Source organism: Pseudoxanthomonas sp., from assembly GCF_027498035.1.
Lineage (GTDB): Bacteria > Pseudomonadota > Gammaproteobacteria > Xanthomonadales > Xanthomonadaceae > Pseudoxanthomonas_A.
In genome coordinates, this window is record NZ_CP114978.1 from 3509922 (window position 1) to 3566872 (window position 56951).

General features: G+C 66.3%; 50 protein-coding genes, 1 other RNA gene, 2 pseudogenes and 1 riboswitch (2 of these 54 cut by a window edge). Of the genes and pseudogenes, 47 read left to right on the forward strand and 6 right to left on the reverse strand.

Annotated features, from left to right (window positions below):
* From O8I58_RS15335 to O8I58_RS15350, 4 genes and pseudogenes are all read left to right on the forward strand, one after another.
* Positions 1–22, forward strand: partial view of a glycosyltransferase family 2 protein gene (locus tag O8I58_RS15335; RefSeq protein WP_298317912.1) — the end only. It extends 827 nt beyond the left edge of the window; 22 of the gene's 849 nt are visible here — the last part of the coding sequence; its start codon lies off the left edge, out of view; the stop codon is at positions 20–22.
* Positions 23–57: 35 nt separating this feature from the next.
* Positions 58–1246 (forward strand): annotated as a pseudogene (pncB, locus tag O8I58_RS15340) (nicotinate phosphoribosyltransferase).
* Positions 1243–1770 carry a peptide deformylase gene (gene def / locus O8I58_RS15345; RefSeq protein WP_298317915.1) on the forward strand — a complete coding sequence of 176 codons (528 nt, stop codon included), beginning with the start codon at positions 1243–1245 and terminating at the stop codon, positions 1768–1770. Before pncB ends, def begins: the two are co-directional and overlap by 4 nt.
* A 250-nt stretch (positions 1771–2020) precedes the next feature.
* Positions 2021–2479, forward strand: a complete 459-nt coding sequence (locus tag O8I58_RS15350) for a DUF2501 domain-containing protein (protein ID WP_298317917.1) — start codon at positions 2021–2023, stop codon at positions 2477–2479.
* A 144-nt stretch (positions 2480–2623) separates the two neighbouring features.
* Here the strand turns inward: O8I58_RS15350 and ettA are convergent.
* Positions 2624–4286 (reverse strand): annotated as a pseudogene (gene ettA, locus O8I58_RS15355) (energy-dependent translational throttle protein EttA).
* A 235-nt stretch (positions 4287–4521) separates the two neighbouring features.
* On the opposite strand from ettA, the gene O8I58_RS15360 reads away from it, so the two are divergent.
* The 10 genes from O8I58_RS15360 to thiL all read left to right on the forward strand — a co-directional run bounded on the left by O8I58_RS15360 (position 4522) and on the right by thiL (position 12650).
* Positions 4522–4944, forward strand: a complete 423-nt coding sequence (locus O8I58_RS15360; RefSeq protein WP_298317919.1) for an RcnB family protein — start codon at positions 4522–4524, stop codon at positions 4942–4944.
* Positions 4945–5163: 219 nt separating this feature from the next.
* Positions 5164–6417 (forward strand): serine hydroxymethyltransferase, encoded by a 1254-nt coding sequence (gene glyA / locus O8I58_RS15365; RefSeq protein WP_298317923.1) that lies wholly within the window; start codon positions 5164–5166, stop codon positions 6415–6417.
* Positions 6418–6432: 15 nt separating this feature from the next.
* Positions 6433–6966: a transcriptional regulator NrdR gene (gene nrdR, locus O8I58_RS15370; protein WP_298317926.1), complete on the forward strand. Its 534-nt coding sequence runs from the start codon at positions 6433–6435 to the stop codon at positions 6964–6966.
* A gap of 12 nt (positions 6967–6978) precedes the next feature.
* Positions 6979–7455, forward strand: coding sequence for a GNAT family N-acetyltransferase (locus tag O8I58_RS15375; protein WP_298317929.1), 477 nt, complete (start codon positions 6979–6981; stop codon positions 7453–7455).
* Positions 7448–8542 carry a bifunctional diaminohydroxyphosphoribosylaminopyrimidine deaminase/5-amino-6-(5-phosphoribosylamino)uracil reductase RibD gene (ribD, locus tag O8I58_RS15380; RefSeq protein WP_298317931.1) on the forward strand — a complete coding sequence of 365 codons (1095 nt, stop codon included), beginning with the start codon at positions 7448–7450 and terminating at the stop codon, positions 8540–8542. Before O8I58_RS15375 ends, ribD begins: the two co-directional genes overlap by 8 nt.
* Positions 8543–8635: 93 nt before the next feature.
* A riboswitch (FMN riboswitch) is annotated at positions 8636–8824 on the forward strand.
* Between the two features lie 155 nt (positions 8825–8979).
* Entirely contained in the window at positions 8980–9585 is a 606-nt protein-coding gene (locus O8I58_RS15385; protein ID WP_298317934.1) for a riboflavin synthase, read from the forward strand.
* Complete coding sequence (ribB, locus tag O8I58_RS15390) at positions 9582–10703, forward strand: 3,4-dihydroxy-2-butanone-4-phosphate synthase (protein ID WP_298317937.1); 1122 nt, start codon at positions 9582–9584, stop codon at positions 10701–10703. The genes O8I58_RS15385 and ribB overlap by 4 nt, the downstream gene beginning before the upstream one ends.
* A gap of 31 nt (positions 10704–10734) precedes the next feature.
* Entirely contained in the window at positions 10735–11202 is a 468-nt protein-coding gene (ribH, locus tag O8I58_RS15395; RefSeq protein WP_298317940.1) for a 6,7-dimethyl-8-ribityllumazine synthase, read from the forward strand.
* Positions 11199–11666: a transcription antitermination factor NusB gene (nusB, locus tag O8I58_RS15400; RefSeq protein ID WP_298317943.1), complete on the forward strand. Its 468-nt coding sequence runs from the start codon at positions 11199–11201 to the stop codon at positions 11664–11666. The genes ribH and nusB overlap by 4 nt, the downstream gene beginning before the upstream one ends.
* A gap of 6 nt (positions 11667–11672) precedes the next feature.
* Positions 11673–12650 (forward strand): thiamine-phosphate kinase, encoded by a 978-nt coding sequence (thiL, locus tag O8I58_RS15405; protein WP_298317945.1) that lies wholly within the window; start codon positions 11673–11675, stop codon positions 12648–12650.
* Between the two features lie 130 nt (positions 12651–12780).
* On the opposite strand, the gene O8I58_RS15410 is transcribed toward thiL, so the two are convergent.
* Positions 12781–13167 carry a YraN family protein gene (locus tag O8I58_RS15410; RefSeq protein ID WP_298317947.1) on the reverse strand — a complete coding sequence of 129 codons (387 nt, stop codon included), beginning with the start codon at positions 13165–13167 and terminating at the stop codon, positions 12781–12783.
* An 8-nt stretch (positions 13168–13175) separates the two neighbouring features.
* On the reverse strand, positions 13176–14738 hold the full coding sequence (locus tag O8I58_RS15415; protein WP_298317949.1) for a penicillin-binding protein activator: 1563 nt from the start codon (positions 14736–14738) through the stop codon (positions 13176–13178).
* A 69-nt stretch (positions 14739–14807) separates the two neighbouring features.
* On the opposite strand from O8I58_RS15415, the gene rsmI reads away from it, so the two are divergent.
* Positions 14808–15626 (forward strand): 16S rRNA (cytidine(1402)-2'-O)-methyltransferase, encoded by an 819-nt coding sequence (gene rsmI, locus O8I58_RS15420; protein ID WP_298317952.1) that lies wholly within the window; start codon positions 14808–14810, stop codon positions 15624–15626.
* A 53-nt stretch (positions 15627–15679) separates the two neighbouring features.
* An RNA gene (gene rnpB, locus O8I58_RS15425) (RNase P RNA component class A) lies at positions 15680–16036 on the forward strand.
* A 47-nt stretch (positions 16037–16083) separates the two neighbouring features.
* Here the strand turns inward: rnpB and O8I58_RS15430 are convergent.
* On the reverse strand, positions 16084–16854 hold the full coding sequence (locus tag O8I58_RS15430) for an NRDE family protein (RefSeq protein ID WP_298323049.1): 771 nt from the start codon (positions 16852–16854) through the stop codon (positions 16084–16086).
* 329 nt (positions 16855–17183) lie between these two features.
* Here O8I58_RS15430 and mraZ point away from each other — a divergent pair, with 329 nt between their 5' ends.
* The 15 genes from mraZ (at position 17184) to lpxC (ending at position 34114) form a co-directional block, all read left to right on the forward strand.
* Positions 17184–17630, forward strand: a complete 447-nt coding sequence (gene mraZ, locus O8I58_RS15435) for a division/cell wall cluster transcriptional repressor MraZ (RefSeq protein WP_298317954.1) — start codon at positions 17184–17186, stop codon at positions 17628–17630.
* A gap of 14 nt (positions 17631–17644) precedes the next feature.
* Entirely contained in the window at positions 17645–18583 is a 939-nt protein-coding gene (gene rsmH, locus O8I58_RS15440; RefSeq protein ID WP_298317956.1) for a 16S rRNA (cytosine(1402)-N(4))-methyltransferase RsmH, read from the forward strand.
* A complete protein-coding gene (gene ftsL / locus O8I58_RS15445; protein WP_298317959.1) occupies positions 18580–18843 on the forward strand; it encodes a cell division protein FtsL in 264 nt (87 codons plus the stop codon). The genes rsmH and ftsL overlap by 4 nt, the downstream gene beginning before the upstream one ends.
* 104 nt (positions 18844–18947) lie before the next feature.
* Complete coding sequence (locus O8I58_RS15450) at positions 18948–20735, forward strand: peptidoglycan D,D-transpeptidase FtsI family protein (RefSeq protein ID WP_298323051.1); 1788 nt, start codon at positions 18948–18950, stop codon at positions 20733–20735.
* Entirely contained in the window at positions 20732–22243 is a 1512-nt protein-coding gene (locus O8I58_RS15455) for a UDP-N-acetylmuramoyl-L-alanyl-D-glutamate--2,6-diaminopimelate ligase (protein ID WP_298317961.1), read from the forward strand. The genes O8I58_RS15450 and O8I58_RS15455 overlap by 4 nt, the downstream gene beginning before the upstream one ends.
* Entirely contained in the window at positions 22240–23637 is a 1398-nt protein-coding gene (gene murF / locus O8I58_RS15460; protein WP_298317965.1) for a UDP-N-acetylmuramoyl-tripeptide--D-alanyl-D-alanine ligase, read from the forward strand. Before O8I58_RS15455 ends, murF begins: the two co-directional genes overlap by 4 nt.
* Positions 23627–24712 (forward strand): phospho-N-acetylmuramoyl-pentapeptide-transferase, encoded by a 1086-nt coding sequence (gene mraY, locus O8I58_RS15465; protein WP_298317968.1) that lies wholly within the window; start codon positions 23627–23629, stop codon positions 24710–24712. The genes murF and mraY overlap by 11 nt, the downstream gene beginning before the upstream one ends.
* Positions 24712–26016: a putative lipid II flippase FtsW gene (gene ftsW, locus O8I58_RS15470; RefSeq protein WP_298317970.1), complete on the forward strand. Its 1305-nt coding sequence runs from the start codon at positions 24712–24714 to the stop codon at positions 26014–26016. Before mraY ends, ftsW begins: the two co-directional genes overlap by 1 nt.
* Positions 26017–26036: 20 nt before the next feature.
* Complete coding sequence (gene murG, locus O8I58_RS15475; RefSeq protein WP_345781344.1) at positions 26037–27086, forward strand: undecaprenyldiphospho-muramoylpentapeptide beta-N-acetylglucosaminyltransferase; 1050 nt, start codon at positions 26037–26039, stop codon at positions 27084–27086.
* Positions 27083–28534 (forward strand): UDP-N-acetylmuramate--L-alanine ligase, encoded by a 1452-nt coding sequence (gene murC / locus O8I58_RS15480; protein WP_298317972.1) that lies wholly within the window; start codon positions 27083–27085, stop codon positions 28532–28534. The genes murG and murC overlap by 4 nt, the downstream gene beginning before the upstream one ends.
* On the forward strand, positions 28531–29508 hold the full coding sequence (locus tag O8I58_RS15485) for a D-alanine--D-alanine ligase (RefSeq protein WP_298317975.1): 978 nt from the start codon (positions 28531–28533) through the stop codon (positions 29506–29508). Before murC ends, O8I58_RS15485 begins: the two co-directional genes overlap by 4 nt.
* Positions 29505–30308, forward strand: a complete 804-nt coding sequence (locus tag O8I58_RS15490) for a cell division protein FtsQ/DivIB (protein ID WP_298317977.1) — start codon at positions 29505–29507, stop codon at positions 30306–30308. Before O8I58_RS15485 ends, O8I58_RS15490 begins: the two co-directional genes overlap by 4 nt.
* A complete protein-coding gene (gene ftsA / locus O8I58_RS15495; protein WP_298317980.1) occupies positions 30305–31540 on the forward strand; it encodes a cell division protein FtsA in 1236 nt (411 codons plus the stop codon). The genes O8I58_RS15490 and ftsA overlap by 4 nt, the downstream gene beginning before the upstream one ends.
* Before the next feature lie 133 nt (positions 31541–31673).
* Positions 31674–32930, forward strand: a complete 1257-nt coding sequence (gene ftsZ, locus O8I58_RS15500) for a cell division protein FtsZ (RefSeq protein WP_298317983.1) — start codon at positions 31674–31676, stop codon at positions 32928–32930.
* 260 nt (positions 32931–33190) lie between these two features.
* Complete coding sequence (gene lpxC / locus O8I58_RS15505) at positions 33191–34114, forward strand: UDP-3-O-acyl-N-acetylglucosamine deacetylase (RefSeq protein WP_298317987.1); 924 nt, start codon at positions 33191–33193, stop codon at positions 34112–34114.
* A 146-nt stretch (positions 34115–34260) separates the two neighbouring features.
* Here the strand turns inward: lpxC and O8I58_RS15510 are convergent, their stop codons facing one another.
* Positions 34261–34734, reverse strand: a complete 474-nt coding sequence (locus O8I58_RS15510) for a DciA family protein (protein WP_298317990.1) — start codon at positions 34732–34734, stop codon at positions 34261–34263.
* A 9-nt stretch (positions 34735–34743) separates the two neighbouring features.
* On the opposite strand from O8I58_RS15510, the gene O8I58_RS15515 reads away from it, so the two are divergent.
* The 13 genes from O8I58_RS15515 to O8I58_RS15575 all read left to right on the forward strand — a co-directional run bounded on the left by O8I58_RS15515 (position 34744) and on the right by O8I58_RS15575 (position 53072).
* Positions 34744–35697 carry a M23 family metallopeptidase gene (locus tag O8I58_RS15515; protein WP_298317993.1) on the forward strand — a complete coding sequence of 318 codons (954 nt, stop codon included), beginning with the start codon at positions 34744–34746 and terminating at the stop codon, positions 35695–35697.
* Positions 35698–35862: 165 nt separating this feature from the next.
* Positions 35863–38610 carry a preprotein translocase subunit SecA gene (gene secA, locus O8I58_RS15520; protein ID WP_298317995.1) on the forward strand — a complete coding sequence of 916 codons (2748 nt, stop codon included), beginning with the start codon at positions 35863–35865 and terminating at the stop codon, positions 38608–38610.
* A 314-nt stretch (positions 38611–38924) separates the two neighbouring features.
* Positions 38925–39248, forward strand: coding sequence for a hypothetical protein (locus O8I58_RS15525; protein ID WP_298317997.1), 324 nt, complete (start codon positions 38925–38927; stop codon positions 39246–39248).
* Between the two features lie 74 nt (positions 39249–39322).
* Positions 39323–41479, forward strand: coding sequence for a prolyl oligopeptidase family serine peptidase (locus O8I58_RS15530; protein ID WP_298318000.1), 2157 nt, complete (start codon positions 39323–39325; stop codon positions 41477–41479).
* A 72-nt stretch (positions 41480–41551) separates the two neighbouring features.
* Positions 41552–43675, forward strand: a complete 2124-nt coding sequence (locus tag O8I58_RS15535) for a S9 family peptidase (RefSeq protein WP_298318004.1) — start codon at positions 41552–41554, stop codon at positions 43673–43675.
* A 397-nt stretch (positions 43676–44072) separates the two neighbouring features.
* Positions 44073–48722 carry an autotransporter domain-containing protein gene (locus O8I58_RS15540; protein WP_298318006.1) on the forward strand — a complete coding sequence of 1550 codons (4650 nt, stop codon included), beginning with the start codon at positions 44073–44075 and terminating at the stop codon, positions 48720–48722.
* A gap of 171 nt (positions 48723–48893) precedes the next feature.
* The gene (locus O8I58_RS15545; protein ID WP_298318011.1) at positions 48894–49355 is read left to right on the forward strand and encodes a YbaN family protein; all 462 of its coding nucleotides are present in this window, start codon (positions 48894–48896) and stop codon (positions 49353–49355) included.
* A gap of 73 nt (positions 49356–49428) precedes the next feature.
* Entirely contained in the window at positions 49429–49686 is a 258-nt protein-coding gene (locus tag O8I58_RS15550; RefSeq protein WP_298318014.1) for an LPS translocon maturation chaperone LptM, read from the forward strand.
* Entirely contained in the window at positions 49679–50521 is an 843-nt protein-coding gene (gene dapF, locus O8I58_RS15555) for a diaminopimelate epimerase (protein WP_298318017.1), read from the forward strand. The genes O8I58_RS15550 and dapF overlap by 8 nt, the downstream gene beginning before the upstream one ends.
* Complete coding sequence (locus O8I58_RS15560) at positions 50518–51201, forward strand: DUF484 family protein (RefSeq protein ID WP_298318020.1); 684 nt, start codon at positions 50518–50520, stop codon at positions 51199–51201. Before dapF ends, O8I58_RS15560 begins: the two co-directional genes overlap by 4 nt.
* Positions 51202–51208: 7 nt before the next feature.
* Entirely contained in the window at positions 51209–51586 is a 378-nt protein-coding gene (locus tag O8I58_RS15565) for a hypothetical protein (protein WP_298318022.1), read from the forward strand.
* 15 nt (positions 51587–51601) lie between these two features.
* Entirely contained in the window at positions 51602–52489 is an 888-nt protein-coding gene (gene xerC / locus O8I58_RS15570) for a tyrosine recombinase XerC (protein WP_298318025.1), read from the forward strand.
* A gap of 106 nt (positions 52490–52595) precedes the next feature.
* Positions 52596–53072, forward strand: coding sequence for a DUF1203 domain-containing protein (locus tag O8I58_RS15575; RefSeq protein ID WP_298318028.1), 477 nt, complete (start codon positions 52596–52598; stop codon positions 53070–53072).
* A gap of 95 nt (positions 53073–53167) precedes the next feature.
* Here O8I58_RS15575 and O8I58_RS15580 read toward each other — a convergent pair whose 3' ends face one another.
* Positions 53168–54373, reverse strand: a complete 1206-nt coding sequence (locus O8I58_RS15580) for a M23 family metallopeptidase (protein ID WP_298318031.1) — start codon at positions 54371–54373, stop codon at positions 53168–53170.
* A gap of 159 nt (positions 54374–54532) precedes the next feature.
* On the opposite strand from O8I58_RS15580, the gene hslV reads away from it, so the two are divergent.
* The 3 genes from hslV to O8I58_RS15595 form a co-directional block, all read left to right on the forward strand.
* The gene (hslV, locus tag O8I58_RS15585) at positions 54533–55084 is read left to right on the forward strand and encodes an ATP-dependent protease subunit HslV (protein ID WP_298318034.1); all 552 of its coding nucleotides are present in this window, start codon (positions 54533–54535) and stop codon (positions 55082–55084) included.
* A 50-nt stretch (positions 55085–55134) separates the two neighbouring features.
* Positions 55135–56508 (forward strand): ATP-dependent protease ATPase subunit HslU, encoded by a 1374-nt coding sequence (gene hslU, locus O8I58_RS15590; protein WP_298318037.1) that lies wholly within the window; start codon positions 55135–55137, stop codon positions 56506–56508.
* 133 nt (positions 56509–56641) lie between these two features.
* Positions 56642–56951: the 5' portion of a hypothetical protein gene (locus tag O8I58_RS15595; RefSeq protein WP_298318040.1), read on the forward strand. 116 nt of this gene lie beyond the right edge of the window; only the first 310 of its 426 coding nucleotides appear in the window; the start codon lies at positions 56642–56644; its stop codon lies beyond the right edge, outside the window.

Consider the following 56951-nt stretch of genomic DNA (forward strand, 5'->3'; position numbering starts at 1 on the left):
AACGGTGCGTCTGCTGCGCTGAGCGCCGGTGACAGGGGCGGCGCGCATAATGCGGGCATGATCATTCCCTCGCTGCTCGACACCGATCTGTACAAGTTCACGATGATGCAGGCGGTGCTGCACCAATATCCTGCCGCGCAGGTGCAGTACCGGTTCAAGTGCCGCACGCCGGGCATTGACCTGGCCACGCATATCGGCCGGATCTCCGACGAGATCGATGCGCTGTGCACGCTGCGTTTCAGTGCCGGGCGAGCTGGATTACCTGCGCTCCCTGCGCTTCGTCAAACCGGATTTCGTCGACTTCCTGGGACTGTTCCACTTCGACCGCAAGTACGTGACGCTCACGGCCTCGACCGAGGTGCCCGGCGAGATCGAACTGGAGATCGAAGGCCCCTGGCTGCATACGATCCTGTTCGAAGTGCCGCTGCTGGCGATTATCAACGAGGTCTATTTCGACGCGCTGGGGCAGGGCGATGTGGAGGAGGGCGTGCGCCGGCTCGATGCCAAGATCGAACGCCTGCGTGCGATCCCCGATGCGGCGGGCTGCGCGATTGCCGATTACGGCACGCGCCGACGCTATTCGCGTGCCTGGCATGGCCGGATGCTGCCGCGCCTGCGCGATGGACTGGGCGCGCAGTTCGTCGGCACCAGCAACGTCCACTTCGCCCGCGAGTACGGCATGACGCCGCTGGGCACGATGGCGCACGAGTGGCTGCAGGCATTCCAGGCATTGGGCCCGCGCCTGCGCGATTCGCAGGGCGCGGCGCTGGAAGCCTGGGCGCGTGAGTACCGCGGCGACCTGGGCATTGCCCTGAGCGATGTGGTCGGTACCGATGCCTTCCTGCGCGACTACGACATGTATTTCTGCAAGCTGTTCGATGGCCTGCGGCATGACTCGGGCGATCCCTTCGCCTGGGGCGAGCGCATGCTGGCGCACCTGGCGGCCAACCGCGCCGACCCCAGCGCCAAGGCGCTGGTCTTCAGCGACGGCCTGGACGTGGACAAGATCGAGCGGCTGTACGCGCATTTCCACGGGCGCTGCAAGCTGGCCTTCGGCATCGGCACCAACCTGACCAATGACCTGGGGCCCAAGGCGCTCAACATCGTCATCAAGATGACCCGCTGCAACGGCCAGCCCGTGGCGAAGCTGTCCGACTCACCCGGCAAGAGCATGTGCGACGATCCGGGCTATGTCCGTTATCTGCGGCAGGTCTTCGGCCTGCCACTTGAGGAGGCGATCGCATGATCCGCGACATCGTGAGAATGGGTGAGCCGGTGCTGCTGCAACTGGCCGAACCGGTCGAGCATTTCGCCACCGGCGAGCTGCGCGACCTGGTCGATGACATGTTCCAGACCATGGAACTGGCCAACGGCGTGGGCCTGGCCGCGCCGCAGGTGGCGGTGAGCAAGCGGGTGATCGTGTTCGGTTTCGACCAGAATCCGCGTTATCCCGATGCCCCGGCGGTGCCGCGCACCGCATTATTCAATCCGGTGATCGAACCGCTGTCCGATGAATTGGAGGACGGCTGGGAAGGCTGCCTGTCCATTCCCGGCCTGCGTGCGGTGATCCCGCGTTTCAAGCGCATTCGCTACACCGGTTGGAATGCGGAAGGGCAGCGCGTGGACCAGATCGCTGAAGGCTTCCATGCACGGGTCGTCCAGCACGAGGTCGATCACCTGGATGGGATCCTCTATCCGTCGCGGATCAAGGATTTCAGCACGTTCGGGTTTACCGACGTGCTGTTCCCGGACATCGGTACAGGCCGGTAGTGCAAGCCTGCTTGGCTGCCTTCCGGCCAGGTTGCAGAGGAAGGCCGCGGGCCAGGGTTTTGTAAAGCCGAGCCAGCTCGGCTGCTTTTCCGCCAGCCCTTCGGGGGGAGTCTGCCAGCAGGGCAAGCCCTGCCCGACAGGCGGCATCCGTCCCTGCCGGTTGACCCTTCCGGGCCTCGACTTACCGGCCACGCCGGTTCTGCTAGCCTGCGGCCTTTCGTGCTGGATGGGAGTTGGGCCGATGCGACAGATGAAACGAAGTGCGTTGGTGGCGCTGGTACTGGCATCGCTGGGCGTGGCTGCCGCGAGCCAGGCACAGGACTTGGGCAAGCTGTTGAAGAAGGAAGGCGGGCAGGCCTCGTCGCAGACCGAGGGCAGCTCGTCCGGCGGCCTGGCTTCGATGCTCGGCGGGTCGGCCATGCCTGCGCTGAGTGGCGACAATGCCGGTAGTGCCGCGGGCGTGCTGCAGTACTGCGTCAAGCGCAAGTACCTGAGTGCCGATGCAGTGACTTCGGTCAAGGACAAGCTGTTGTCCAAGTACAACGTTGGCGGTGACAAGCCGGCCACCGAATCGGCGGATTACAAGAGCGGCACGATGGGCCTGCTCAAAGGCGATGGTGGCAAGTCGTTCAACCTGGACTCGGTGTCAGGCAAGGTGAAGGACAAGGCCTGCGATTACGTGCTGGACAATGCGACCAAGCTGATCTGACGCGTGATGCCTGGACCACGAAAAAGCCCCGCGAAAGCGGGGCTTTTTGTTGGCTTCATGCAAAGCCAGGTCACTGGACCCCCGCTTGCGCGGGGGTGACGGCTTGGCAAGGGTGCCTGCGCGGAGCGCAGGCACGCCAAGACGTCACTTCAGTGCCTTGAAACGCAGGCGGTGCGGGCCGGCGTCGTCGCCCAGGCGGCGCTTCTTGTCGGCTTCGTATTCACGGTAGTTGCCCTGGAAGAACTCCACGTGCGAGTCGCCCTCGAACGCCAGGATGTGCGTGGCGATGCGATCCAGGAACCAGCGGTCATGGCTGATGACGAAGGTATTGCCGGGGAACTCCAGCAGTGCGTCTTCCAGCGCACGCAGGGTTTCGATGTCCAGGTCGTTGGACGGTTCGTCGAGCAGCAGCACGTTGCCGCCCTGCAGAAGGGTCTTGGCCATGTGCAGGCGGCCGCGCTCACCGCCGGACAGCGAACCCACCAGCTTCTGCTGGTCCTGGCCCTTGAAGTTGAAGCGGCCGATGTAGGCGCGCGACTGGATCTCGATGCCGTTGATGTTGAGGATGTCCAGGCCTCCGGAGATTTCCTGGAACACGTTGTGGTTGCCCACCAGCGCATCGCGGCTCTGGTCCACGTAGGACAGCTGCACGGAGGGGCCGACCACGATCTCGCCGGTATCGGGCTTTTCCTGGCCGGTGATCATCTTGAACAGCGTCGACTTGCCGGCGCCGTTCGGGCCGATGATGCCGACGATGGCGCCGCCGCGGGACCAGGAAGCTCAGTTCGTCGAACAGCAGGCGGTCGCCGAATTTCTTGGAGACATTCTTGAATTCCATCACCGCATTGCCCAGGCGCTCGCCCGGCGGGATGAAGAGTTCGTTGGTCTCGTTGCGCTTCTGGTAATCCACCGACTGCAGTTCTTCCAGGCGGGCCAGACGGGCCTTGCCCTTGGTGCGACCGCCCTTGGCGTTCTGGCGCGACCATTCCAGTTCCTTCTGGATCGCCTTCTGGCGCGACTTTTCCTGGTTGTCTTCCTGCTTCAGGCGGTCTTCCTTCTGCATCAGCCAGTCGGTGTAGTTGCCCTTCCACGGAATGCCGCGGCCGCGATCCAGTTCCAGGATCCACTCGGCGGCGTTGTCCAGGAAGTAGCGGTCATGGGTGACGGCCACCACGGTACCGGTGTAGCGGGCCAGGAACTGCTCCAGCCATTCCACCGACTCGGCATCCAGGTGGTTGGTCGGTTCGTCGAGCAGCAACATGTCCGGCTTCTGCAGCAGCAGGCGGCACAGCGCCACGCGGCGCTTCTCGCCACCGGAGAGCTTGCCGACGACGGCCTCCCATGGTGGCAGGCGCAGCGCGTCGGCGGCGATGTCCAGCTGCTGTTCCAGGGTGCTGGCGTCGCCGGCGGCCAGGATCGCCTCCAGGCGTTCCTGTTCCTTGGCCAACGCGTCGAAGTCGGCGCCTTCCTCGGCATAGGCGTCATACACGCGGTCCAGCGCGGCCTGGGCCTGCAGGACTTCACCCACGCCTTCCTCGACAGCCTCGCGCACCGTGTGCTCGGGATTGAGTTCTGGTTCCTGTGCCAGGTAGCCGACCTTGATGCCGGGCTGCGGGCGTGCTTCGCCTTCGAAATCGCTGTCTACGCCGGCCATGATCCGCAGCACGGTGGACTTGCCCGAGCCGTTCAGGCCCAGCAGGCCGATCTTGGCGCCCGGGAAGAAGCTCAGCGACACGTCTTTCAGGATCTGCCGCTTGGGCGGGACCACCTTGGACACGCGGTTCATGGTGTAGATGTATTGCGACATGCGATCTCCGGCGTAGGACGCAGCCCGCCATCCGCGCCACACATGCAGGCGAAGAGGTCGGTCAAAAGGAATCGCGCATTATAGCGGCCGTGGCCGTGGCATCGATACGCGGGCATGAAACTGAACAGGGGGAGATCCCCGGCATTAACGGAACTTTTGTAAACCGCTTCCAGCCAGTTTCCATTCACCGGCGCGGCGCATCATCTGCCTCGTGACACCCTGTTACGGAGACGCCATGAAGCGCACGATTCTTACCCTGCTGAGCATTCCCGTCCTTGCCATGTCGCTGGCGGCAGCGCCGGCCATGGCCGATGACCGGGACCACCACGACCGCGGCCGCCACGGTCATGACGATCGCCATGATCGCCACGACAACCGTCGGGACGACCGCCGTGACGGTTATCGCCGCCCGGTGGTGGTGGAGCGCAACTATTACCGCCCGGGTCCGCCGCCGCGCGTCTACCGCCCTTACGGGTATGAGCGTGGCTACCGCTACAACAACTACTACGGCGGCCGCACCTACGTGATCAACGATTACGACCGTTATCACGTGCGCCACCCACCGCGCGGCTACCACTGGGTCCGCGACGATCGCGGCAACCTGATCATGGTCGCCATCGCCACCGGCATCATCACCGACCTGCTGCTGAACCATTGATCCGCCGGTGATTGCACAGACAAGGCGCCTCCTTCCGGGAGGCGCCTTTTTTCGTACATACGCAGGCGTGTCCTGTGACCCGGAAGGCAGTTTCCAGCGCTGGAATGGGCCGATTGGTGGGAAAACGCCCGGAAGGCTTACAATCCGCAACCCCGTTGGCCCCGCGGCTGCAACGTCGCGGCGCCAACCCGATCTGTCCAAGAGCCTCCCGGAGACCTGATGTTCCCGCGCGACGTCCGTATCGAAAGCTATGACCCCGAACTGGCCAAGGCCATCGCCGCCGAAGCCCAGCGCCAGGAAGACCACGTCGAGCTGATCGCCAGCGAGAACTACACCAGCCCGGCGGTCATGGAGGCCCAGGGCAGCCAGCTGACCAACAAGTACGCCGAGGGCTATCCGGGCAAGCGCTACTACGGTGGCTGCGAATTCGTGGACATCGCCGAGAAGCTGGCGATCGACCGCCTGAAGGAACTGTTCGGCGCCGATTACGCCAACGTGCAGCCGCATTCGGGCTCGCAGGCCAACCAGGCCGTGTACTTCGCCCTGCTGCAGCCGGGCGACACCATCCTGGGCATGTCGCTGGCCCACGGTGGCCACCTGACCCACGGCGCCAAGGTCAACGCCTCGGGCAAGCTGTTCAACGCCATCCAGTACGGCGTAAATGAAGCCGGCCTGATCGACTACGACGAAGTCGAGCGCCTGGCGCTGGAGCACAAGCCGAAGATGGTCGTGGCCGGCTTCAGTGCCTATTCGCAGGTGGTGGACTGGGCGCGCTTCCGCGCCATCGCCGACAAGGTCGGTGCCTACCTGTTCGTGGACATGGCGCACGTGGCCGGTTTGGTCGCCGCTGGCGTGTATCCGAGCCCGCTGGACCATGCGCATGTGGTCACCTCGACCACCCACAAGACCCTGCGCGGACCGCGCGGCGGCATCATCATCGCCAAGGGGGCCGGCGAAGAGATCGAGAAGAAGCTGCAGTCGATCGTGTTCCCCGGCATCCAGGGCGGTCCGCTGATGCACGTCATCGCGGCCAAGGCCGTGGCCTTCAAGGAAGCGCTGGAGCCGGGCTTCAAGACCTACCAGGCCCAGGTGGTGAAGAACGCCCAGGCGATGGCCAGCACGCTGATCGCGCGCGGCTACAAGATTGTCTCCGGCGGCACCCAGAACCACCTGATGCTGGTCGACATGATCGGCAAGGATGTCTCGGGCAAGGAAGCGGAGGCGGCGCTGGGCAAGGCCCATATCACGGTCAACAAGAATGCGGTGCCCAATGACCCGCGCTCGCCGTTCGTGACCTCGGGCCTGCGCCTGGGCACGCCGGCCATCACCACCCGCGGGTACCTGGAGGCCGACACGATCGAACTGGCCAACTGGATCGCCGACGTGCTGGATGCACCGGGCGACGAGACGGTGATCGGCAGGGTGCGCGAGGCGGTGACCGCCCAGTGCAAGAAGTTCCCGGTCTACGGCTGAGCAGGGCGCCCTGAGATGCATTGCCCCTTCTGTCAGAACAACGACACCCGCGTGATCGATTCGCGGGTGTCCGAAGACGGGGCAACCATCCGCCGGCGGCGTGAGTGCGAAGCCTGCGGCGAGCGTTTCAGCACGCTGGAAACCATCGAGCTGAAACTGCCGGCCGTGATCAAGTCCGACGGTCGCCGCGACGTCTTCGACGCGCGCAAGCTGCGCCAGAGTTTCGACCGCGCCCTGCACAAGCGCGCGGTGTCCGAAGAGCAGATCGAGGCCTCGGTCCGCGCGGTGGTCCAGCAGCTGCGCCGCACGACGGAACGCGAACTGCCTTCGCGCCGGGTCGGCGAGTTCGTCATGGCCGAACTGCGCAAGCTCGACCACGTGGCCTTCGTGCGCTATGCCTCGGTCTATCGCAGCTTCGAAGACGTGGCCGATTTCCGCGAGGAACTCGACCGCCTGGAACGCGATCTGCCGGGCGAAGACCAGCTGCCGCTCCTGGGTGGCGACGTGCTGGCGTTCGGCAAGCCGGGCGAAAAGACCAAGAAGCGCTGACCTGCGCCGCACGTGCAGATCGTACCGCTCTGCGAGCACTCCCAGCACCTGACATCGCTGGCCCGGGCGCACCTGCAGGCCTTCGGCGGGCTGCTGCCTGACTGGACGCTGGCGCAGGCGCGGGCCGAACTGGCTTCGCACGACACGCCGGAGGCATTGCCCACCACCTGGATCGCACTGGACGGTGAGGACTGGGTCGGCTCGGTCAGCCTGCTGGTCAACGACGATCCGCGCATCGACCAATACACGCCGTGGCTGGCGTCGCTGTACGTGCGGCCCGACGCGCGCGCTGCCGGCACGGGCGCGTCGCTGGTGCGGCATTGCGTGCAGGCCGCGGCCAAACTGCACATTCCCCGCCTGCACCTGTACTGCCAGGATGCGCTGGTGCCGTACTACACGCGGCTGGACTGGCAGCCGCACGACCGCCTGCCGCTGGGGCCACTGCATGTGGTCGTGATGGCCATTGAACCGGGAAATCCCCATGTCTGAGTTTTCCGCCACCGACCACGCCCACATGGCCCGCGCGTTGCGCCTGGCCGAACACGGCGCCTGGACCACGCGCCCCAATCCGATGGTGGGCTGCGTAATCGCCCGCGGCGACCAGGTCGTCGGCGAAGGCTTCCACCAGTACGCCGGCCAGCCGCATGCCGAGGTGTTCGCCCTGCGCCAGGCCGGCGAGCAAGCACGGGGTGCGACTGCCTACGTGACCCTGGAGCCGTGCGCGCATACCGGTCGCACCGGTCCCTGTGCGAAAGCGCTGGTGGCCGCTGGCGTGACCCGCGTGGTTGCCGCGATGCGCGACCCGTTTCCGCAGGTGGACGGCGCCGGTTTCGAGATTCTGCAGGCGGCCGGCATCGCCGTGCAGGTTGGCTTGCTGGAAGCCCAGGTGCGCGAGCTCAACCGCGGCTTCATCTCGCACGTGGTGCGCGGCCGGCCGTGGGTGCGGGTGAAGCTGGGCGCCAGCGTCGATGGGCGCACCGCGATGGCCAGCGGTGAATCCAAATGGATCACCGGCGCGGCGGCGCGGGCCGACGTGCAACGCTGGCGCGCGCGTTCGGGCGCCATCCTGACCGGCGCGCGCACGGTGATCGCCGACGATCCTTCGCTGACCGCGCGTCCTGAAGAAGACCAGCCGTTCCTGCCGCCGTTGCGTGTGGTGCTGGACCCGACGCTGTCCAGCCTGGCCCACACCCGCGTGCAGGAAGGCGAGGCGCCCACCCTGTACCTGCATGGTCCGATGCCCGGCCGGATCAGCGACCACGACAACGTCCGCTACCAGGAAATCCCGATGCACGACGGCCGCGCCGACCTGCGTGGCGTGCTGGCGGCCCTGGCCCAGCAGCGCATCTGCGAAGTGCAGGTCGAAGCCGGTGCCACCCTGTCCGGCGCGCTGCTGGCCGCGGGCCTGGTCGACGAACTGCTGCTGTACGTCGCCCCCACGCTGCTGGGCGACGGCGCGCGTCCACTGCTGTCGCACCTGAATATCGCGGCCCTGGCCGAACAGCAGCGCCTGCGTGTGGTGGATGAACGCCGCATCGGCACCGACCTGCGCCTGCTGCTGCGCCCGGCCGACTGAGCCGGGTCAGCGCATCGGCGGCGCAACGCTCCGGTCCGTGGGTGGGTCTGTGCTGGCTGGTAGAATGCCCATCGCCGGTTCGCCGGCATTCGTAAACGTCTTCAGGGCGGGGTGAGATTCCCCACCGGCGGTAGGTGCGGCAGTGATGCCTGCGCAAGCCCGCGAGCGCTTCGGCCGGCATGTTGCATCGCCATCGAAGGTCAGCAGATCCGGTCAGATGCCGGAGCCGACGGTTGGTGCGCTTCCGGGCGCGCCAGAGAGTCCGGATGAAAGAAGACGGCCCGCATCACGACCTGCATCGGTCGTGCGCGTGCCATTGCCTTGTGGCGTTTTTCGCTCTGACTTTTTGCGAGAAACGTAGCCATGCACCAGATGTCCCTGTTCTACCCGCGCACGCTCTGCCGTGCGCCTGTCGCCTCCACCGTGGAGGTGCGCTGATGTTCACCGGCATCATTGAAGGCGTGGGCCGCCTGGCCGCCGCCACGCCGCTGGGCGGCGATACCCGCTTCACCTTCGACACCGGCACCTTGCCCTTCAGCGAGGTCCAGCTGGGCGAGAGCATCGCCTGTAACGGCGTGTGCCTGACCGTGATCGCCTTCGATGCATCCAGCTTCCAGGCCGATGCCTCGACCGAAACCCTGTCGCTGACCACGCTTGGTGCACTCAAGCCCGGCGCGCTGCTCAATTTGGAGCGTGCGATGCGCCCGACCGATCGCCTGGGCGGGCATCTGGTCAGTGGCCACGTCGATGGCCTGGGCAGCGTGGTGTCCGTGCACGACGATGCACGCGCCCAGCGCTGGCGTTTTTCCGCACCCGCCGCGCTGCTCAAGTACATCGCCAAGAAGGGCTCGATCTGCGTCGATGGCGTCAGCCTGACGGTCAACGAAGTCGATGCCGAAGGCTTCGAAGTCGCGCTGATCCCGCACACCGTCAGCCACACCGCCTTCGCCACCACCGGGGTCGGCGATGCGGTGAACCTGGAAATCGACCTGGTGGCACGCTACGTCGAACGCCTGCTGGGCGCACGTGGAGACGCCGCATGAACTTCGCCCCCGTCCCCGAGATCCTGGAAGACATCCGCCTGGGCCGCATGGTGGTCATCGTCGATGACGAAGACCGTGAGAACGAAGGCGACCTGATCATGGCGGCCGAGCTGGTCAAGCCGTCGGACATCAATTTCATGGTCACCCATGGCCGCGGCCTGGTCTGCCTGCCGCTGACTCGCGAGCGTGCCAGGCAGTTGGGCCTGGCGCCGATGGTCCAGTCCAACACCGCGCAGTTCCAGACCAACTTCACCGTCAGCATCGAAGCGGCCGAAGGCGTGACCACCGGCATTTCCGCCCATGACCGCGCCCACACCATCCGCACCGCGGTCCAGCCGGACGCCAAGCCGACCGACCTGCACCAACCGGGCCACATCTTCCCGCTGATCGCGCAGCCCGGCGGGGTACTGACCCGCGCCGGCCACACCGAAGCTGGTGCCGACCTGGCGATGCTGGCTGGCCTGGAACCGGCCGCGGTGCTGGTCGAAATCCTCAATCCCGATGGCTCGATGGCGCGTCGCCCGGAGCTGGAAGTGTTCGCCCGCGAGCATGGCCTGAAGATGGGCTCCATCGCCGACCTGATCGCCCACCGCCTGGCCACCGAGCACACGGTCGAGCGCCTGGACGAGCGCGAGATCGACACCGAGTTCGGTCCGTTCAATCTGGTCACTTACCGTGACCGGATCGCCAACGACCTGCATTTCGCCCTGGTCTGCGGTACCCCGGATGCCGCCACGCCCACCCTGGTGCGGGTCCAGGTCGAAAACCCGCTGGCTGACCTGCTGCACTGGCGACGCGACGATTTCGGCGTGGCCGCCACCGATGCCCTGCGTGCGATTGCCGCCGAAGGGCAGGGCGTGATGGTAGTGCTGTCCGCGCCGCGCGATAGCGACGCCCTGCTGGCGCGCCTGCGCAAGGAAACGGTGGTGCGTCCGCCCGGCAAGGACAAGGACGTGGGCCAGTGGCGGCGCAACGGCGCCGGCGCGCAGATCCTGTCGGATCTGGGCCTGGGTAAGCTGCGCGTGCTGGGCACGCCGCGCCGCCAGGTGGGCCTGTCCGGGTTCGGCCTGGAGGTCGTGGAAACCCTCGCCGCGGCCGATCCGGCCGCCACGCGCTAAACTGGCCGACCTTTTCAGGCTGTACCGACGGATGACCCACTACGAAGGCGACCTGCGTGCGATCGACGGCGCGCGGTACGCGATCATCGCCAGCCGCTGGAACGCGCGCATCACCGATGCGCTGGTGGCCGGTGCCCGCAAGGAACTGGCCAGCAACGGCGTGCCCGAAGCGCAGGTGGACGTGATCCGCGTCCCCGGCGCCTGGGAAATCCCGCTGGTGGCTGCGCGCCTGGCCGCAGCCGGCAAGCATGCCGCGCTGCTGGCGCTGGGTTGCGTGATTCGCGGCGACACCCGCCATTACGAGCATGTGGCCGATGGCTGTTCCGAAGGCCTGATGCGCGTGCAGCTGGAGTTCCGCATCCCGGTGCTCAATGGCGTGCTGGCCGTGGAAGCGGCCGAGGATGCTGAGGCACGCGCCGGTGGCAGCCACGGCAACAAGGGTGAGGAAGTCGCGCTGGCCGCGGTCGAACTGGTCAATCTGCTGGAGAAACTGCCATGAACCGTCCCGGACCGCGTCGCGGTGATGGCGTCGATCCCGTCCTGCGCGCCCGTGCGCGTCGTCGTGCGCTGCAGGCCGTCTACGCCTGGCAGATGGCTGGCGGCACGACCCAGGGCGTGATCGCCCAGTTCGCCCACGAGCAGGCCCACGAAGTGGCCGACCTGGAATATTTCGAGGACCTGGTGCGCGGCGTGATGGCGCATGCCAACGAACTGGACGAAGCCCTGCTGCCGCATCTGGACCGCAACGTGGCCGAGGTCGACCAGATCGAACGCGCGGTGCTGCGCATCGCAGCCTACGAACTGCGTCACCGCGTCGACGTGCCGTACCGCGTGGTCATCAACGAAGCCATCGAGACCGCCAAGCGCTTCGGTGCCGAACACGGCCACACCTACGTCAACGGCGTGCTGGACCGCGCTGCGCTCGATTGGCGCTCGGCCGAGGCCAACGCGCGCAGCCGCTGACGCTGCGTGTCTGCTGACGTGGCCGGCGGCATTGCTGCATCCGGCGAATTCGATCTGATCGCGCGCATCCGTGCGCGCATTGCATCGCGCGACGACGTGGCGCTGGGCATCGGCGACGATGCCGCGCTGATGACCGTCCCGGCGGGCCTGCAGCTGGTGGTCACCGCCGACACGCTCAATGCCGGCGTGCATTTTCCCGCTGACACCGCGCCGACCGACATCGGCTGGAAGGCGCTGGCGGTGAACCTGTCTGACCTAGCGGCGATGGGGGCCCAGCCTGCCTGGTGCACGCTGTCGCTGTCATTGCCGAATTCGGACCCGCGTTGGATCGATGGCTTCATCGATGGTTTTCTTGCGTTGGCAGCGCTGCATGGCGTGCAGCTGGTCGGCGGCGATACCACGCGCGGGCCACTGTCGATCGCGGTGACCGCGATGGGGCATATCGAAGCCGGCCATGCGCTGCGTCGCGACGGCGCCCGCGTCGGCGACGATGTCTGGGTGACCGGTACGCTGGGCGATGCCGCCGCGGCACTGCAATCGCTGTTCTCCGGTGCGGCGGTCGAGCGTTCGCTGCGTGCGCGGCTGGACCGGCCGACGCCGCGTGTGGAGGTTGGCCGCGCGCTGGTCGGACTGGCGAGCGCCTGCGTCGATCTGTCAGACGGGTTGCTGGCCGACCTGGGCCACCTGTGCGCGCGCAGTGGCATCGGCGCGGAAGTCGATCTCGCATTGCTGCCGGTATCGCGTGCATTGGCGCGCTTCAAGCCCGAGGTGCGCTGGGCCTGGCAGGCCAGCGGCGGCGATGACTACGAACTGTGCTTCACCGCCTCGCCGCAACGCGTAGAACAGGTGCAGCAGGCACTGGATTTCGCCGGCGTTGCCGGTACGCGGATCGGTCGCATCGTGGCGGGGCAGGGCGTGCAGGCGTTGGCGGCCGATGGCGCGCCTTGGCGCGCGCCGCGCGACGGATACGATCATTTCGCCTGAGTGGCGGTCTTCGTAACCCGGGCAAGCGAAGCGCACCCGGGATGCGGGAGAATGACGGCGGCCGGTTTTCCCCGAGAGCGCTTCACCCCGGGTGCGCTTCGCTTACCCGGGCTACGAAAACTTCTGGCGTCTACGCTTCATCCGCCCGAAACGCATCGCGCAGCCAGTTGATCTCGGGCTTGGCCGGATCGCCTTGTGCTTCGACCACATCGAAGCGGCACGGGCTGTTGGCCCATTGCGGGTTTTGCGCCAGGAATAGCTGCGCGGCATGGATCAGTTTGCGGCGTTTGGCGGTGTCGACGGAGGCCGCGCCGCCGCCGAATGCATGCGATGCGCGATAGCGCACTTCCACGAACACCAGGCAGGCCCCGCCACGGGCGGTTGGGTCCAGCATCACCAGGTCGAGTTCGCCGCCGCGGAAGCGGACGTTGGCGGCGATGAACGTCAGGCCGCCGCGCTCCAGCATCGCGCGGGCGGCGGCTTCGGCCGCGTCACCGCGCGTCTGCCGCTCAGCCATTCAGGCGCTCAGCCACCGCCGGAGATCGGCACCGGCATGCCGCCGCTGAAGGTCGCCCATGCCGGCGCACGCAGCACCGTGCCGAAGCCGTCCAGGGTCAGCGTGCCGGTCGCGCCACGCAGCTCGGCGCTGGTGCCTTCGGTCAGCTTCTGCATGTAGGCGCTGAGCTGCCAGGCGTCATAGCCGAAGGCGAACAGGCGCGCCGCGCCGCCGCGGGCGGTGGGCAGCGTGGCGGCGATGGTGGCCTGCGATGGCAAGCCCTTCACGCCGCTCGCCGACCAGCTTTCGGTCGGATAGATCACGCCGTCCAGCACGTTGTCCTCTTCCGGCTTGCCGGTGCCCTGGATCAGCAGCGAGGTGCCAACGCGGGTCTTGCCGCCCAGTCCTGCCAACGCAAGCTGCGGGGTCAGCGCACGCGCAGTGGAGCCGCGCACGGCCAGGAAGATCGCGTCGACATTCTTGGCAGCCGCGGCGACCAGCGGCGCGGAGACGTCCGCCGGTGCGTCGCCGACGGTCAGGATGTCGGCCACCGCGCCGCCGCCTTCGGTGAAGCGCTTGCGGAACGCATCAGCGGCGCGGCGGCCGTTGTCATCGTTGCCGCCAATGACCAGCACGCGCTTGCGCTCCAGCTTCAGCAGGTAATCGGCGACGCTGACGCCTTCGGCTTCCGGCGCCAGCGAGAAGCTGGCCGCGCCATCGGGCACTTCGGATTCACCCTTGTTGAGCGCCAGCACGGGCACGCTCAGGGTGTTCTGGTGGAAGATCGCATCGACCTGCTCGCGGCCCAGCGGGCCGACCACCATTTCGGCGCCATCGGCCACCGCGCGCGCATAGGCGTTGGTGGCATCGGCCGGGGTGCTGGCGGTGTCGTAGAAGCGGATTTCCGGGCGGCGACGGGTCTCGCCGTAGTAGCCGGCCAGCAGGCCATCGCGGACAGGTGCAGCGGCGGTGGCCATCGGCCCGGACAGCGGTAGCAGTACGGCCAGCTTCAACGGCGGGCGATAGCCGTCACGGTCGGCCGGCGGGCGGCCGTTCGCATCGAAATGCCACTTGCTGCCACGGTCGAACGGGCGCGGCAGCGGCAGGCCGCGTTCCAGCATGGCGTTGCCGGCCAGCGGATATAGCGGATCGCCGACCGGCAGGCCCGTGGTTTCGCGGGTCAGCGTGGCGTTATCCAGGCTGCCCAGCAGTTCCTGGATCTTGCGGGTGTTCTCGCTCAGGGCCTGGCCTTTCAGCCCGGCACGCTGTGCGGCCAACTGGCTGGCCTGGGCGAAGGCGGCATTCTGTTCGGCGCGTGACGTCGTGCCGCCGCCGACCTGGGTGGTGGCGCAGCCGGCCAGGAACAGGGCCAGCAGGGCTGAGAGCCCGAGAAGAAATCGCCCGCCTGCTGCGACTGCCGCCGAATGCCCGTAGCGGCGGCGTGCGGAGCGAAAACCGCGGTCATTTGGCTCACCAAACTCCCTTGTTTTCGCTCCGCACGCCTTGCCACGGACGCCCGGCGACACCCTCGCGACGGCGTTCGAATTCTTCTCGGGCTCTGAGGCGAGCAGCGGAGCGGAGCGCTTATCCATGGGCGGTTCGAAGGCGGTGACGGAGGAACGGGCTAGGATTCTACCCTTTGCCGCATGAGCACCCTTTCCATGGCCGTCCCCACCCTCCACGTCGTCGCCACGCCGATCGGCAACCTGTCCGATCTCACCCCGCGGGCGCTGGAGACCCTGCGCACGGTCGATGCGATCTGCGCCGAGGACACTCGCCGCACCGGCCAGCTGCTCTCGCATTTCGGTGTCTCGACCCCGCTGGTCGCCCTGCACGAGCACAACGAGGACGCCATCGCCTCGCGCATCGTCGCCCGCCTGCAGGACGGCCAGTCGCTGGCGCTGGTGTCCGACGCCGGCACGCCACTGGTGTCCGACCCGGGCTATCGGCTGGTGCGCGCGGTGCGCGCGGCCGGGATCAAGGTCAGCCCGGTGCCGGGCGCCTGTGCGGCGATTGCGGCGCTCAGCGTGGCGGGGTTGCCGAGCGATCGCTTCGTGTTCGAAGGGTTCCTGCCCGCCAAGGCCTCGGCCCGGCGCGAACAGCTGCGCGCGCTGGCGGCCGAGCCGCGCACGCTGGTGTTCTATGAATCCTCGCACCGCATCGCCGAATCGCTGGCCGACCTGGTTGCCGCGTTCGGGCCGGAGCGGCCGGCGGCAATGGGGCGCGAGCTGACCAAGCTGTTCGAAACCGTGCTGGATGGCCCGCTTTCCTCGTTGCTGCAACGCGTGGAAGCCGACGAAAACCAGCGCAAGGGCGAGTTCGTGGTAATGGTCCAGGGCGCTGGAGACGATGCCGATGCGCAGCTGGTCGAAGGCCGCCGCGTCCACGCCCTGCTCAAGGAACACCTGCCGCCGTCCACCGCGGCAAAACTGGCGGCCGACATCACCGGTGCCCCGCGCAAGGCGCTCTATGGCAACTGAGCATTGACCCATTCGGTCGGCGAGGGTGCGCTTCGCGTAGAATTCGCAACGGCGGAGTCGGCTGGACAGTCGCGTCATTCGAAAGAATGCCGAGGAAAGTCCGGGCTCCACAGGGCACGGTGCCAGGTAACGCCTGGGCGGCGCGAGCCGACGGCCAGTGCAACAGAAAGATACCGCCGATGGCCGTACCTTCGGGTGCGGATCAGGTAAGGGTGAAATGGTGCGGTAAGAGCGCACCGCGAGTCTGGTAACAGACCGGCACGGTAAACCCCACCGGGAGCAAGACCGAATAGGGACCTCATGGCGCTGCCCGCGTCGGGTCCGGGTAGGTTGCTTGAGCGTATCGGTGACGATGCGCCTAGAGGAATGACTGTCCACGACAGAACCCGGCTTACAGGCCGGCTCCGCCACTGTCTTTCGCAGAACCCCGTGCCTGACCGGCGCGGGGTTCTGTTTTTCAGCCGGCTGGAAGCGCGATGCACGTTTGCCCATCGAAGCGGCCGTCCGGCCCGAACCGGCGCTCGGCGATCCATCCGGCGCCGTCGCGGTCGATCGCGATCAGGGTGCTGGCGCGGGTGCCGTAACGTGCGTCCTTGATGAAGGTGGAGGACAGGCGGCGTTCCAGGTCCAGCGGCACGCCGGTGCTGGGCAGGTCCGCATCTGCGGCTTGGTGATCGTCGGCCAGCGCCTGCCACAGGTCGGCGGGGTCTTCGGCCGGGCCCTGCAGCCAGTGCTCCAGCGCGGCGCATAGCTGGCGGGTCTTCGGCCAGGGGTCGTCGAACGGGCCGTTGGAGATGCCGTGGATGCCGGCGGGCACCGCGCGCCGGGTCGGCGTGGGCCAGTTGCCGACGTAGTGGCACTGGCTGCCATCGGCCAGCAGCAGGTTGAAGGGCGCGAAACGGCCGGCCTGTGCGTGCAGCGCTTCGGCGGCATCGCCAGGTGCGGCTTCACCGCCCAGAAACCCGGCGACCAATGCGCCGCGCGAGGGTGCGCCCGGCGGTGCGGCCAGGCCGGGGTCGCGGACGTTGGTGACCACCGCGACCCGACCGGCGCGGCCGATGCCGGCCCAGCTGCCGCCTGATTGCAGGTCGCGGCCGGCGATCACGCCCGGGGCATCGGTCCAGGCGGCCAGGGTGGCGGTCGGGCGGGCGTGAAATTCGTCACGGTTTCCCGCCAGCAGCAACCGCCAGCGGGGATGGGCTTTCCAGGCAAGGGCGACCAGGCACATGGCGGCCATTGTCGGTGGCTTTTGCGCATCCGGTCATGGCCGATCCGATCCGGAGCATCCCGTGACGGCCGTCACTTCACATCTTCTATACGCGCCTGAATTTCGGATCAATCTCAAAATTTGAGACGAAACAGCAACTTGTGGATAAGGTTTGAACAAGTCTCTGAAGTTTGCTGCAAGCCATTGATCCGGCAGGCGATTTCCCTGCTTGCCAGTTGTTGACAACCTTTCGGCCGATGCTAATGTGGGCGCTAGCGGGAAAACAGGGGTTTCCGTGGGTTTTCGTGGTTCAATGATCACTGCTTGCAGCATTTCGAAGGAAGAGGGACGTGTTCCAGGGCGAAACCGCCATCACGGTTGACGACAAGGGCAGGTTGGCGGTTCCCACCGTCTACCGCGACCTCATTGCGCGTGAGTGTGGCAATCGCCTGGTGCTGACCTACAACCCGTTCGAAGCTGGTTCGTTGTGGCTCTACCCGCAGGCGGCCTGGGAGCGTGTCCGTGACGACGTCATGGCCATGCCCAACGTCAAGAAGAACGTGCGGATGCTGCAGCAGAAGCTGGTCGGTTCGGCTGAATTCCTGGAGCCGGACGGCAACAGTCGCGTGACCATTCCGTCGAGCCATCGCAGTGCGGTCGGCATCGAGAAAAAGGCCGTGCTGCTGGGCATGCACGACAAGTTTGAACTCTGGAGCGAGCAGGCGCACCGCGCGCAGATCCAGCAGACGTTGTCTGACGAGGATCTGGGCGAGGAACTGCTCGGACTCAGGCTGTGACGGTGGGTGCCCGGATGCGCCCCGACGCGCAGCCCGGCCACCTCCCGGTGATGTTCGCGCAGTGCATGGAAGGCCTGCAGGTGAAGGTGGACGGCACATACCTGGACGGCACGCTCGGTCGCGGCGGTCATGCGCGCGGCGTGCTCGAACAACTCGGCCCGGGAGGTCGGCTGCTGTTGATGGACAAGGACCCCGAAGCGATCGTCCACGCGCATGCCGTTTTCGACGGCGATGCGCGCGTGTCGGTGTATCGCGGCAGCTTCGCCGAGATCGCGCAGTGGGATGCCACCGCTGATGGCCTGGATGGGGTGCTGCTGGACCTGGGCGTGTCCTCGCCACAGCTGGACGTGGCCGAACGCGGATTCTCCTTCAGCAAGGACGGCCCGCTGGACATGCGCATGGATCCGGATAGCGGCGAAAGCGCGGCGCAGTGGCTGGCGCGCGCGGACGATGCCGAGATCGCCGATGTGCTGTTCAAGTATGGCGACGAGCGCATGAGCCGGCGCATCGCCCGCGCCATCGTGGCCCGTCGGGTCGAGACGCCGCTGCTGCGCACCGCGCAGCTGGCCGACTTGATCTCCAGTGTGATGCCGCGCGGCAAGGACAAGATCCACCCGGCCACGCGCAGCTTCCAGGCGATCCGCATCCACATCAACCGCGAGCTGTCCGACCTGGAAACGGGCCTGGACGCGGCGATGGCGCGGCTGAAGGTTGGCGGCCGGCTGGCGGTGATCAGCTTCCATTCGCTGGAAGACCGCATCGTCAAGCGCTTCATCGCCCAGCATGCCAAGGCGCCGGCCGGGAATCGCCGCCTGCCGGTGGCGCAGGACTTCACGCCGTCGTTGAAGATCATCAATGACGCAGCGCGTGCCGAGCCCGATGAAACGGCCAGCAATCCGCGCGCCCGTAGCGCCGTATTGCGCGTGGCCGAAAAATTGCGGGGTGCGGCATGACCCGCGTGCTGCTGGTGATCGTGATCGTGGCCTGCATCGCCAGCGCGATCGGCGTGGTGTACGCGCGCCACCAGCATCGGGTGCTGTTCGTGCAGCTCAACAAGTTGGACCGCGAGCGCGACGAGTTGAACATCGAGTTCGGCCGCCTGCAGCTGGAGCAGGCCACGGTGGCCGAGAGCACGCGCGTGGAGCAGATCGCACGTGACCGGATCGGCATGAAGTCGCCCGAATCGGCCGATGTCGTGGTGATCCGCCCATGAACCTGCGCGACGCCATCAACCGGGTGCTGGGACGCGACGGCGAGCGCAAGGGCGCGCTGCCGCGCAACCGCAATCGCGCGCGTTTCAGCCTGCGTAATCGCCTGATGCTGGTGACCTGCACGCTGGCGTTGTGCTCGGTGAGCCTGATCGGCCGGGCCGCCTACGTGCAGCTGGTCAACAGCGATTTCTACCAGAAGGAAGGCGATGCGCGCTTCATGCGCGAGATTTCGATCCCGACCTCGCGCGGCATGATCACCGACCGCAACGGCGAGCCGGTGGCGGTGTCCTCGCCGGTCGAATCGGTGTGGTGCGATCCGAAAGAGCTGATGAAGAACCCGGACCGCCTGCCCGAGCTGGCCCAGGCGCTGGGCGAGCCGCTGGACAGCCTGACCCGTCGCCTCAGCCAGAAGGCCGACAAGGAGTTCATGTATCTCAAGCGTCGCATCAATCCCGATGCGGCCAAGGTGATCGTGGCCCACGACATTCCGGGTGTGTATTCGCAGCGCGAGTACAAGCGCTTCTACCCGCAGGGCGAGGCGATGGCCCATATCCTGGGCTTCACCAATGTCGATGACCGCGGCCAGGAAGGTTTGGAGCTGGCTTTTGATGACTGGCTGCGTGGCAAGCCGGGCCTGAAAAAGGTCATCCGCGACCAGGCCGGGCATATCGTCGAGAACATCGACCTGGTGCGCGCCGCGCAGCCGGGCAACGACCTGACCCTGAGCATCGACCGCCGCATCCAGTACCTGGCCACGCGCGAATTGCGTAACGCCGTGGAAGAGAACAAGGCCGCTGGCGGCTCGGTGGTGATCCTGGATGTGTCCACCGGCGAGATCATGGCGATGGCCAACCTGCCGACGTTCAATCCCAATGCCGCCGACCTGGGCAAGCCGGACGCGCACCGCAACCGCGCGGTGACCGATCTGGTCGAGCCGGGTTCGACGATGAAGCCGCTCACCATCTCCACCGCGCTGGCCGCCGGCGTGGTGACGCCCAGCACGCTCATCGATACCAATCCGGGCGCCATGCGGTTGCCGGGCGGATACACCATCCATGACGTGCCGCGCAACAACGGCGTGCTGACCGTGGGCGGCGTCATCACCCGCAGTTCCAATATCGGCGCGGCCAAGATCGTGGAGAAGATCCCGGATCAGGTCTTCTACAACACGGTCAGGGCGTTTGGTTACGGCAGCAAGCCGCATAGCGGCTTCCCGGGCGAGGCCACCGGCATGGTGCCGACACCGGGCAGCCCGGGCTGGTCCGGCAGCACCAAGAGCACGATGTCCTACGGCTACGGCCTGAACGTGTCGCCGCTGCAGATCGCGCGCGCGTACGCGACCATCGGGAATGGCGGCCAGCTGGTCACGCCGACCTTCATCAAGGGCATGCGCAGCGAAGGCGCCGTCCAGGTGGTGCCGGAGAAGGTGACCAAAGAAGTCATCGCGATGATGGAAACCGTGGTCACCCAGGGCGGCGCGAAAGACGCGGCCATTCCGGGCTATCACGTGGCCGGCAAGACCGGTACCGCACGCGTTGCTTCCGGTGGCGGCTATGCGGCCGGCCACTACTTCGGGCTGTTTGCCGGCCTGGTACCGGCCACCCATCCGCGCTACGTGATGGTCACGGTGATCCGCGACCCGCAGGCCGGCAAGTATTACGGCGGTCTGGTGTCCGCGCCGGTGTTCCACAACGTCATGGAAGGCACGTTGCGCCTGATGGACGTGCCGCCGGATGATATCGATGCGTGGATGGCCGCACAGGCCAAGGATGAAGCAAAGCGTGCCGCGCAGGCGCCGAAGCGTCCGGCAACCGTCGCGCCCGCATTGCCCAAGCCCCTGCCTGTGCCCGTGCAGGCCAGGGCCGAGCCGGCGCTGCCGCGGAGCCTGGAATGAGCCGCGCCATGGCCCTGTCCGAATTGCTGCCTGACGTGCCCGCGTTGCCCGCGGGCGTCGTCGTGCATGGCCTGACCCAGGACAGCCGCAGCGTGCGTGCCGGCGATGCGTTCGTGGCGATCGGCCCGGTCGACAACAGCGCCTCCACCTGGCATGGACTGGGCTTCGTCGAGCAGGCGCGCGCGCAGGGCGCGGTCGCGATCCTGTTCGAACCGCCGGCACCGGACAGCTTGCCCGCACCGGCCGATGCGATCGCCGTGCCCGGCCTGCGCCAGCGCCTGGGCGACATGGCCGATGCGTTCTACGGCCACCCGTCGCAGCAGATGACGATGGTCGGCGTGACCGGCACCAACGGCAAGACCTCGACCGTGCAGTTGCTCAGCCAGGCTTGGCACCTGCGTGGCATCACCAGCGGCAGCATCGGCACGCTTGGCGCGGGCCTGTATGGCGAGGTGCAGCCGACTGGCTTCACCACGCCGCTGGTGCTGCAGCTGCATGCGCTGCTGGCCGACCTGCATGATGCTGGTGCGCAGGCGGTGGCGATGGAAGTGAGTTCGCACGCGCTGGCCCAGACCCGCGTGGATGGCGTGCATTTCGACGTGGCGGTGTTTACCAATCTCACCCGCGATCACCTGGACTATCACGGCGACATGGAAGGCTACGGCGCGGCCAAGGCACGCCTGTTCCAGCGTCCGGGCCTGAAGGCTGCGGTGGTCAACCTGGACGATGCCTTCGGTGCGACGCTGCCGGGCAAGCTTGCCGACGACGTGCAGCTGATCGGTGTCAGTGCACATGGCGCGGCCGGCGCCAGCGTGCAGGCGCGCGACGTGGTCCTTGACGGCGCCGGCATCGGCTTCGAGCTGGTGATCGGTGCGACCACCCACCCGGTGCGTTCGCCGCTGCTGGGCCGCTTCAACGTCGACAATCTGCTGGCCGTGGCCGGTGTGCTGCAGGCCGCAGGTGATGCGCCGTCGCAGATCGCGCAGACGCTGTCGCAGCTGCAGCCGATCCATGGCCGCATGAACCGCCTCGGTGGTGTCGAAGGCCAGCCGTTGGTGGTGATCGATTACGCGCACACGCCCGACGCGCTGGAACAGGCGCTGACCAGCCTGCGCGACCACGTCGCCGGCCGCCTGGTCTGCGTATTCGGCTGTGGTGGCGAGCGCGATACCGGCAAGCGTCCGCAGATGGCGAAGATCGCGGAGGCCCACGCCGATGCGGTCATCGTCACCGACGACAACCCGCGCAATGAGAACGGCGACACCATCGTGGCCGACATCGTCGCGGGTTTTTCCGCCGATGCGGACTACGCCGTGCAGCGCGACCGTGCTGCGGCGATCGCCCGCGCGGTGGGCGAAGCCAAGGCCGGTGACATCGTGCTGATCGCCGGCAAGGGCCACGAACCGTACCAGGAAATCGCGGGCGTCAAACACGCCTTCGACGACACCGTGCAGGCACGCCTGGCGTTGCAGATGCGCGTGCACCGCGACGCGGAGGCACAGTCGTGAACCGGCTTCCGCTCTCGCTGATCGCGCACCTGGCCGGCGGTGAATTGCATGGCGAGGACACCACGGTTGAGGCGGTGTCCAACGACACCCGCGCGCTGCGCAATGGCAGCCTGTATGTGGCGCTGCGCGGCGAGCGTTTCGACGGGCACGACTTCATCGCGGCTGCGGCCGATGCCGGCGCCGCGGCGCTGCTGGTCGAACATGCCGTCGCTTCCGAGCTGCCGCAGGTGATCGTGGCCGATACCCAGTTAGCGTTGGCCCACATCGCTGCCGGCCTGCAGCGCGACCGCTGCGGCAAGGTCGTGGCCATCACCGGCAGCAACGGCAAGACCAGCGTCAAATCGCTGGTGCTGGCGATCCTGCAGCGGGCCGGCGAAACCTACTTCACCCCCGGCAATCGCAACAACGAGATCGGCCTGCCGCTGGCCGTGATCGAAGCGCCGGACCAGGCCGAGTTCGCGGTGTACGAGATGGGCGCCGGCAAGCCGGGCGACATCGCCTACCTGACTGATATCGCGCGTCCCGATGTGGCCCTGGTCAACAACGTCGCCGCCGCGCACCTGGAACGCCTGGGCAGCCTGATGGGCGTGGCCAGGACCAAGGGCGCGATCTACACCGCGCTGCCGGATGGCGGCGTGGCTGTGATCAATGCCGACGATGCCTTCGCCGAATATTTCGCAGGCCTGGTGCCGGGCCGGCGCGTGCTGCGCTTCGGCCTGGAATCCAGTGCCGAGGTCAGCGCCCGCGCGGTGATGACCGCTGCGGAAGGCTCGCGCTTCACCCTGGTCACGCCGGTTGGCGACGTTGAAATCACCCTGGCGCTGCCGGGTCGCCACAACGTGCGCAATGCGCTGGCCGCTGCGGCGCTGGCACTGGGGTGCGGCGTGCCGTTGACCATCATTGCCGACGGCCTGGCGGCCGCGAGGCCGGTCGCAGGGCGCCAGGTCGCGCATGCGCTGGCGCGCGGCGCGGTGTTGATCGACGACAGCTACAACGCCAATCCGGGGTCGCTGGAAGCGGCGATCGCCACATTGGCCGCCTCCACCAAGCAAGGCTGGCTGGTGCTGGGCGATATGCGCGAACTCGGGCCGGAAGGCGCCGCGCTGCATGCCGCGGCTGGCGCGCGCGCCAAGCTGGCCGGCATCGCGCGCCTGTATGCCCTGGGCGAACTCAGTGCCGCCGCCGCCGAGGCGTTCGGCACCGGCGCGCAGACATTCGACACCCATGCGGCGCTGGCGGAAAGCCTGGCGGCCGACCTGGCAAGCATCGACCCGTCCGCCAACGTGCGGGTGCTGGTCAAGGGATCCCGTGGCAGCGCCATGGACCGTATCGTTTCCGCGCTGCTTCCAGCTGCGCCCGCGCAATTTCCGGGAGGCACCGCGCATGCTGCTTGAACTCACCCGCTGGCTGACCCAGCTGGAGAGCCTATTCTCTCTGTTCAACTACCTCACGCTGCGCGGCATCCTGGCGGCGCTGACGTCGTTGTTCCTGTCGCTGTGGCTTGGCCCGGCGGTGATCCGCCGCCTGGCCCAGTTCAAGGGCGGCCAGCCGATCCGCACCGATGGCCCGCAGAGCCACTTCTCCAAGGCCGGCACGCCCACGATGGGCGGTTCGATGATCCTGATGACGGTGTTCCTGTCGGTGATGCTGTGGGGCGACCTGCGCAACCGTTACGTGTGGCTGGTGCTGGCGGTGATGGTGGCGTTCGGTGCGATCGGCTGGTACGACGACTGGATCAAGATCGTCAAGCGCGACCCCAACGGCTTGAAGTCGCGCTGGAAATACCTGCTGCAGTCGATCTTCGGCCTGGCCGCCGGCATCTTCCTGTGGCACACCGCTGATGTGGCCGCCGCCACCACGTTCTACATCCCGTTGTTCAAGTCGGTGGCGCTGCCGCTGGCCGGCGTGGGCTTCATCGCGATTGCCTACTTCTGGATCGTCGGCTTCTCCAACGCGGTCAACCTGACCGATGGCCTGGATGGCCTGGCGATCATGCCGACGGTGATGGTGGCCTGCGCGCTCGGCGTGTTTGCCTATGCCTCGGGCAACGCGGTGTTCTCCAGCTACCTGCAGATCCCGCAGGTGCCGGGTGCCGGTGAGCTGGTGATCATCTGTACGGCCATTGCCGGTGCGGGCCTGGGCTTCCTGTGGTTCAACACCTATCCGGCCATGGTCTTCATGGGCGACATCGGCGCGCTGGCGCTGGGCGCGGTGCTGGGCACCATCGCGGTGATCGTGCGCCAGGAGCTGGTGCTGGTGATCATGGGCGGCGTGTTCGTCATCGAAACGCTCTCGGTGATGATCCAGGTCGCCTCGTTCAAGTTGACCGGAAAGCGCGTCTTCCGCATGGCGCCGATCCACCACCATTTCGAACTCAAGGGCTGGCCGGAACCGCGCGTGATCGTGCGTTTCTGGATCATCTCCGTGATCCTCGTGCTCGTCGGTTTGGCCACGTTGAAGGTGCGCTGATGAACGACTCCCGCAAGCAGGCCACGCGCCTGGAATCCATCGGTGGCCAATACGACTTCTGGCTGGGCAGTGCGATTGCCGCACTGATCTCGGTCGGGATCGTGATGGTGGCCTCCAGTTCGATTGCCATGGCCAGCACGCCGTTCTATTACCTGGTCCGCCACATCCTGTTCGTGGCGATGGGGCTCGGACTGGCCTGGGGCCTGATGCGGATGGAGCTCAAGACCATCGAGAAGTACAACCAGCTGCTGCTGCTCGGCTGCCTGGTGCTGCTGCTGGTGGTGTTCGTGCCCGGCCTCGGCGTCAGGGTCAATGGCGCGCGGCGCTGGCTCAACCTGCTGGTGATCCGCTTCCAGACCGTGGAAGCGGTGAAGGTGCTCTACATCGTGTGGCTGGCCAGCTATCTGGTGCGTTTCCGCGACGAGGTCAACGCAACCTGGCCGGCGATGCTCAAGCCGCTGGGCGTGGCCGCCGCGCTGGTGGTGTTGCTGCTGCTGCAGCCGGACTTCGGTTCGTCCACGCTGTTGCTGGCGATCACCGCCGGCATGCTGGTGCTGGGCGGCGTCAACCTGCCGCGCATGTTCACCCCGGTGTTGTTCGGCCTGGTCGGTCTGGTCGCGCTGGTGATCTTCGAGCCTTACCGCATGCGCCGCGTGACCTCGTTCCTGGATCCGTGGAAGGACCAGCTGGGCTCGGGCTACCAGCTGTCCAACGCGCTGATGGCGATCGGCCGCGGCGAGTGGACCGGCGTGGGCCTGGGTTCGTCGGTGCAGAAGCTCAACTACCTGCCCGAAGCGCATACCGACTTCATCTTCTCTGTGATCGGCGAGGAACTCGGCTTCGTCGGCGTCTGCGCCATCATTGGCCTGTACGCACTGCTGGTGGGTCGCGCCTGCTATGTCGGCTATCGCTGCGTCGAGATGCGTCGCCACTTCGCCGGTTACATCGCCTTCGGCATCGCCTTGTGGATCGGCATGCAGGCGTTCGTGTCGGTGGGCGTGAACCTGGGCATGCTGCCGACCAAAGGCCTGACCCTGCCGCTGATTTCCTCCGGTGGTTCGTCGGTGCTGATGACCCTGGCGGCGATGGGCCTGCTGTTGCGCGTGTCCTATGAACTGAGCCGCGCCGAGAAGCAGGTCGCGCTGCTGCGCGGTGAGGCGGTGGTCGTTCCGACGCCCGAAGCGAAGGAAGACACCAAGGCCCAGCGCCCCGCTGCACCGCAGCCTGCCGCGCCCAAGGCGCCGGCACGCGGCACCAGCCGCCTGACCTCGCGCATCGAACCCACCTTCGAGAGGATCGGGTGAAGGCACAGGATGCTCCCGTGATGATCCTCGCTGGCGGCACTGGCGGGCATATCTTCCCCGCGCTGGCCGTGGCCAAGGTGCTGCGCGCGCGCAACGTGCCGGTCGTGTGGCTGGGCGCTGACGGGCAGATGGAAACGCGGCTGGTGCCGCAGCACGACATCCCGCTGGACACCATTGCGGTCAGGGGCCTGCGCGGCAAAGGCGCGCTGGCGTTGCTGGGCGCGCCGTTGCGCATCCTGTCAGCGGTCAAGGCGGCAGCCGGCGTGCTGCGCCAACGTGCACCGCGTGCGGTGATCAGCTTCGGTGGCTATGCCGCCGGTCCCGGTGGTCTGGCCGCCAGGCTGCAGGGCCGCCCGCTGCTCGTGCACGAGCAGAACCGCGCGCCCGGCATGACCAACAAGGCGCTGTCCAAGTTCGCCAGGCGCGTGCTGACCGGCTTCCCGGGCAGCTTCGCCACACGCGAGGAAGCGGTCGGCAACCCGGTGCGCGAGGAAATCGCCGCCATCGCCGCGCCGGACCAGCGCCTGGCTGGACGCGAAGGCCCGCTGCGTCTGCTGGTGCTGGGTGGCAGCCAGGGCGCGCGCGCCTTGAACACTGCCGTGCCACAGGCGTTGGCTGCATTGAAGCTGCCGGCCGAAGTGCGCCACCAGTGCGGCGAGAAACTGCGTGCGGAGGCCGATGCGGCCTACGCACAGGCCGGCGTCAGCGCCAGCGTGGAGAGCTTCATCGCCGACATGGCACAGGCCTATGCCTGGGCCGATCTGGTGGTGTGCCGCGCCGGTGCTTCGACCCTGGCCGAACTGTGCGCCGCCGGCATCGGCAGCGTGCTGGTGCCGTTCGCCGCCGCGGTCGACGACCACCAGACCAAGAACGCGCAGTACCTGGTCGAACACGGCGCCGCGGTGCTGTTGAAGCAGGACGACACCCTGGGCGTGCATTTGCAGCGCGTCCTGGCGGTGTTGTCGGCCGATGCGCCGCGCCGCCTGGAGATGGCCAACGCCGCGCGCCGCCTGGCGCGCCCTGATGCCGCTGAGCGCATCGCAGACATTATTTTGGAGGAGGCCGCATGATTTCCGCGGCGCGTGAACGCCGGTTGCAGAACACCGGCGACTTGGCACAGGTGTTCCGCCGTGTGCATTTCGTCGGCATCGGCGGCTCGGGCATGAGTGGCATCGCCGAGGTGCTGTGCACGCTCGGCTACGAGGTGTCCGGTTCGGATGCTTCGGAGAATGCCGCAACCAGGCGACTGGTGTCGCTGGGCGCGCGCGTGATGCGCGGCCACAACGCATCCAACGTGCTGGGGACCGATTGCGTGGTGGTGTCCAGCGCGATCAAGGCCGACAACCCGGAGCTGATGGAAGCGCGCAGCCAGCGCATTCCAATCGTGCCGCGCGCGATGATGCTGGCCGAGCTGATGCGCTTCCGCCGCGGCATCGCCGTGGCCGGCACGCACGGCAAGACCACCACCACCAGCCTGACCGCGGCAGTGCTGAGCGAAGGTGGGCTGGACCCGACCTTCGTCATCGGCGGCCAGCTGCTCGCCGCGGGCGCCAACGCCAAGCTCGGCGATGGCCAGTGGCTGGTGGCCGAGGCCGACGAGAGCGACGGCAGCTTCCTGCGCCTGAGCCCGCTGATCGCGATCATCACCAACATCGATGCCGATCACCTGGAGAACTACGGCAACGACTTCGCCCGCGTGCAGGCGGCGTTCGCCGAGTTCCTGCAGCGTCTGCCGTTCTACGGCCTGGCGGTGCTGTGCATCGACGATCCGGAAGTGGCCGCGCTGGCTGCCGAAACCCCGCGCCATGTGATGACCTACGGCCTGTCGGACCACGCCGACATCCGTGCCGAGAACGTGGTGCAGGAAGGCGGCAAGATGCGCTTCACCCTGTGCCTGCCCGAGGACGTGTCGGTCAACGTGACCCTGGCGCTGCCGGGCATCCACAACGTGCTCAATGCGCTGGCCGCCGCCGCGGTTGGCTGGCAGCTCGGCGTGCAGCCGGGCACGATCGCCCGCGCGCTGGCCAACTTCTCCGGCATCGGTCGCCGCTTCAACGACCTGGGCGCGATCGCCACCGGTCGCGGCGCCACCGTGCAGCTGATCGACGACTACGGCCATCACCCGCGCGAACTGGCGGCGGTGTTCGCCGCCGCTCGTGGTGGCTGGCCGGACAAGCGCCTGGTCGTGGCGTTCCAGCCGCATCGCTACAGCCGCACGCGCGATCAGTTCGATGCGTTCGCCGCGGTGCTGAGCGAAGTCGATGCGCTGGTGCTGAGCGAGGTCTATCCGGCCGGCGAGGCGCCGATTGCCGGTGCCGATGCCAAGTCGCTGGCTCGTGCCATCCGTGCGCGTGGCCGCAACGAGCCGGTCGTGGTCAGCACCGTGAACGATCTGCCGACCGTGTTGCCGGACGTGCTGCAGGACGGCGACCTGCTGTTGTTGATGGGCGCAGGCGATATCGGCCACGTGTCCCAGCACATCGCCGCCAAGGGCTTCACGGAGATCACCGGCGCATGAGCGTGATGGCGCAATTCCCGCCGCTGCGCAGCAACGATCCGGCCGTGTTCGGCCGCGTCGCCGTGTTGATGGGCGGGACTTCCAGCGAACGCGAGGTGTCGTTGAACTCCGGTGCCAACGTGCTGGAGGCATTGACTGCGCGCGGCGTTGCCGCCTTCGCGGTCGATGGCATTCCCGCGCTGGCCAGGCTGTTGGCGGAAGGCGGTTGCGACCGCGTCTTCAACGTCCTGCATGGCCATAACGGCGGCGGCGAGGACGGCATCGTCCAAGGACTGATGGAAGCCTTCGGCGTGCCGTACACCGGCTCGGACGTGCTCGGCTCGGCGCTGAGCATGGACAAGGTGCGCACCAAGCAGGTCTGGCTGTCGCTGGACCTGCCAACGCCGCGCTACGTGCGCCTGCCTTCGACCGCGCAAGCCGGCGACGTGCATGCCGCCGCGGCCAGGCTCGGCCTGCCCGTCATCGTCAAGCCGGCCAACGAAGGCTCCAGCGTCGGCGTCACCCGCGTGTTCGAAGACGCACAGCTGGATGAGGCCGTGGCCCTGGCCGCGCGCTACGACGGCGAGCTGCTGATGGAGCAGCTGGTGGTCGGTGATGAACTCACCGTCGCCATCGTCGGCCAGGCTGCGCTGCCGTCGATCCGGATCGTGCCCAAGGGCGCCTGGTACGACTACAACGCCAAGTACATCGCCGAGGACACCCAATACCTGTGCCCCGGCCTGGATGGTGATGCCGAGGACGAAATTCGCCGGATCGCGCTGGCCGCGTTCAACGCCGCCGGCTGCCGTGGCTGGGGCCGTGTGGACGTGATGCGCGATGGCAGCACCGGCGCGTTCTATCTGCTGGAAGTGAACACCGCGCCGGGCATGACCAGCCACTCGCTGGTGCCCAAGGCCGCGCGCCAGGCTGGGGTCGGCTTCGAAGAGCTGTGCTGGCGCATCCTGGAATCGACCCTGGAGACGCCCGCCGCATGAGCAACGTGCTGCGCGTGCTGACCTGGATCCTGGCGCTGGCCCTGGTCGCGCTGCCGGTCGTGGCCGTGTTCAACGGCTGGATCGGCGCCGAGCGCTGGCCGCTGACCAAGCTGCGCGTCGGTGGCGACATGCAGCGTGTGGATCCGGCCCAGCTGCGTGCCGTGGTCATGCCGTACGCACAGCGCGGCTTCTTCGCGGTCAAGCTGGTCGATGCGCAGGATGCGGTCGAGCGCCTGCCGTGGGTCGAGAGCGCGCAGGTGCGCAAGCGTTGGCCCGACGTGCTGGAAGTGATCATCGTCGAACACAAGCCGTTCGCGCGCTGGGGCAGTGATCGCCTGCTGTCGGTCGACGGCGCGCTGTTCCCCGTGCCCAAGAACGTCGATGCCAGCGCGCTGCCGCAGCTTGGCGGTCCCGATGGACAGGTCAAGGACGTGGTCGCGCTGTACAACGAATCGACCCAGCTGTTCGCGCCGATGGGCCTGAAGGTTGACGCGCTGGTGATGGACGCCCGTGGCAGCTGGTCGCTCAAGCTGGGCAATGGCCTGGACGTGGTGATCGGTCGCGCCGATGCACGGCCGCGCCTGCTGCGCTTTTCGCGCCTGTTGCCGCGCCTGTTGGGTGATACCCGCGTACTGGCGCACGTGGACCTGCGTTACACCAACGGTTTCGCCCTGACCTGGGGCGGAACCAAGCCGGCTGCCAACGATGGCGCCGCACCCCCGACTTCTTCCAGCGCGGTTGCGCCGGCCCGCCAGGCCGCGCTGACCCCGCACGCATCACAGCAGGCACTCCACGCATGAATCGCAAGGGCGACAAATCCCTGATCGTCGGACTGGACATCGGCACCTCCAAGGTGACGGCGCTGGTCGGTGAATATTCCCCCGGCAACCCGATCGAAGTGATCGGCATCGGCAGCCATGAGTCACGCGGCCTCAAGCGCGGCGTGGTGGTCGATATCGAATCGACCGTGCAGTCGATCCAGCGTGCGGTGGAAGAAGCCGAACTGATGGCCGGCTGCGAGATCCGTTCGGTCTATGCGTCTATTTCCGGCGCGCACGTGCAGTGCAAGAACTCGCCCGGCATCGTGCCGATCCGCGATGGCGAGGTGACCTGGTCGGACCTGGATCGCGTCCTGGATGCGGCCAAGGCCGTGGCCATTCCGGCCGACCAGAAGATCCTGCACGCGATCCCGCGCGAATACGTGCTGGACGATTCGCAGGAAGGCATCCGCAATCCGGTTGGCATGACCGGCGTGCGCCTGGAAGTGCATGCGCACCTGGTGGTGTGCGCGCAGTCGGCCGCGGCCAACATCTCCAAGTGCGTGCAGCGCTGCGGCCTGCAGATCGACGACTTGATCCTGTCGTCGCTGGCTTCGTCGGTGGCCGTGCTGACCGCCGACGAACGCGAGCTGGGCGTGGTCCTGGTCGACATGGGCGCGGGCACCACCGACCTGGCCGTGTTCGTGCAGGGCGCGATCTGCCATACCGCAAGCCTGCCGATCGCCGGCGACCACGTCACCAACGACATCGCGCACATGCTGCGCACGCCGACCCCGGAAGCCGAGCAGATCAAGGTCCGCTACGCCTGTGCGCTTGCCCAACTGGCCACGGCCGAAGAAAGCATCCAGGTGCCGTCGGTGGGTGACCGTCCGCCGCGCCGCATGCCGCGTCATGCGCTGGCGCAGGCGGTGCAGGGCCGCTACGAGGAAATCTTCGAGATGGTCCAGGCCGAACTGCGGCGTTCCGGCTTCGAGGAACTGGTCCGTGCCGGCATGGTCCTGACCGGCGGCGCCTCGAAGATGGAAGGCGTGGTCGAGCTGGCCGAGGAAATGCTGCAGATGCCGGTACGCATCGGCATCCCGCAGCACGTCACCGGCCTGGGCGAAGTGGTCGGCAACCCGGTGCACGCCACCGGCGTGGGCCTGCTGTTGATGGGCAGCCAGATCGAGCATCCGCGCCGTCCGTCCTTGCCCACGGGCAAGGCGGGTAGCTGGCTCAAGAAGCTGAAGAACTGGTACAGCGGCGAATTCTGATTCGACGCGGCGAGGCATGACGCCGGTGCGAGGGCGCGCTGGCGTGAGGCGGGAGAGGGACACGGGATTTGAGCGTCACCCAGCGGTACTCAAAAAGAAAACACATACCCACATAAGAATGAGGACAACGGACATGGCACATTTCGAACTGGTTGAAACGATGGCTCCCAACGCGGTGATCAAGGTCATCGGCGTGGGCGGCGGCGGCGGCAATGCCGTGGCCCACATGGTCAGCAGCAGCGTGGACGGCGTGGAATTCATCACCGCCAACACCGATTCGCAGGCGATCAAGAACTGCGGCGCCAAGCAGCAGCTGCAGCTCGGCGGCAACGTCACCAAGGGCCTGGGTGCAGGCGCCAACCCGGAAGTCGGCCGCCAGGCTGCGCTGGAAGATCGCGACCGCATCATCGAGGCGCTGACCGGCGCGGACATGGTGTTCATCACCGCCGGCATGGGCGGTGGCACCGGCACCGGCGCAGCCCCGGTCGTGGCCCAGCTGGCCAAGGAAATGGGCATCCTGACCGTGGCCGTGGTCACCAAGCCGTTCCCGTTCGAAGGTCGCCGCCGCATGCAGGTTGCGCTGAAGGGCATCGAAGAACTGTCCGCACATTGCGACTCGCTGATCACCATTCCGAACGAAAAGCTGATCACCGTGCTGGGCCGCAACGCCACCATGATCCAGGCCTTCCGCGCTGCCAACGACGTGCTGCTGGGCGCCGTGCAGGGCATCGCCGACCTGATCGTGCGTCCGGGCCTGATCAACGTCGACTTTGCCGACGTGCGCACCGTGATGAGCGAAATGGGCCTGGCCATGATGGGCACCGGCGCCGCACGTGGCGATGACCGCGCCCAGGCCGCCGCCGAAGCCGCGATCCAGAACCCGCTGCTGGACGATGTGAACCTGGCCGGCGCCAACGGCATCCTGGTCAACATCACTGCCGGTCCGGACTTCACCATGGCCGAATTCGACGAAGTCGGTCGCACCGTGGAAGGCTTCGCTTCGGAAGACGCCACCGTCGTGGTCGGCACCGTGCTCGACCCGAACATGCAGGACGAAGTCCGCGTGACCGTGGTTGCCACCGGCCTGAACCGCGCCACCGTGCGCCAGCCGGTCCGCACCGGTGCCGACCTGGGCGGCTACCAGCGTGAGCCGGTGCGTGCACCGATCAAGCTGGTCCGCGATGCCACCACCGGCATGCCGATCGACGCGGTGTCCCTGCCCAACACCGGCTTCAAGGCCGATCCGGTGATCGGTGCGACCCAGGGCCTGGGCTTGCGCCGCAACGCCGGCGAGCCCACCAGCAGCGCCCCGGCTGGCAACGCGCAGTCGGCCGAACTGCCGGACAACTACCTGGATATCCCTGCGTTCCTGCGTCGCCAGGCCGATTGATCGACCCGCCTGATGGTGCTGTGCGCCGCCTTGTCCGGGCGGCGAATGACCTGAAGGCGGCAGCTGTCTCGCAGTCCCGTGTCACGTCCTTACTTTTCCGCCGGGCCGGTGTGTCCGGTCCGGCGGGTTTTTCCTTGCAAAGGCGGCGACGCGGCCCCACTCCGGCGGCCGGGGGATTACTGTCCTCTTCCGTTCAGATTCATCTGCCTGCGTGGTATTCTCACGCGATCTTGATATTTAGTGCCCCCGGGCGGCGACCCATGATTCCCCAGCGCACCCTCAAAAACGTGATCCGCGCCACCGGCGTCGGCCTGCACAGCGGCGAGAAGGTCTTCATGACCCTGCGTCCTGCCGCGCCGAATACCGGCGTGATATTCCGTCGCGTCGATCTCGATCCGGTGGTGGAGATTCCTGCCGATGCCGCGCTGGTGACCGAAACCACGCTGTGCACTGGCCTGAGCAGTGGCCCGGCCAAGGTGCAGACCGTCGAACACCTGATGTCGGCGCTGGCGGGCCTGGGCGTGGACAACGTCTACGTGGAACTGTCCTCGGCCGAGCTGCCGATCATGGATGGTTCGGCCAGTCCGTTCGTGTTCCTGCTGCAGTCGGCGGGCATCGTCGAACAGAACGCACCCAAGCGTTTCATCCGCATCATCAAGCCGGTCGAAGTGCGCGATGGCGACAAGGTCGCCAGCTTCGTGCCCTACGAAGGCTTCAAGCTGGGCTTCACGGTCAAGTTCGACCATCCAATGATCCCAGCCTCGCAGTCGCGTGCCGAAGTGGATTTCTCCACCGGCGGCTATGTGAGTGAAGTGGCGCGTGCGCGTACCTTCGGCTTCATGCGTGACCTGGAATACATGCGTGAGCGCAACCTGGGCCTGGGCGGCTCGATGGACAACGCCATCGTGCTGGACGAGTTCCGCGTGCTCAACGACGACGGCCTGCGCTACGCCGACGAGTTCGTGCGCCACAAGATCCTGGATGCCATCGGCGACCTGTACCTCGCCGGGCACGCCATCCTGGGCGCGTACGAGGGCTACAAGTCCGGTCATGCGCTCAACAACACCCTGGTGCGTGCGCTGATGGCGCAGACCGATGCCTGGGAAGAAGTCTCCTTCGACGCCGTTGCTGGGGAGCCGGCGCCGGTCCTGTACGCGGCACCGGTCTCGGCGCTGGCGCACTGATCTCGAGATGAGCCGCATCACAGCGGCCAACTGTCAAAACGTGAACCGCATCGCCTGAACTGGCGATGGTTAACTAAATTCTAACTTCCATCTAACGACTGGTCCCCGTGGGGTCGGTACGATGCCTGCCGGCCTTGCACCCGGTCTTAACGTTTAAGACGCGAGTGCGGGCCGTGTTCCACGGCAGCCGTCTTGGCGGATGGGGATTCCTCCAGCATGGCCAGTGCCACCCGCAGCGCTTCGCGCGCTGTCGGTGACTGCTGCTGGATCGGCGTGTTGGCCGATGCGGACGGGGACAGGGATTGCATGGACACACGGGAGGTCACGGAGTTGACTCCCAATCCGAGGGATCGGGCCACTTCGATGAGTTCGTTCGAGGCCAGGCGCAGCCTGGCATTCCAGACCGGCGAGTCGACGATAAAAACCAAACGATCGCCTGTGATGTTGGCAAGCCGGCAATGCTCAGCAAGGGCAGGCGGAAGACAGGGGCGAAGTTGCTGTTCCAGTGCGTCGAGCTTCATTGCGTGACGCAGCGGGTCGGCGGCTGACGACGCCATCGCGGCCTCAAGGGCCGGGAGCGGAGTCGCCGGACGACGCGGCTGGGACTTCGGATGGGACATCACTGATCCATGAGCTTCAATAACATCATTCACAATACGCGCTCCTGGGCGCGCCATCACCTGAGTCTGCGCACCGTGCAGGCCAGGCGCTTCAGCCATACCAGGCCGCTGCTCAGCGCGGGGATCCTGGTCGTCGGCGGACTGCTGTTGGGACTGGCCGGACGCAGTGCTTTTGGGATGGTGCAGGTCTCCTACCTGCAGGCCAAGGCCGACCGCCAGCAGACTGAGCTGGAACAGGTCAAGCGCGGCGCCCAGCAGGAAGTCAACGCGATGTCCGCCCGCCTGGGCGAACTGCAGGCGCAGGCCAACCGGCTCAACGCGCTGGGCGAACGCCTGACCCAGATGGGCAAGCTGGAAGACGGCGAGTTCAATTTCGATGAGCCGGTCGGCGTGGGTGGCCCGGAAGGCGCCACCAGCGACATGCCGCCGCGCGAACTGGCCCATGGCCTGGACGAACTGCAGGCCAAGTTCGATGCCTCCGGCCAGCAGCTGTCGGTGCTGGAATCGCTGCTGTTCAATCGCCAGCTGGACCGCAACGCCACGCCTTCGCGCATGCCATTGGCCAATACCTACATCACCTCTGGCTTCGGCAGCCGTGCCGATCCGTTCGGCGGCGGTGGCGAACGCCACAAGGGCATCGATTTCAAGGCCAGCGTGGGTGATCCGGTGCTGGCCGTGGCCGATGGCGTGGTCAGTTTCGCCGGCGTGCGCAGCGGCTACGGCAACGTGATCGAGGTCGACCACGGCAACGGCTATGTCACCCGCTACGCACACAACTCGCGCCTGGTGGTGAAGCCGGGCGACCTGGTCCGTGCGGGCCAGACGGTGGCCAAGGCCGGTTCGACCGGTCGCTCGACCGGGGCGCACGTGCATTTCGAGGTCTGGGAAGACGGGCGCGTGGTCAATCCGCGCAAATTCCTGGGCGAAGGCCCCACGCCCGTGGGTGTCCGCGGCCGCGGCTAAGGCTTCGACGGACGGTCTTGATTCGTCCGGCGGCGCCCCAAGCTACAATGTCGTGTTGCCGGAACGGGGCGCCTTGCGCCCTGTTTCGCTTTTCGGCACCCGGCCTTGGGGATGGAAAGAGGCCAGGGCGGTGCCGACGCTCCTCTCCATTCTGGTTCCTTCTTCATGATCAACAGCTTGCTCACCCGCGTCTTCGGCAGTCGCAACGAACGCCTGCTCAAACAGCTCGACCGCCAGGTGGCGCGCATCAATGCGCTGGAACCGGACATCCAGAAGCTCAGCGACGATGCGCTGAAAGCCAAGACCCCTGAATTCCAGAAGCGCATCGCCGATGGCGAGGCGCTGGATAAAGTGTTGCCCGAAGCCTTCGCAGTCTGCCGTGAAGCCTCCCGGCGCGTGCTGGGCCTGCGCCATTACGACGTGCAGCTGGTCGGCGGCATGGTCCTGCACCTGGGCAAGATCGCCGAGATGCGCACCGGCGAAGGCAAGACTCTGGTCGCCACCCTGGCCGTGTACCTCAACGCGCTGGAAGGCAAGGGCGTCCACGTGGTCACGGTCAACGACTACCTGGCCCGCCGCGATTCGGCGCAGATGGGCAAGCTGTACAACTGGCTGGGCCTGAGCGTCGGCGTGGTCTACCCGGGCATGCCGCATGGCGACAAGCGCGCCGCTTACGCCAGCGACATCACTTACGGCACCAACAACGAATTCGGCTTCGACTACCTGCGCGACAACATGGCGATGGCGCGCGAAGACCGCCACCAGCGCAGCCTGCATTACGCGATCGTCGACGAAGTCGACTCGATCCTGATCGACGAAGCGCGCACGCCGCTGATCATTTCCGGCCCGGCCGACGATTCCCCGGAACTGTACGTCCGCGTCAACCGCATCGTGCCCGCGCTGCTCAAGCAGGAAACCGAGGAAGGCGAGGGCGACTACTGGGTGGATGAAAAATCCAAGCAGGTCCACCTGTCCGAGGCTGGCCAGACCCATGCCGAAGACCTGCTGCGCCAGGCTGGCATCCTCAAGGACGACGAGGACGACGGCCTCTATTCGCCGCAGAACCTGGGCGTGGTCCACCACCTCAATGCCGCCATGCGCGCGCATGCCATCTACCAGCGCGACGTGGACTACATCGTGCGCGATGGCGAAGTGGTGATCGTCGATGAATTCACCGGCCGCACGCTGGTGGGCCGTCGCTGGTCCGATGGCCTGCACCAGGCCGTGGAAGCGAAGGAAGGCGTGCCGGTCCAGCGCGAAAACCAGACCCTGGCCAGCATCACCTTCCAGAACCTGTTCCGCATGTACGGCAAGCTGGCCGGCATGACCGGTACGGCCGATACCGAGGCCTACGAATTCCAGAGCATCTACGGCCTGGAAGTGATCGTGATCCCGACCAACCGCCCGACCATCCGCAAGGATTCGCCGGACCAGGTGTTCCTGAACCGCAAGGGCAAGTTCAATGCCGTGCTGGTGGACATCCAGGAGTGCTACGCGCGCGGCCAGCCGGTGCTGGTGGGCACGACCTCGATCGAAACCTCCGAGCTGCTCAGCGAGCACCTGACCAAGAACAACGTGCCGCACGAAGTGCTCAACGCCAAGCAGCACGAGCGCGAAGCCTCGATCGTGGCCAACGCTGGCCGCCCGGGCGCGGTGACCATCGCCACCAACATGGCTGGCCGCGGTACCGACATCGTGCTGGGCGGTTCGCTGGAAACCGAACTGGCGACCATGGGCGAAGACGCCCCGGAGCTGGACATCGCCCGCGCCAAGTCCGAATGGAAGATGCGCCACGAGACGGTCAAGCAGGCCGGCGGCCTGCACATCGTGGGCACCGAGCGCCACGAATCGCGGCGTATCGACAACCAGCTGCGTGGCCGTTCCGGCCGCCAGGGCGATCCGGGTTCGTCCCGTTTCTACCTGTCGCTGGAAGACAACCTGATGCGCATCTTCGCCAGCGACTGGGTGCAGAAGGCGATGAAGCTGATCGGCATGAAGGAAGACGACGTGATCGAAGATCGCCTCGTCAGCCGCCAGATCGAAAAGGCCCAGCGCAAGGTCGAGGCGCACAACTTCGACATCCGCAAGAACCTGCTGGACTTCGACGACGTCAACAACGACCAGCGCAAGGTGATCTACGCCCAGCGCGACGAACTGCTGGACGCCGAGTCGGTGAAGGACAACGTGGAGGGCATCCGCGGTGACGTGGTCGCCGACCTGGTGGCCCGCCACGTGCCGCCGAACTCGATCGACGAGCAGTGGGACCTGCCGGCACTGCAGGCCGAGCTGGCGTCCGAGGCTGGCATCGAGCTGCCGGTCACCCAGTGGCCGCAGGACATCGAAGAGCTGGATGCCGAGCGCATCGAGGCCCGCGTGCAGGACGCGATGAACGCGCACTTCGAGCAGAAGGAAGTGCAGGTCGGCGCCGAAACCATGCGCGCGCTGGAAAAGCACGTGATGCTGACCGTGCTGGACAAGGGCTGGAAGGAACACCTGGCGCGCATGGATTACCTGCGCCAGGGCATCCACCTGCGTGGTTACGCGCAGAAGCAGCCCAAGCAGGAATACAAAAAGGAAGCCTTCGAACTGTTCTCGGAGATGCTGGAAAGCGTCAAGCGCGAGGTGGTGACCATCCTGTCGCGCCTGCGCATCCGCAGCGAAGAGGAAGTGGCCGAACTGGAGGCGCAGGACCGTCGTGCCGCCGAAGCCCAGCAGCGCGCCATGCAGTTCCAGCATGCCGAAACCGGCGGTTACAGCGCCGACGAAGAGGCTGCCCAGGCCCAGGCCGCACAGGCGGCGGCCGCCGGCATCCAGGGCACGATCCTGCGCGACGAACCCAAGGTCGGCCGCAACGATCCATGCCCCTGCGGCAGCGGCAAGAAGTACAAGCACTGCCACGGCCAGCTGAGCTGACCCAAGGCCCGATAGAGGCTGGAAACAATGAAGCCCGGATGGCGACATCCGGGCTTCTTCGTTTTCAGGTGATTGTGGCGATCCCATGCGGGTTCTATCGAGCCGGCATCCGGCTCCTCGTCCATGTATAGCGGAGCTCGCTCCGCTGCTTTTCTCCCGGATCAAAGAGGAATGTGCCAAAAGAGGCAGGCCCCAGCGGAGCAAGCTCCGCTCTACACAGGAACGGGGCGCCCTGGAAGGCAGGCGCAGGTGTCGCAACCGGTGAGAAGGACGCCCGGCAGCCTGCACGTCCCGACCCAACAGGACCCACCGCCATGGCTGACCGACCGACCGTTGTCCACGCTGCTTCCCATGCCGATCTGCGCCTGGAACTGGTGCTGCGAATCGCTGCCCTGACCGGCCTGGCCCTGGTGATGCTGTTGCCGGCCGGGCGTGGGTCGACCGACCTGCTGGGCTGGACGCCGCTGTGGCTGGCGGGCCTGCCGCTGGTGGCGTGGTGGTCGCTGCACCGCTTCCGCCTGCCGTCGTGGCCGGCGCCGCAGCGTGCCAAGGCCGCGCTGGTCCCGCTGCCCGCGCGTCGCGGCGCCCAGGCGCGTCGCCGGCGGCCGAAGCTGGCGCCACTGACACGCGCAGCCTGACCTTCGGCACGGGGTGCCGGTCGCAGGGCATGTGCTAGCGTGCGGCGGCTATCTGCCGCTGACGGAGACCCGCTTTGAACCGACTCGCACTCGCCCTGGTGGCTGGCCTGACCGCCGCCGGTGCTGCCCATGCCCAGGAGAACACCACCATGACCGCCGACCCGTACCAGTGGATGGAGGAGGTCGAGGGCGCCAAGCCGCTGGCCTGGGTGAAGGAGCAGAACGCGAAGACGGAAAGCGAATTGGCTGGCACCCCGCAGTTCAAGCAGCTGGAAGGCGACATCCGCACCATCCTGGATTCGGATGCCAAGATTCCCTACGTCGAGAAGATCGGTGACTTCTACTACAACCTGTGGAAGGACAAGGACCACGCGCGCGGCATCTGGCGCCGGACCACGCTGGCCGAATACCGCAAGCCCAATCCCACCTGGGAAACGGTGCTGGACATCGACGCGCTCAACGCCGCGGAAAAGGAAACCTGGGTCTGGCACGGCGCCGAGTGCCGCAAGCCGGACTACACCCGCTGCCTGATCGCGCTGTCGCGCGGCGGCTCCGATGCCGACGTCACCCGTGAGTTCGACTTGACCACCAAGGCCTGGGTCGATGGTGGGTTCTATCGCCCGGCCGCCAAGGGCGCGCTGAGCTGGATCGATGCGGACACGGTGTATGTCTACAGTGATTTCGGCGAAGGCAGCCTGACGGCTTCCGGCTATCCGCGCATCGTCAAGGAGTGGAAGCGTGGCACGCCGCTGGATTCGGCCAAGATCGTGTACGAAGGCAAGCCGGACGACATGTACATCGCCGGCATGCACGACGCCACGCCCGGCTACGAGCGTGATTTCGTCAGCCGCACGCTGGCCTTCTACAACGACGAGCTGTACCTGCGGGCGCGCGACGATGCACATGGATGTGCGAGTGACGCGAGCGCAGGATGCGCGGGAGCGTCCGGCAAGCTCACCAAGATCGACGCACCCAATTCGGCGCAGAAGGGCGTGCACCGCGAATGGCTGACCCTGGAACTGCGCGACCCATGGACCGTGGGCGGCAAGACCTACGCAGCCGGTTCGCTGCTGGTGACCAACTTCAATGATTTCATGGCCGGCAAGCGCGACTTCGACGTGCTGTTCGAGCCGACTGCGACCACCTCGCTGGCCAGTGCTTCGTTCACCCGCCACCACGTCGTGCTCAACGTCATGCAGGACGTGAAGAATCGCCTGAGCGTGCTGACCCACACCGGCGGCAAATGGGTATCGGCGCCGCTGAAGGTCGGCGATTCGGCATTTGGTGCGATCGGCGCCAGCGCCGTGGACAGCGACGATTCCGATGCGTTGTGGCTGACCGTCACCGACTACCTGACCCCGACCACGCTGATGCTGGCCGACGCCGCCACGCCTGCGGCCAGGATCGAACCGCTCAAGACCATGCCGGCATTCTTCGATGCCTCGCGTGATGTGATCGAGCAGCACTTCGCCACGTCCAAGGATGGCACCAAGGTGCCGTATTTCATGGTCCGCCCGAAGGATCTGAAATACGACGGCAGCACGCCAACGCTGCTGTACGGCTATGGCGGGTTCGAGATCTCGATGACGCCGGGCTATTCCGGTGGCGTGGGCAAGGGCTGGCTGGAGAAGGGCGGCGTGTACGCGGTGGCCAACATCCGGGGCGGTGGCGAGTACGGCCCGCGCTGGCACCAGGCCGCATTGAAGGCCAATCGCCACAAGGCCTACGAAGATTTCGCCGCAGTTGCCGAAGACCTGATTTCGACCAAGGTGACTTCGCCCAAGCACCTGGGCATCCAGGGCGGCAGCAACGGCGGCCTGCTCACCGGCAACATGCTGACCCAGTATCCGCAGCTGTTCGGCGCGGTGGTGGTGCAGGTGCCGCTGCTGGACATGAAGCGCTACAGCCACCTGCTGGCTGGTGCGTCGTGGATGGCCGAGTACGGCAATCCGGATACGGCTGACTGGGAGTACATCAAGACCTTCTCGCCGTACCACCTGTTCGACGCCAGCAAGACCTATCCGCCGACCTTGTTCATGACCTCCACCCGTGATGATCGCGTGCATCCCGGCCACGCCCGCAAGATGGCGGCCAAGATGCTCGATGCCGGCAAGGACGTGCGCTACTACGAGAACATCGAAGGCGGCCACGGTGGCGCGGCCAACAACGCGCAATCGGCACACATGAACGCATTGGCCTACAGCTTCCTGTGGCAGCAGCTGTCCAACTGAGCGCGTGACTTGCGTCCGCTGCACGATGCGGCGGACGTTCTCCCTTGCATCCGCACCGGACACGACCCATCCATGAATCCTTCCTCTTCGCTGCTGGCCGTTCTGCTCATGAGTGCTTCCCTTTCCTCCGCCTCCGCCGCCACCCTGACACCACCGGACGTGGCCAAGAAGCCGCATAAGGTGACTGCGCCTTTCGGTGCCAGCCGCCAGGACGAGTACTACTGGCTGCGCGACGACGAGCGGGCCAATCCGGAAATGCTGGATTACCTGAAGGCCGAGAACGCCTATGCCGATGCGGTGCTGGCACCGCTCAAGCCGGTGCAGGACACGCTGTACAAGGAGATCGTGGCGCGCATCAAGCAGGACGATGCCTCGGTGCCGTACCGCGAGCGCGGCTACTGGTATTACACGCGTTTTGAGACCGGCAAGGATTACCCGGTGCATGCGCGACGCAAGGGCAGCATGGAGGCGCCGGAAGAAGTGCTGCTGGACGTCAACGCCCTGGCCGGTGACAAGGGCTATTACAGCGTCGGCGACTGGAATGTGAGCCAGGACAATCAGCTCCTGGCCTATGCCGACGATGCCGTTGGCCGCCGCCAGTACACGATCCGCTTCAAGAACCTCGCCACCGGCGAGGTCTATGCCGACCAGATCACTGGCGTGTCGCCCAACATTGTCTGGGCCGACGACAACAAGACCGTGTTCTACGTCGAGAACGACCCGGACACCCTGCTCACCGTGCGCGTGAAGAAGCACGTGCTGGGCACGCCGGCCAGCAGCGATACGCTGGTCTACGAAGAACACGACGACAGCTTCTACATGGGCGTCGACCGCACCCGCGACGACAAGTACATCTGCATCGGCGTGCAAAGCACCGTGTCCTCGGAAATGCGCTGCGCGCTTGCGGCCGATCCAAAGGAGTTCGCCGTGCTGGCACCGCGCGCGCGCGACGTGGAATACAGCGCCGACCACCTGGACGGCCGCTGGGTGATCCGCACCAATGCCGATGGCGCCACCAACTTCAAGATCGTCACTGCGGCTGATGGCAGCAGCTCGCGCAAGGACTGGAAGGACTGGGTCGCGCACAGCGACAGCGTCTATATCGATGGCTTCGAGCTGTTCGACGGCTTCACCGCCATCGGTGAGCGTTCGGACGGCCTGGAGCGCATTCGCCTGCTTGCGAAGGATGGTGGGTCCTCTTTCGTCAAGGCGGACGAGCCGGCGTATTCGATGGGCCTGGACGTCAATTCCGAACACGACACGCCCTGGCTGCGCTACAGCTATACCTCGCTGACCACGCCGGCCACCACCTACGAACTCAATACCGCCACCGGTGAGCGCAGGCTGATGAAGCAGCAGCCAGTGCTGGGCTATGACGCCAGCAAGTACACCACTGAACGCCTGTGGGTCACCGCGCGCGACGGCACCAAGGTGCCGGTGTCGTTGGTCTACAAGAACGGTTTCAAAAAGGACGGCACGGCTGCGCTGCTGCAATACGGCTATGGCAGCTACGGCGCGTCGATGGACCCGGGGTTTTCCGGCCCGGTGGTGAGCTTGCTGGACCGCGGCATGGTCTATGCCATCGCCCATATCCGCGGCGGTGAGGAAATGGGTCGCGCCTGGTACGACAACGGCAAGCTGCTCAACAAGAAGAACACCTTCACTGACTTCATCGACGTGACCGAAGCGCTGGTCAAGCAGGGCTATGCCGCCAAGGATCGCGTCGCGGCGATGGGCGGCAGCGCCGGCGGCCTGCTGATGGGCGCCATCACCAACATGGCCCCGCAGGACTACCGCGTGATCATTTCGCAGGTGCCGTTCGTAGACGTAGTCACTACCATGCTGGACCCGAGCATCCCGCTGACCACCAACGAATACGACGAGTGGGGCAATCCGGAGAAGCAGGCCTTCTACGACTACATCCTCACCTATTCGCCCTACGACAACCTGAAGTCGCAGGCGTATCCGGCGATGTTCGTCGGCACCGGCCTGTGGGATTCACAGGTGCAGTACTGGGAGCCTGCCAAGTACGTCGCCCGCCTGCGCGACCTGGATACCGGCACCCAGCCGGTCGTCTTCCGTACCAACATGGAAGCTGGCCACGGCGGCAAGTCCGGCCGCTTCCGCCGCTACCAGGAAATGTCCGAGTACTACGCCTTCATGCTGGACCAGCTGGGCGTGAGTGCTGGCAAGTGAGTTGAGCCGATACACCGATAGGTAAGCCCGAAGGGCGTGCGATCTGCGGACTGCACGCCCTTCGTGCTTTTGCCTGCCGGTCCGGTAGTCAGGCGGCTTCGAATCGGTGATGGGAATCAGATTTTTCCGATATTAGCCACGCACGGGCGATGCTAAGCTCAGAGCAGAGACCGGGATTGGTCTTGTTTCGCTCAGGTCGCACGCGGATGCATGCGACAGAAAGACTTCAAGGAGGAAGTAATGCCCCTGATGGCGGCGCCACATCGTGTATTCAGCGGCCTTCGTGTGCAGCGTCGGCCAGTTCGAGCTTCCTCACCAAGCGTCCATGACCTTCCGGAGCCTTTCGATGGCTTGCCGGGTGTTGTCGTGTGTCATCTCCAATGAAAAAGGAATTTTCATGAATCGTATCTATCGGCTTGTCTTCAACCGTCAGTTGGGCGTGATGCAGGTGGCTTCGGAACTGGCCTGCTCCATGTCGGCTGGCGCGTCTGCCGGGAATCGAAGGAAGGCACCGTCGCTACGGCCATTCGCCCTATGCCTATTGCATGCGCTGTGGCTGGGATGCGCCGGTACGGCTTCCGCAGCCCAAGCGGTCGTTTTCAATGGGGACGATCGTATTGATTCCGAGATCGTCTACAAGGATGGCTTCATCGTCGGGAGCGATGAGGCGGGAGCCCTGCGGATCGTTAATGGCGGTCACGTGACAGCAGACCGGAGCCTGGTGGGCGAGCAAACGGGCGGTACCGGGACATTGACCATCGATGGACCAGATGCATTGCTGAAATTTCACAACAGCGCTTTCCAGTATGTTTCCGGCGCACTCGTGATCGGTAACGAGGGCACCGGCGCCCTTCAAGTTCTCAATGGGGGGCGTGCGGAGGAATTGTCGAATGGTCAGACAGTCTATTTTGCGCGGGCTGCAGGGTCATATGCCACCGCTTTGGTGGATGGCCAAGGCTCCTTATTGCAAGCCCACTATTTCAACCTCGGATATGCCGGCTCGGGTTCGGCCACCGTGAGCAGTGGCGGCCGGATCGTCTCAACCTCGGACAGCGCGACCAGTCTCGATATTGCCTATGCGGCAGGGAGTAACTTTGCGTTGAACGTGTTGGGAGCGGGTTCGGAATTCTCTGCCAAGAACACGGTTGTCGTAGGACGAGGCGGCAATGGCGTGCTCGACGTGCGAGATGGCGCAGCTTTCCGCACGACTGGCCAAATATGGGCCGGTCTCGAAGAGGGGGCATCTGGCGATATATCCGTGGACGGCGCTGGCTCGGTTTTGTCGGCGGGTCGTACGCTGGCCATTGGACAGGGTGGCTCTGGGTCACTCAACGTGACCGGGAGCGCAAGCGTCGTCGCAGCGTCGCTGCAGTCTGGTTACGCGAGCGGGGCCACAGCGACGCTTATGGTGGATGGCGCTGGCTCCAGCATTTCGACCGGTACAGGAGATTTCTTGTTGGGCGTCGCCGGAACGGCTGACCTCGCCATCAGCAATGGCGGACGGGTCGAGGTCGGCGACCTGTTGATGGGGGATGGCAGAAACGCCAATGGGTCGATCGTGGTGGACGGTGCATCTAGCCAGCTCACCGCCAGTGGCGATGTCACTGTTGGCAATAGCGGTAAGGCCACATTGGCGATCCGAAACGGAGGGCAGGTGTCCGCCGCATCCATGTTGCTCTCCAATGCGCTCATTACTGCAAGCGATAACACGACCGGTAGCGTCACCGTGGACGGCCAGGGAAGTACCCTGACGATCGCCGATGACGGGCTGTTGACCGTGGGCGGTACGGGTAACGGAACCCTCGACATCACCAATGGCGGTCATGTCTCCGCCGGCGACTTGACGATCGGCGGAAATCGCAGCGGTTACAGGCCGAACAATGCGCTCACGATCAGTGGCGCAGGCAGCACGCTGGACGTCAAGCAGGAGCTGAGCGTTGGTGGCGGCACCAATGGGCGCCTTCAGGTCAGCGATGGTGCAAAGGTCGTGACGGGCACGTTGACGCAGGAGGTCGGCAGTTTCGGTTCGGACACTTACTCGGGCGGCGTCATCGCCATTGAAGGCGGAGGGAGTCAACTGACTGCGGAAGACCTGCAGCTTCGCTCCCAGTTCACGTTGAAGGATGGTGCACAGGTATCAACCGACACCGTCACTTTCGAAAATACGAAACTCAAGGATGTCCAATCGACAGCCCTGATCACGGGGAGTGGTACGAGATTGGATGCAAGCGGCGAACTGAGCCTTTTCGGCCGGGTGAAAGTGGCCGATGGTGCGACAGTCACGGCCGGTTCAATGGAGTCGGGTTGGGAGGTCGCTGGATACCTTTCGCGCTCGGAACTTCAGGTCACTGGTGCGGGTTCATCCGTGCTGATCAAAGGCGACATCGTGTTGGGTGGGCAGCCCGCGCTTAATGACGGCAGCCTGGTGTTGACCGATGGGGGGCGGCTGGATTCGGGCAGCAATTCACTGCGACTCAACAGCAACACTTCGCTGGCCTTCGGTGCTGGCTTCGATACAACGCTTTCCGGTACCGGCGGTAGCCTGCAGCTCGCCGAGGCGCAGGCCAGCGGCGAGCTGGATGGCGATGACGTGATTACCTTTAGCGGCACCGGCCTGCTGGCGCTGAACCACACGAGCGACGATCTAATCTTGGCCAACACGCTTGTCAGCGCCGCCTACAATACCAGCGCGTCCACTTCCGGCCAGATCTTGGCCAATGCGGGTGCCACGCAGCTGACCGGCGACCTGCATGCATTCAACGGCGACATCAACGTCCAGGGCGGGACCCTGGTAATCAATAGCGATCTCAATACGCTGCCGGCGAACTACAACATCGACTCAACCATCGGCAAGAGTTATCAGGAGATCTCCGTTGGTGGAAACGGCAGGTTGGTCCTCAACAGCAACGTTGGCTATCAGTGGCAGTACAACGCTAGCGGTATCGTGACCGTGGGATCGACCAGTGTCACCGTCCGGGGCGATGCCGCTGGTGAGGCGCCGGTGTTCGCTGGCAATGGCAGCGTCACCGGCGAAGTCAGGGTCGGCGATGGTGGCGTGATTTCACCGGGCGATGGGGACGTGGGGACGCTTGTCATCAAGGGGGATCTGTATTTCACCGGAGTGACTGTCGAACGACCCGGTGTTTTTGCCGTGGATGTCCGAGGCGATGGCTCCAGCGACCAGCTCCAGGTGTCCGGCATCACCTATCTGCACGATCCCAATTACACGAACCCGAATCCATCCAAGGTGCAGGTCACCGCACTCGATCCGGCCACCAGTTACCAGAACGGCCAGACCTACACGGTGTTGCATGCCGATGGCGGCATCAAGGGCACCTTCGACACAGTGACTTCGCAGTCGGCCTTCCTGACGCCCACGCTCACCTACACGGCCAACGACGTGGTGCTGGGTATTGCCTTGAGCACAGCCAACCTGCCGGTGACGGTAGGCAACGGTCAGACGCTGTCCGGCAATGGCAGCTATGGCACCACCCAGGTGCTGTCTGGCGGCACGCTCTCGCCTGGAACCGCTGACGCCCGGATCGGCGCGCTGCAGTTCAACGGCGATCTGTCCTTCGCCGCCGGGTCGTTTTATGACGTGGATGTCAAGGGCACCAACGCCAGCGCGTCCGCGTCCTCGATCCGGGCCGCCGCGGTGTCCACGGTCAATGACCTGGTCAACGTCACCGGCAAGGCCACGCTGGATGGCGGCACCGTGCGGGTCACTGCGCTGGATCCGCAAACCAGCTACCAGGATGGCCATGCCTACACCATCGTCCATGCCGATGGCGGGGTCAGTGGGACCTTCGCCGGTTCGGCGAGCCGTTCGGCCTTCCTGACCACCAAACTGTCCTATACGGCCAACGACGTGGTGCTGGGCATCGGCCTGGTGGCCACGGGCGGCGAGGACCCCGGCACGCCTGGGATTCCTGGCACCCCGGGCACCGGCCTGCCGCCGCCGATCTTTGAGACCGTGGCGACCACCCGCAACCAGTACAACGCCGCGCTGGCACTGGATACCTTGCCGCAGTCCGGCGAAGCACTGGCCCTGTACAACAATCTGCTGCTGCTCGACGCCGAGCAGGCCCGCACGGCGTTCGGCAGCCTGTCTGGTGAAGTCCACACCGCGGCCCGTGCCGCGCTGCTGGAAGATCGTTTCCTGCGGGATGGCGTGAACCAGCGCCTCTCCGGCCAGGTGACGGGCATGGCGGAGGACGGGTTCGGCGTCTGGGTGGCCGGCAACGGAAGCTCGGGCCATATCGATGGCGATGCCAACGCCGCGCGCATCGAAGGTCAGCGCCAGGGGCTGATGGGCGGCGTGGACTGGACCCTGGGCGAAGACACGGTCCTGGGCGTGGTGGCTGGCAACGAAGACATCACCCAGCGCGTGCGGCAGTGGCAATCCAAAGCTGACATTGATGCCACGGAAGTCGGGCTGTATGCCGCGACCCGTCTGGGTGCGCTGTTCCTGCGTGGCGGAGTGAACTACGCAGACTATGATGTCGATACCGCGCGCCAGGCCGTGGTTGGCACCTCGATCAACCAGTCCATCGGTGCCAGCTACGATGCCCACGCCCTCACGGTCTACGCCGAAGGCGGCTGGGCCTTCAGCTGGGACACGTTGACCCTGACCCCCTACGTGGCCCTGGCCCACACGCGCCTGGAAACCGACGATGCCACCGAAGCTGGCGGCAGCACCGCGCTGGTCGTTGCCAAGAGCAAGGACGAACTGCTGACCAGCACCGCCGGTGTGCGTGCTGCCTGGGACATCAGCGGTGGACAGGTCGATGGTGCGATCGTCACGGCAGGCCTGGCCTGGCAGAACGCTTCGGGTGAACTGAAGGCTGACAGCCGGGCGCGCTTTGCCGCAGGCGGGGACGCCTTCACCGTGTATGGCACGCCGCTGGCGCGTAACGTGGCCATCGCCGAACTGGGCGTGGGCGTGAACACCGGCGCCAATGCTCGGCTGTCGCTGTCGGCGCAGGGTCGTGCTGGTGATGGCCAGCGCGAGGTGGGTGCGCAGCTCAACTGGGCCTGGAAATTCTGATCGACACTGGTTTCAGCGCTGCATGAACACACCCGCGGGATGAAGATCCCGCGGGTTTTTTTGGGGTGAAACGGCATGCCAGTGACGCACGCGCATGGAGTTCACTGGCGCTGTGGAGGCAGAGCCCAGCGCGCGATGGCACAACCTGCAACGCAGCGTGCGTCTTTCGCCATGGAACGTGCACACGGGGTAGGCGACAATATCGGGGTGGAAACACCACTTCCCCCCGATGTCTCGCCGCCGCCCAGTCGATTTCGCTGGGCGTGGTGGTTGCTGGCCTGGATCAGCCTGATCCTGGGCGTGGTGGGGATGTTCCTGCCGGTGATGCCGACCACGGTGTTCATCCTGATCGCGGCGTTTGCGGCCTCGCGTGGGTCGGAAAAACTGCACCGTGCGCTGCTGTCGCACCGGCATTTCGGCCCGCTGATCCAGGATTGGCACGCCCACGGCGCGGTGCCGCGCCACGCCAAGTGGCTGGCGACCTGGACCATGCTGGCCAGCGCGGTGTTCACCGTGACCGTGATGGCCATTTTCGCCAGCCATCACTGGTGGATGTCGGCGTTGCCGGTGATCTGCATGGCTGCGGTCGTGGTCTGGCTGTGGCAACGTCCCGAGCCACCCCGCGCCGATTGAATGGCACGCACCGCAGGCTGAACCTGGGCGTGGCGCTGGTCAGGCCGACACGGCCACTCGCTATACTCGCCGCATGAAGACCGTATCGCGACTGGCGCTCTCGTGCGCCGCGCTGCTGGCGCTGTCCGCCTGTGGCAACAAGGGCCCGCTGGTGCTTCCGGAAAAGCCGGCGCCGGTGACGACACCCGCGTCGGCCACGCCGGCGGCGGGCGAGCAGGGCGCGACGCCGCCTGTCCAGGTCGAGTCGAACGACACGACCACCGCGCCGACCTCCGATGACGAAGCTGCTGACAAGGCCATCGATGACGGCGGTACGGGCGGGGATGACTGAGCCCGCCGCACTGCGGTTCTCCAAGATGCACGGCGCGGGCAACGACTTCGTCGTGCTGGACCTGCGCGGTGGCCAGCCGGCGCCTGGCGCCGCCCTGGCCGCACAACTGGCCGACCGCCACACCGGCGTGGGCTGCGACCAGATCCTGACCATCGAGGCCCCGCGCGATCCCGGTTCGGTGGCGTCGTATCGCATCTGGAACTCGGATGGCTCGGCCGCTGGCCAGTGCGGTAACGGCGCGCGCTGCGTGGCGGCCTGGCTGGTGCGCGATGGCGTGGCCGGCAACGGCGATTTCCAGATGGACAGCCCGGCCGGGACCCATCAGGTGCAACGCACGGACGCAGGCTTTGCCGTGGCGATGGGCGTGCCGCGCTGGGCGCCGGCGCAGATCCCGCTGGTGGGGTTTCCCGCAGCGCAACCTGCCTACACGGTGACGCTGGGCGATGCGCCGGTGACGTTCGGTGCGGTGTCGATGGGCAACCCGCATGCGGTGGTGCAGGTGGCCGATGTCGCCAGCGCGCCGGTGCTGGCGCTTGGCCCTGCACTGCAGGCGCACGCGGCGTTCCCGGAATCGGTGAACGTGGGCTTCGCTCAGGTCATTTCGCGCCAGCGCATCGCGCTGCGCGTCTACGAGCGCGGCGTCGGCGAAACCCTGGCCTGCGGCAGTGGCGCCTGTGCCGCCGCGGTCGTGCTGATGCGTGCCGGCCTGGTCGAACGCAGCGTCTCGGTCGCGCTGCCTGGCGGCACCTTGCAGATCGACTGGCCCGACGACAGCGCCGAAGTGGTGATGTCCGGGCCGGCCACATTCGTATTCGAAGGAGCGTGGACCCCATGAGTGAAGTCACCGAAAAACTCGGCGCGCACGAAGTCGCCGCCTGGCTGCGTCGGCACCCCACTTTCCTGCAACAGTTCCCGGACCTGGCGCTGACCCTGGTAGTGCCGCGCGAGGAAGGTCCGACCGCCTCGCTGGCCAGCTACCAGTTGGACGTGCTGCGCGACAAGAACCGTGAACTTTCGCGCCGGCTGGGCGAACTGTCGTCCAATGCGCTGGAGAACGAGCGGCTAGCCGTGCGCGTGCACCAGCTCACCCTGGCGCTGATGCGCCAGGACAGCCGCGCCGCGACACTCTCCGCGATGGCCGCCTCGCTGGAAGAGGATTTCCACGGCGACCTGGTTCGCATCGTGGTGCTGGGGCCGATGCCGCCGGAACTGGCCGATGCACCGTGGCTGCAGGCCATGTCCGCCGACAGTTCGCACCTGGTGCCGTTCCGCGATTGCCTGGCCGACGGCGAGCCGATCTGCGGCCGCCTGCAGCCGCAGAAGAACGCCCTGCTGTACGCCTCGCAGGCCGACGAAGTGGCGTCTTCGGCGCTGCTGCCGTTGCCGGGCATCGGCCTGGTCGCGGTGGGCAGCCGTGACGGCAACCGGTTCTATCCCGGCATGGGCACGCTGTTCCTGCGCATGATGGGCGAGTCGCTGGCGGCGGCGCTGAAGCGGTTCGATCCAGCGGGCTGATCCGGACATGTTCACGCGCCTCTGGGTCCTGTGTTCCATTGCGCTTTTCCGGCTCTGGCCCTTGCTGGCGCTCTGGCTCTACGCGCGCCATCACGCGATCGCGCCGATGGCGTGGCCGGCGGCATTCGGCCTGACGCTGCTGCTCCTGGTGATTGCGCAGGTCAGCGCTGCGCGCTGTTCCAGTGAGCAGTTGCCGCATACGCACGGCCTGTTCGTGATCGGCGCGGCGATGAGCACCGGCTGGAGCTACCTCGACCTGATGCTGGTGCCGCTGTCGGTGACGCTGGCGCTGTGCCTGACCGTCCTGCTGGCGCTGCTGCCTGGTGCCCCGGCGCGCTACTTCTCGCTGGTCAAGCGCGTGGCTGATCATCGGATGCAGCAGTGACTGGCGCCGTGGCCCATGTCCACCGTTGAAGCTTTCCTGTCGCACCTGCAGGTCGAACGGCAGATGTCCGCGCATACGCTCGATGCGTATCGCCGCGACCTGACGGCGCTGCAGCACTGGGCCGATGCCCAGCAGCTGCCCGCGCTGGCTGAGCTGCAGATCGACCAGCTGCGCGGCTTCATCGCCAGCGGCCATCGCCAGGGACTGGCGCCCAAGAGCCTGCAGCGGCGGCTGTCGGCCTGCCGGAGTTTCTACAACTGGCTGCTCAAGCACGGGCGCATCAGTGCCAGTCCGGTTGCCGGTCTGCGCGCGCCCAAGGCGCCGCGCAAGCTGCCACAGGTGCTCGATGCCGACGAGGCGGTGCAGCTGGTCGAAGTGCCCACCGACGCACCACTGGGCCTGCGCGACCGCGCCCTGCTGGAGTTGTTCTATTCCTCGGGCTTGCGCCTGAGCGAACTGTGTGGGCTGCGTTGGGGCGATCTGGATCTGGCCGATGGCGTGGTCACGGTGCTGGGCAAGGGCCGCAAGCAGCGGCTCGTGCCGGTCGGCTCGCATGCGAAGAAAGCGCTGATCGAATGGCGCGAAGAGAAACCTGCCGCTGACACCGCGCAGGTCTTCCCCGGGCGCGGTGGCGGTCCGATTTCGCAGCGTGCGGTGCAGCTGCGGATCAAGGCGCTGGCGCAGCGGCAGGGGCTGTTCAAGCACGTGCATCCGCATATGCTGCGGCACAGTTTCGCCAGCCACATCCTTGAGTCATCCGGCGATCTGCGCGGCGTGCAGGAACTGCTCGGCCATGCCGACATCGCCACGACCCAGATCTACACGCACCTGGATTTCCAGCACCTGGCCAAGGTCTACGACGGCGCGCATCCGCGGGCCAAGCGCAAGCCGGGCGTGGGCTGACAGGACTGACGTAACGGCTGCTTGCCTGGCAGTCGTGTCCGAAAACGGCGAGCGCCCGAACCACGCGGCGCCGAAGCTGTGTCCTTTCATCGAACGGGATTACGGCATGGCTTCTTTCATCCTGCGGGCACTGGATGCGGCGCTGTTCGCCGGTCTGTTCGAGCGCGACGACGCCACGCTTGGGGCGCAGGGCATCGTGCGCCGGATCGTGGCGTCCGATCACGGCACGCCGTGCCGGGTCAGCCTGCAGGACGCGCGGCGTGGCGAGGAAGTGCTGCTGTTGCCGTACGTCCATCACGGCGTCCACTCGCCGTATCGCGCCAGTGGGCCGATCTTCGTGCGCCGCGGCGTGGCGACGGTGAGTCTTGCGGTCGACGAGGTCCCGGCGTACGTGGCCAGTCGACTGATCTCGCTGCGCGCCTATGATGCAGCCGGCCTGATGGTCATGGCCGAGGTCTGCGATGGCGGCGACGCAGGCGCATGGTTGTGCCAGGCCTTCGAGCAGCGCGAAGTGGCGTACGTGCATCTGCACAACGCCCGGCAGGGATGCTACGCATGCCGCGCCGAGCGCGCGCATCCTTGATCTGGCTGGATGCTGCGTGTTGGCCAAGCTGGTCGTGGGCTGTTGGCATGGCCGCAATGCAGCGTGCGCTGCAACCCCTGGCAGTGACGCCCGGCCTAGAACCCGAACACCTCGCCATCCAATGGCATCTGCGCAGAATGCATGGTGAGTTCCGGACTGAACTTCGCGTCCGGATCGATTGCCTGGGTCAATGACCAATCGCCCGGCGACGGGTAGGCGTCGAACACGAATGGCAGGCCTTCCGAACCTTCGAAGGTGGCGGCGTCGGAGACGTGGAGGTGCAGGTGCGGGCCGTTGGAATTGCCTGATTGGCCCAGGCGCCCGAGTACCTGGCCGCGATGCAGGTGTTGTCCGACGGTGACCGCCACGCTGCCGGGCTGCAGGTGGGCGTAGTGCACGAACACCTTCGGCGCGATCTGCAGCACCACGTAGTTGCCGTACAAGCCGTGGGCGGTCAGTGAATCGGGCTCGGCCTGCGGCTCCAATGGCGCGTGCTCGGGGGCGCCGTCGCGGACGTCGCGCACCACGCCATCGGCGACCGCCAGGACCTGCGTGCCGTAGCCGATCCAGTCCTCGCGCCTGCTCCTGCTGAAATCGACGGCGCCATCGCGCAGGGCGCGACCGTTCGGGTCCAGTCCGAACACATCCAACGCAAAACGCTGCGGAATGGTGAGCTGGCCGTTGACCGCGACCAGGCTGCCCCAGTGGTGCGAAAGCGCATTACCCGGCCCCTCGCTGGCCAGCCACAGCCCCGGACCCAGCGGAGGGCCCAGCGCGACCGGCGGGGTCGGGTCGACCATTACGCGCGCGCCGTCGACCAGGGCGGGCTGGCCTTTGTCGTCGACGAACGCGAGCCGATGACGCAGCGCGTGCGGCGCCGACCGGCCGTCCGGCAGGGTCAGCCACAGGAATGCGACCGCGCGCATGCCGGCGGCGATGGGCACCTGGGTGGCGTCCTGATCGGCGGGCCGGGGTTGCACGATCTGGGCCAGCTCCTGGCCCGTGAAACGCGCCAGTGGCGTGGGGTCGTCGTCGGCGAACACCTCGATGCGCTGCAACCGCAAGACACCGGTGTCGCGGTAATAGTTGGTCACATGTAGTTCGTAGGCCAGGTGCGTGTGGCCATCACCGCCAACGACCGGCGTGGGTGCGCGCGGAGTGCGTACCTCGACGGGTGCCAGTGCACGCTCTGCGCCGGCGGCATCGGGCCAGAGCAGGCCCAGCGCCGCCAGCATGAGCCAGAGGCGGGCGCTGCCTGAACAACCGCGCGTCATCGAACGGAAAGGGTTGATGGCAGGCATGGTCGTCCTGAAGCGGAGGCGCTGGGTGCCGAGGTGTTGCGCACATTAGCAAGGCTCCCATGCCGTTCGCTGCGGGAATGTCGGCTGATCGGGGCGACCGGTGCCTCTTGCGCTGGCACCGGGCGACCCCATCAAGAGAATTCGAATCCCGGAGGCCGCATGGACCCCAGTCAGAACCCCAACGTGTTCCACGCCACCACGATCCTGTCCGTCCGTCGCGACGGGAAAGTCGCCATTGCCGGCGACGGCCAGGTGACGCTGGGCCACACCGTGATGAAGGGCAACGCGCGCAAGGTGCGCCGCCTGGGCCGCGACGGCCAGGTACTGGCGGGCTTCGCCGGTGCGGCGGCCGATGCGTTCACCCTGTTCGAGCTGTTCGAGGCCAAGCTGGAAAAACACGGCCAGCTGCAGCGCGCGGCGGTCGAGATGGCCAAGGACTGGCGCACCGAACGCCGCTACGGAAAGTTGGAAGCGCTGCTGGCAGTGGCCGACAAGGACATCTCGCTGATCATCAGCGGCACCGGCGATGTGATCGAACCGGAGGACGGCATCATCGCCATCGGCTCCGGTGGCTCGTACGCGCTGTCCGCCGCGCGCGCGCTGTACCAGCACACCGGGCTGGATGCCCGGACCATCGCGGTCGAGTCGCTCAACATCGCTGGCGACATCTGCATCTACACCAACCGCAACGTGGTGGTGGAAGAGCTCTGATCGGACCGCACGCGTCCTCCCGTACTCCCCTTTCTTTTCGGCCTTCCCTCATGTCGATGATTCCCGATTCTTCTTCCACCATGACCCCGCGCGAAATCGTGCAGGAGCTGGACCGCCACATCGTCGGCCAGCACGCCGCCAAGCGCGCGGTCGCGATCGCGCTGCGCAATCGCTGGCGCCGCGCGCAACTCGACCCCGAGCTGCGCAACGAAGTGATGCCCAAGAACATCCTGATGATTGGCCCGACCGGCGTCGGCAAGACCGAGATCGCGCGCCGGCTGGCGACGCTGGCCAACGCGCCGTTCACCAAGGTCGAAGCCACGCGCTTCACCGAGGTCGGCTATGTTGGCAAGGATGTCGAACAGATCATCCGCGACCTGGCCGACACGGCCGTCAAGCTGTACCGCGAACAGGCCAAGACCCGTGTGCGCACCCAGGCCGAAGAACGTGCCGAGGATCGTATCCTCGACGCGCTCCTGCCCAAGCGCAGCACCGGCATCGGCTTCGATCCGTCGGTGGTGTCGGGCGAGCCTTCCGCACAGGACGGCGACACCCGCGCCAAGTTCCGCAAGATGCTGCGCAAGGGTGAACTGGACGACAAGGAGATCGAACTGGAGCTGTCGCTCAACACCGGCGGCGTGGACATCATGACCCCGCCGGGCATGGAGGAAATGGGCCAGCAGCTCAAGCAGATGTTCTCCAACCTCGGCAGCGCCAAGACCCACAAGCGCACCGTCACCATCAAGGCCGCGCGGCCGCAGCTGGTGGAGGAAGAAGCGGCCAAGCTGGTCAACGAGGACGACGTGCGCGCCGCGGCGATCGAAGCCTGCGAGCAGCACGGCATCGTCTTCATCGACGAGATCGACAAGGTCGCCAAGCGCGGCGATAACGTCGGCGGTGGCGATGTCAGCCGCGAAGGCGTGCAGCGCGACCTGCTGCCGCTGGTGGAAGGCAGCAACGTGTCGACCAAGTACGGGACGGTCAAGACCGACCATATTTTGTTCATTGCCTCCGGCGCGTTCCATCTGGCCAAGCCGAGCGACCTGATCCCCGAGCTGCAGGGCCGTTTCCCGATCCGCGTGGAGCTGGGTGCGCTGAGCAAGGACGATTTCGTCCGCATCCTCACCGAACCCAAGGCCGCGCTGACCAAGCAATACGTGCAGCTGATGCAGACCGAAGGCGTCACCGTATCCTTCAGTCCCGAGGCGGTGGACCGCCTCGCGGAGATCGCCGCGCAGGTCAACGAGCGCCAGGAAAACATCGGCGCGCGTCGCCTGCATACCGTGCTGGAGCGGCTGCTCGATACGCTCAGTTACGAAGCGCCTGACCGCGATGGCGAGAGCGTCACCATCGACCGGGCCTACGTGGACAAGTATCTGAACGACCTGGTCCAGGACCCGGACCTGAGCCGCTACATCCTGTAACGGATTCGAGCCGCGTGACGAAGGCGCCGGCATCCGGCGCATTCTTCATTCTGGGCGAGCCAGTTTTTTAGGCGGCCTTCATCCGGTGCCGGGCATGCTCACGGCCCTGTTCATCTTGTTCCGAGGGTGGCCCATGCTTCGTCCCATCGTGCTGTTGTCGGCGCTTGCGCTGGCGGCCGTTGCCGCACCGTCCTATGCCCGCACCACCTGCCACCTGGACTTCAGGATGTCTGGCTGGTCGGCGTTCTATAAAACATCCAGCGGCACCGGCAAGGTGACCTGTGACAACGGGCAGTCGATCCCGGTGAAGGTCAGCGCCAAGGGCGGCGGCCTGACGGTGGGCAAGTCCAGCATCGTCGGCACCGGCGAGTTCACCGAAGTGCGCAACATCAACGAAGTCCTGGGCAGCTATGCCACTGCCGAGGCGCATGCCGGTGCGGAAA

What these genes read in the sequence shown, in the direction of transcription:
- nrdR (WP_298317926.1), top strand. Translation starts at nt 6,433, where the DNA reads ATGCATTGCCCCTTCTGTCAGAACAACGACACCCGCGTGATCGATTCG.
- O8I58_RS15575 (WP_298318028.1), top strand. Translation starts at nt 52,596, where the DNA reads ATGGCTTCTTTCATCCTGCGGGCACTGGATGCGGCGCTGTTCGCCGGT.
- O8I58_RS15455 (WP_298317961.1), top strand. Translation starts at nt 20,732, where the DNA reads ATGAGCCGCGCCATGGCCCTGTCCGAATTGCTGCCTGACGTGCCCGCG.
- ftsW (WP_298317970.1), top strand. Translation starts at nt 24,712, where the DNA reads ATGAACGACTCCCGCAAGCAGGCCACGCGCCTGGAATCCATCGGTGGC.
- O8I58_RS15540 (WP_298318006.1), top strand. Translation starts at nt 44,073, where the DNA reads ATGAATCGTATCTATCGGCTTGTCTTCAACCGTCAGTTGGGCGTGATG.
- O8I58_RS15415 (WP_298317949.1), bottom strand. Translation starts at nt 14,738, where the DNA reads ATGGATAAGCGCTCCGCTCCGCTGCTCGCCTCAGAGCCCGAGAAGAAT.
- murG (WP_345781344.1), top strand. Translation starts at nt 26,037, where the DNA reads ATGATCCTCGCTGGCGGCACTGGCGGGCATATCTTCCCCGCGCTGGCC.
- O8I58_RS15525 (WP_298317997.1), top strand. Translation starts at nt 38,925, where the DNA reads ATGGCTGACCGACCGACCGTTGTCCACGCTGCTTCCCATGCCGATCTG.
- O8I58_RS15510 (WP_298317990.1), bottom strand. Translation starts at nt 34,734, where the DNA reads ATGTCCCATCCGAAGTCCCAGCCGCGTCGTCCGGCGACTCCGCTCCCG.
- ftsA (WP_298317980.1), top strand. Translation starts at nt 30,305, where the DNA reads ATGAATCGCAAGGGCGACAAATCCCTGATCGTCGGACTGGACATCGGC.
- ribB (WP_298317937.1), top strand. Translation starts at nt 9,582, where the DNA reads ATGAACTTCGCCCCCGTCCCCGAGATCCTGGAAGACATCCGCCTGGGC.
- dapF (WP_298318017.1), top strand. Translation starts at nt 49,679, where the DNA reads ATGACTGAGCCCGCCGCACTGCGGTTCTCCAAGATGCACGGCGCGGGC.
- rsmI (WP_298317952.1), top strand. Translation starts at nt 14,808, where the DNA reads ATGGCCGTCCCCACCCTCCACGTCGTCGCCACGCCGATCGGCAACCTG.
- O8I58_RS15535 (WP_298318004.1), top strand. Translation starts at nt 41,552, where the DNA reads ATGAATCCTTCCTCTTCGCTGCTGGCCGTTCTGCTCATGAGTGCTTCC.
- secA (WP_298317995.1), top strand. Translation starts at nt 35,863, where the DNA reads ATGATCAACAGCTTGCTCACCCGCGTCTTCGGCAGTCGCAACGAACGC.
- rsmH (WP_298317956.1), top strand. Translation starts at nt 17,645, where the DNA reads ATGCGCCCCGACGCGCAGCCCGGCCACCTCCCGGTGATGTTCGCGCAG.
- O8I58_RS15430 (WP_298323049.1), bottom strand. Translation starts at nt 16,854, where the DNA reads ATGTGCCTGGTCGCCCTTGCCTGGAAAGCCCATCCCCGCTGGCGGTTG.
- ribH (WP_298317940.1), top strand. Translation starts at nt 10,735, where the DNA reads ATGACCCACTACGAAGGCGACCTGCGTGCGATCGACGGCGCGCGGTAC.
- def (WP_298317915.1), top strand. Translation starts at nt 1,243, where the DNA reads ATGATCCGCGACATCGTGAGAATGGGTGAGCCGGTGCTGCTGCAACTG.
- ribD (WP_298317931.1), top strand. Translation starts at nt 7,448, where the DNA reads ATGTCTGAGTTTTCCGCCACCGACCACGCCCACATGGCCCGCGCGTTG.
- nusB (WP_298317943.1), top strand. Translation starts at nt 11,199, where the DNA reads ATGAACCGTCCCGGACCGCGTCGCGGTGATGGCGTCGATCCCGTCCTG.
- O8I58_RS15350 (WP_298317917.1), top strand. Translation starts at nt 2,021, where the DNA reads ATGAAACGAAGTGCGTTGGTGGCGCTGGTACTGGCATCGCTGGGCGTG.
- O8I58_RS15485 (WP_298317975.1), top strand. Translation starts at nt 28,531, where the DNA reads ATGAGCGTGATGGCGCAATTCCCGCCGCTGCGCAGCAACGATCCGGCC.
- O8I58_RS15580 (WP_298318031.1), bottom strand. Translation starts at nt 54,373, where the DNA reads ATGCCTGCCATCAACCCTTTCCGTTCGATGACGCGCGGTTGTTCAGGC.
- O8I58_RS15515 (WP_298317993.1), top strand. Translation starts at nt 34,744, where the DNA reads ATGAGCTTCAATAACATCATTCACAATACGCGCTCCTGGGCGCGCCAT.
- O8I58_RS15550 (WP_298318014.1), top strand. Translation starts at nt 49,429, where the DNA reads ATGAAGACCGTATCGCGACTGGCGCTCTCGTGCGCCGCGCTGCTGGCG.
- ftsZ (WP_298317983.1), top strand. Translation starts at nt 31,674, where the DNA reads ATGGCACATTTCGAACTGGTTGAAACGATGGCTCCCAACGCGGTGATC.
- xerC (WP_298318025.1), top strand. Translation starts at nt 51,602, where the DNA reads ATGTCCACCGTTGAAGCTTTCCTGTCGCACCTGCAGGTCGAACGGCAG.
- murC (WP_298317972.1), top strand. Translation starts at nt 27,083, where the DNA reads ATGATTTCCGCGGCGCGTGAACGCCGGTTGCAGAACACCGGCGACTTG.
- O8I58_RS15490 (WP_298317977.1), top strand. Translation starts at nt 29,505, where the DNA reads ATGAGCAACGTGCTGCGCGTGCTGACCTGGATCCTGGCGCTGGCCCTG.
- lpxC (WP_298317987.1), top strand. Translation starts at nt 33,191, where the DNA reads ATGATTCCCCAGCGCACCCTCAAAAACGTGATCCGCGCCACCGGCGTC.
- O8I58_RS15385 (WP_298317934.1), top strand. Translation starts at nt 8,980, where the DNA reads ATGTTCACCGGCATCATTGAAGGCGTGGGCCGCCTGGCCGCCGCCACG.
- glyA (WP_298317923.1), top strand. Translation starts at nt 5,164, where the DNA reads ATGTTCCCGCGCGACGTCCGTATCGAAAGCTATGACCCCGAACTGGCC.
- mraY (WP_298317968.1), top strand. Translation starts at nt 23,627, where the DNA reads ATGCTGCTTGAACTCACCCGCTGGCTGACCCAGCTGGAGAGCCTATTC.
- O8I58_RS15360 (WP_298317919.1), top strand. Translation starts at nt 4,522, where the DNA reads ATGAAGCGCACGATTCTTACCCTGCTGAGCATTCCCGTCCTTGCCATG.
- hslV (WP_298318034.1), top strand. Translation starts at nt 54,533, where the DNA reads ATGGACCCCAGTCAGAACCCCAACGTGTTCCACGCCACCACGATCCTG.
- O8I58_RS15560 (WP_298318020.1), top strand. Translation starts at nt 50,518, where the DNA reads ATGAGTGAAGTCACCGAAAAACTCGGCGCGCACGAAGTCGCCGCCTGG.
- ftsL (WP_298317959.1), top strand. Translation starts at nt 18,580, where the DNA reads ATGACCCGCGTGCTGCTGGTGATCGTGATCGTGGCCTGCATCGCCAGC.
- O8I58_RS15410 (WP_298317947.1), bottom strand. Translation starts at nt 13,167, where the DNA reads ATGGCTGAGCGGCAGACGCGCGGTGACGCGGCCGAAGCCGCCGCCCGC.
- O8I58_RS15450 (WP_298323051.1), top strand. Translation starts at nt 18,948, where the DNA reads ATGCTGGTGACCTGCACGCTGGCGTTGTGCTCGGTGAGCCTGATCGGC.
- O8I58_RS15545 (WP_298318011.1), top strand. Translation starts at nt 48,894, where the DNA reads ATGGAACGTGCACACGGGGTAGGCGACAATATCGGGGTGGAAACACCA.
- O8I58_RS15565 (WP_298318022.1), top strand. Translation starts at nt 51,209, where the DNA reads ATGTTCACGCGCCTCTGGGTCCTGTGTTCCATTGCGCTTTTCCGGCTC.
- hslU (WP_298318037.1), top strand. Translation starts at nt 55,135, where the DNA reads ATGTCGATGATTCCCGATTCTTCTTCCACCATGACCCCGCGCGAAATC.